This window comes from Caballeronia sp. dw_19, from assembly GCF_018449515.1.
In the GTDB taxonomy this organism is placed as follows: Bacteria; Pseudomonadota; Gammaproteobacteria; order Burkholderiales; family Burkholderiaceae; genus Caballeronia.
Genome location: NZ_JAAVUQ010000027.1, coordinates 57,672 through 108,044 on the forward strand (window position 1 = coordinate 57,672; position 50,373 = coordinate 108,044).

General features: G+C 58.2%; 35 protein-coding genes and 1 pseudogene (1 of these 36 cut by a window edge). 23 read left to right on the forward strand and 13 right to left on the reverse strand.

Translation table 11 applies throughout. The features are described 5' to 3' along the window. The 4 genes in view from HB376_RS28505 to HB376_RS28520 are tightly spaced (at most 19 nt apart) and all read left to right on the forward strand, a layout consistent with a single transcriptional unit that may run on beyond the window. Window positions 1-795, forward strand: partial view of a glycosyltransferase family 1 protein gene (locus tag HB376_RS28505; protein ID WP_213767063.1) — the 3' portion only. 390 nt of this gene lie to the left of the window's left edge; only the last 795 of its 1,185 coding nucleotides appear in the window; its start codon lies off the left edge, out of view; its stop codon occupies window positions 793-795. 19 nt (window positions 796-814) lie between these two features. Continuing rightward, complete coding sequence (locus HB376_RS28510; RefSeq protein ID WP_213767064.1) at window positions 815-1,759, forward strand: SDR family oxidoreductase; 945 nt, start codon at window positions 815-817, stop codon at window positions 1,757-1,759. Continuing rightward, window positions 1,756-2,778, forward strand: a complete 1,023-nt coding sequence (locus HB376_RS28515; RefSeq protein WP_255631621.1) for a glycosyltransferase family 4 protein — start codon at window positions 1,756-1,758, stop codon at window positions 2,776-2,778. The genes HB376_RS28510 and HB376_RS28515 overlap by 4 nt, the downstream gene beginning before the upstream one ends. After that, window positions 2,768-4,639, forward strand: a complete 1,872-nt coding sequence (locus HB376_RS28520; protein WP_213767065.1) for a nucleoside-diphosphate sugar epimerase/dehydratase — start codon at window positions 2,768-2,770, stop codon at window positions 4,637-4,639. Before HB376_RS28515 ends, HB376_RS28520 begins: the two co-directional genes overlap by 11 nt. Before the next feature lie 256 nt (window positions 4,640-4,895). Here the strand turns inward: HB376_RS28520 and HB376_RS28525 are convergent, their stop codons facing one another. The 4 genes from HB376_RS28525 to HB376_RS28540 all read right to left on the reverse strand — a co-directional run bounded on the left by HB376_RS28525 (window position 4,896) and on the right by HB376_RS28540 (window position 9,345). Then, window positions 4,896-6,701 (reverse strand): hypothetical protein, encoded by a 1,806-nt coding sequence (locus tag HB376_RS28525; protein ID WP_213767066.1) that lies wholly within the window; start codon window positions 6,699-6,701, stop codon window positions 4,896-4,898. 79 nt (window positions 6,702-6,780) lie between these two features. Next, complete coding sequence (locus HB376_RS28530) at window positions 6,781-7,650, reverse strand: hypothetical protein (protein WP_213767067.1); 870 nt, start codon at window positions 7,648-7,650, stop codon at window positions 6,781-6,783. After that, window positions 7,647-8,297 carry a class I SAM-dependent methyltransferase gene (locus HB376_RS28535; RefSeq protein WP_213767068.1) on the reverse strand — a complete coding sequence of 217 codons (651 nt, stop codon included), beginning with the start codon at window positions 8,295-8,297 and terminating at the stop codon, window positions 7,647-7,649. The genes HB376_RS28530 and HB376_RS28535 overlap by 4 nt, the downstream gene beginning before the upstream one ends. A 31-nt stretch (window positions 8,298-8,328) precedes the next feature. Continuing rightward, window positions 8,329-9,345: a glycosyltransferase family 2 protein gene (locus tag HB376_RS28540; RefSeq protein WP_213767069.1), complete on the reverse strand. Its 1,017-nt coding sequence runs from the start codon at window positions 9,343-9,345 to the stop codon at window positions 8,329-8,331. A gap of 847 nt (window positions 9,346-10,192) precedes the next feature. Between HB376_RS28540 and HB376_RS28545 the strand changes: the two are divergent. After that, window positions 10,193-10,828 (forward strand): annotated as a pseudogene (locus HB376_RS28545) (polysaccharide biosynthesis protein); the annotation flags it as partial. 164 nt (window positions 10,829-10,992) lie between these two features. Here HB376_RS28545 and HB376_RS28550 read toward each other — a convergent pair. The 5 genes from HB376_RS28550 to HB376_RS28570 form a co-directional block, all read right to left on the reverse strand. Beyond that, window positions 10,993-12,177, reverse strand: coding sequence for a DUF1972 domain-containing protein (locus HB376_RS28550; protein WP_213767070.1), 1,185 nt, complete (start codon window positions 12,175-12,177; stop codon window positions 10,993-10,995). A gap of 795 nt (window positions 12,178-12,972) precedes the next feature. Then, complete coding sequence (locus HB376_RS28555) at window positions 12,973-14,181, reverse strand: glycosyltransferase family 4 protein (protein WP_213767071.1); 1,209 nt, start codon at window positions 14,179-14,181, stop codon at window positions 12,973-12,975. A 57-nt stretch (window positions 14,182-14,238) separates the two neighbouring features. Continuing rightward, window positions 14,239-15,468 carry a hypothetical protein gene (locus HB376_RS28560; RefSeq protein WP_213767072.1) on the reverse strand — a complete coding sequence of 410 codons (1,230 nt, stop codon included), beginning with the start codon at window positions 15,466-15,468 and terminating at the stop codon, window positions 14,239-14,241. A 213-nt stretch (window positions 15,469-15,681) separates the two neighbouring features. Beyond that, window positions 15,682-17,928 carry a polysaccharide biosynthesis tyrosine autokinase gene (locus HB376_RS28565; RefSeq protein WP_213767073.1) on the reverse strand — a complete coding sequence of 749 codons (2,247 nt, stop codon included), beginning with the start codon at window positions 17,926-17,928 and terminating at the stop codon, window positions 15,682-15,684. A gap of 229 nt (window positions 17,929-18,157) precedes the next feature. After that, window positions 18,158-19,045: a polysaccharide deacetylase family protein gene (locus tag HB376_RS28570; protein WP_255631622.1), complete on the reverse strand. Its 888-nt coding sequence runs from the start codon at window positions 19,043-19,045 to the stop codon at window positions 18,158-18,160. Window positions 19,046-19,882: 837 nt separating this feature from the next. Between HB376_RS28570 and HB376_RS28575 the strand changes: the two genes are divergently transcribed. From HB376_RS28575 to HB376_RS28585, 3 genes are all read left to right on the forward strand, one after another. Next, the gene (locus tag HB376_RS28575; RefSeq protein ID WP_213767074.1) at window positions 19,883-20,806 is read left to right on the forward strand and encodes a glycosyltransferase family 2 protein; all 924 of its coding nucleotides are present in this window, start codon (window positions 19,883-19,885) and stop codon (window positions 20,804-20,806) included. A 45-nt stretch (window positions 20,807-20,851) separates the two neighbouring features. After that, window positions 20,852-22,387, forward strand: a complete 1,536-nt coding sequence (locus tag HB376_RS28580; protein WP_213767075.1) for a flippase — start codon at window positions 20,852-20,854, stop codon at window positions 22,385-22,387. 99 nt (window positions 22,388-22,486) lie between these two features. Further along, a complete protein-coding gene (locus tag HB376_RS28585) occupies window positions 22,487-23,221 on the forward strand; it encodes a hypothetical protein (RefSeq protein WP_213767076.1) in 735 nt (244 codons plus the stop codon). Window positions 23,222-23,384: 163 nt separating this feature from the next. Here HB376_RS28585 and HB376_RS28590 read toward each other — a convergent pair whose 3' ends face one another. Further along, window positions 23,385-24,425 carry an acyltransferase gene (locus tag HB376_RS28590; RefSeq protein ID WP_213767077.1) on the reverse strand — a complete coding sequence of 347 codons (1,041 nt, stop codon included), beginning with the start codon at window positions 24,423-24,425 and terminating at the stop codon, window positions 23,385-23,387. 145 nt (window positions 24,426-24,570) lie between these two features. Then, window positions 24,571-25,767 (reverse strand): acyltransferase, encoded by a 1,197-nt coding sequence (locus HB376_RS28595; RefSeq protein WP_213767078.1) that lies wholly within the window; start codon window positions 25,765-25,767, stop codon window positions 24,571-24,573. Between the two features lie 222 nt (window positions 25,768-25,989). Between HB376_RS28595 and HB376_RS28600 the strand changes: the two genes are divergently transcribed. The 3 genes from HB376_RS28600 to HB376_RS28610 all read left to right on the forward strand — a co-directional run bounded on the left by HB376_RS28600 (window position 25,990) and on the right by HB376_RS28610 (window position 28,810). Beyond that, a complete protein-coding gene (locus tag HB376_RS28600) occupies window positions 25,990-26,163 on the forward strand; it encodes a hypothetical protein (protein WP_213767079.1) in 174 nt (57 codons plus the stop codon). A gap of 265 nt (window positions 26,164-26,428) precedes the next feature. Beyond that, the gene (locus HB376_RS28605) at window positions 26,429-27,460 is read left to right on the forward strand and encodes an ADP-heptose--LPS heptosyltransferase (RefSeq protein ID WP_213767080.1); all 1,032 of its coding nucleotides are present in this window, start codon (window positions 26,429-26,431) and stop codon (window positions 27,458-27,460) included. 372 nt (window positions 27,461-27,832) lie between these two features. Next, window positions 27,833-28,810 (forward strand): transposase, encoded by a 978-nt coding sequence (locus HB376_RS28610; RefSeq protein ID WP_255631623.1) that lies wholly within the window; start codon window positions 27,833-27,835, stop codon window positions 28,808-28,810. A gap of 112 nt (window positions 28,811-28,922) precedes the next feature. On the opposite strand, the gene HB376_RS28615 is transcribed toward HB376_RS28610, so the two are convergent. Continuing rightward, window positions 28,923-30,428: a mannose-1-phosphate guanylyltransferase/mannose-6-phosphate isomerase gene (locus HB376_RS28615; RefSeq protein WP_213767081.1), complete on the reverse strand. Its 1,506-nt coding sequence runs from the start codon at window positions 30,426-30,428 to the stop codon at window positions 28,923-28,925. Between the two features lie 513 nt (window positions 30,429-30,941). Here HB376_RS28615 and HB376_RS28620 point away from each other — a divergent pair. From HB376_RS28620 to HB376_RS28670, 11 genes are all read left to right on the forward strand, one after another. Further along, window positions 30,942-32,312 carry an undecaprenyl-phosphate glucose phosphotransferase gene (locus HB376_RS28620; RefSeq protein ID WP_213767082.1) on the forward strand — a complete coding sequence of 457 codons (1,371 nt, stop codon included), beginning with the start codon at window positions 30,942-30,944 and terminating at the stop codon, window positions 32,310-32,312. A gap of 63 nt (window positions 32,313-32,375) precedes the next feature. Next, on the forward strand, window positions 32,376-33,767 hold the full coding sequence (locus HB376_RS28625; RefSeq protein ID WP_213767083.1) for a UDP-glucose/GDP-mannose dehydrogenase family protein: 1,392 nt from the start codon (window positions 32,376-32,378) through the stop codon (window positions 33,765-33,767). A gap of 126 nt (window positions 33,768-33,893) precedes the next feature. Next, window positions 33,894-34,349, forward strand: a complete 456-nt coding sequence (locus HB376_RS28630; RefSeq protein ID WP_213767084.1) for a low molecular weight protein-tyrosine-phosphatase — start codon at window positions 33,894-33,896, stop codon at window positions 34,347-34,349. Further along, a complete protein-coding gene (locus HB376_RS28635; protein WP_213767085.1) occupies window positions 34,343-35,518 on the forward strand; it encodes a polysaccharide biosynthesis/export family protein in 1,176 nt (391 codons plus the stop codon). Before HB376_RS28630 ends, HB376_RS28635 begins: the two co-directional genes overlap by 7 nt. Before the next feature lie 46 nt (window positions 35,519-35,564). Further along, the gene (locus HB376_RS28640; protein ID WP_213767086.1) at window positions 35,565-37,787 is read left to right on the forward strand and encodes a polysaccharide biosynthesis tyrosine autokinase; all 2,223 of its coding nucleotides are present in this window, start codon (window positions 35,565-35,567) and stop codon (window positions 37,785-37,787) included. 48 nt (window positions 37,788-37,835) lie between these two features. After that, complete coding sequence (locus HB376_RS28645; RefSeq protein ID WP_213767096.1) at window positions 37,836-38,822, forward strand: glycosyltransferase family 2 protein; 987 nt, start codon at window positions 37,836-37,838, stop codon at window positions 38,820-38,822. A 56-nt stretch (window positions 38,823-38,878) separates the two neighbouring features. Then, on the forward strand, window positions 38,879-40,039 hold the full coding sequence (locus tag HB376_RS28650; protein ID WP_213767087.1) for a glycosyltransferase family 4 protein: 1,161 nt from the start codon (window positions 38,879-38,881) through the stop codon (window positions 40,037-40,039). Between the two features lie 3 nt (window positions 40,040-40,042). After that, complete coding sequence (locus tag HB376_RS28655; RefSeq protein ID WP_255631624.1) at window positions 40,043-41,572, forward strand: glucose-6-phosphate isomerase; 1,530 nt, start codon at window positions 40,043-40,045, stop codon at window positions 41,570-41,572. After that, the gene (locus HB376_RS28660; RefSeq protein ID WP_213767088.1) at window positions 41,569-42,858 is read left to right on the forward strand and encodes a glycosyltransferase family 4 protein; all 1,290 of its coding nucleotides are present in this window, start codon (window positions 41,569-41,571) and stop codon (window positions 42,856-42,858) included. The genes HB376_RS28655 and HB376_RS28660 overlap by 4 nt, the downstream gene beginning before the upstream one ends. 52 nt (window positions 42,859-42,910) lie before the next feature. Continuing rightward, window positions 42,911-44,071, forward strand: coding sequence for a glycosyltransferase family 4 protein (locus HB376_RS28665; RefSeq protein WP_213767089.1), 1,161 nt, complete (start codon window positions 42,911-42,913; stop codon window positions 44,069-44,071). A 1,118-nt stretch (window positions 44,072-45,189) separates the two neighbouring features. Continuing rightward, window positions 45,190-46,179: a LysR family transcriptional regulator gene (locus tag HB376_RS28670; protein ID WP_213767090.1), complete on the forward strand. Its 990-nt coding sequence runs from the start codon at window positions 45,190-45,192 to the stop codon at window positions 46,177-46,179. On the opposite strand, the gene HB376_RS28675 is transcribed toward HB376_RS28670, so the two are convergent. Next, window positions 46,169-47,149: a GDP-mannose 4,6-dehydratase gene (locus HB376_RS28675; protein ID WP_213767091.1), complete on the reverse strand. Its 981-nt coding sequence runs from the start codon at window positions 47,147-47,149 to the stop codon at window positions 46,169-46,171. The genes HB376_RS28670 and HB376_RS28675 overlap by 11 nt on opposite strands. Window positions 47,150-48,082: 933 nt before the next feature. On the opposite strand from HB376_RS28675, the gene HB376_RS28680 reads away from it, so the two are divergent. Then, window positions 48,083-50,248 (forward strand): hypothetical protein, encoded by a 2,166-nt coding sequence (locus HB376_RS28680; protein ID WP_346730601.1) that lies wholly within the window; start codon window positions 48,083-48,085, stop codon window positions 50,246-50,248. Window positions 50,249-50,373: the final 125 nt, after the last annotated feature.

Genomic DNA, 50,373 nt, shown 5'->3' on the forward strand with positions numbered 1-50,373 from the left:
GATCTGTCGCATCGGCGGCATCCGGAGTTTCATCCGCGCGTGGCGGTGGAATATCTGGACCGCGAATTGCCAAAGACCCTGCGGCAAGCGCAGGTCGTGATTGCGGACAGTCACTACACGGCCAACGATATCGTCGATATCTACGGCGTACCCGAATCGAAGATCGTCACCATCCATCTAGGCGTTGAAGCGGCGTTTCAGCCGTATTCGGCGGAATCATGCGCCGAGACCCTCGCCGATCTCGGCCTGAAGCATCGCGGATTCGTGCTGTCCGTCTGCACGCTACAGCCGCGCAAGAATCTGCAGCGGCTGGTTGAAGCGTTCGCACGGCTGCCCGCCGAGATGCGCAGCGCTTTTCCCCTCGTGCTGATCGGTGCGGACGGGTGGAAGAATTCCGCGCTGATGCGTGTAATCGAACCGCTCGCGCGTGATGGCCAGATCGTAGTGCCCGGCTATATACCGCGGGAAAACTTACTGAAGCTGTATGCGTCGGCGGCATTATTTGCCTATCCGTCATTATTCGAAGGATTCGGCTTGCCCGTCGCCGAAGCCATGGCGAGCGGCGTGGCCGTGCTGACGTCGAACCTGACTTCGTTGCCGGAAGTGTCGGCCGGGGCGGCGTGGGAGGTGGACCCGTATTCCATCGATGACATCGCGGCCGGCATGGAGCGCCTGCTCGGCGATCCGGCTCTGCGCGACGCGCTCATTGCCAAGGGTTTGCTACGCGCCGCCGAGCTGACTTGGGACGCGACCGTCGCTCAGACGTGCGCGGTGTATCGCGGATTGTCGGCATGAAGCTGGGGAGATCGCTGGCATGCGAGTAATCGTCACAGGGGCTAACGGCTTTGTGGGTCGCGCGACCTGCGCGGCGCTCTGCGACGCGGGTCATCACGTGATCGCGCTTGTGCGCCGGCCGGGCGGCTGCGAGCCGCGCGTACACGAACAAGTAATCGCCGACGATAACTTCGCGAGTCTCGCTGCTTTGCCTGCTGCCGACGTACTCATTCATCTTGCCGCGCGCGTCCACGTGATGAAGGACAGCGCCGGCGACCCGCTCGGCGAATATCGCGCGGTCAATGTTGAGGGCTCGCTGAACGTGGCGCGCGCGGCGTTGCGGGTGGGCGTAAAGCGGCTGGTTTATATAAGCAGCATCAAGGCGTTGGGTGAGGGCGAGCCGGGCCGGCCATGGCGTGAGGATGATCAGCCGACGCCCGCAGATCCCTACGGCATCACGAAGCTCGAAGCGGAACAGGCGCTTGCAGGCTTCGGCCGCGAGCATGGAATGGAGGTCGTCGTGCTGCGCCCGCCGCTGGTTTATGGGCCGGGAGTACGGGCTAACTTCGAACAATTGATGCGAGCGGTGGAGCGAGGCATCCCGTTGCCGCTCGGTGCAATCGATGCCCGCCGCAGCATGGTCTACGTGGGCAATCTCGCCGATGCCATCCGTTTCGTGGCGACCCGTTCCGAGCCAACTGACGGCGTGTTCCACGTGACAGACGGCGACGATCTCAGCGTCGCGCAGATGATCCGGACACTGGCCCACGCCTTTGACAAACCCGCGCGCTTGCTGCCGGTACCCGCTTCATGGTTGCGCGCAGCGGGCGCGCTGACGGGGCGCACGGCCCAGGTCGACCGCCTGACAAGCCCGCTGCGCATGGACAGCACGCGCCTGCGGACTGACCTCGGGTGGACGCCGTCCACAACGGTGGCTGAAGGCGTCGCCCGGACGGTGCGTGCATTCCAGGAGGCGCGCCGATGACGTCGCTGATGTTAATGCCAATGCCCATGCTCTTGTTCTTCACGGCTGGAATCGCCTGCGTGGTGTGCGCGGCGATTTTGCTCCTGCTATTGCGTACGGGCTGGGCTTGGGATATTGCTGTCGATATCCCGAATCACCGGTCGCTGCATGTGCGTCCGGTGCCGCGTGTGGGCGGCTGGGGCGTCATGCCGGCCATGCTGCTCGCCGTTGCATTGTGCGCGCCATCCTTTGGCTGGATTGCGCTCGGGGCGTTGCTGCTGGCCATAGTGTCCCAGATCGACGATCGGCGGGGCTTGCCGGCTCGCGTGCGCTTCGCCGCGCATCTGATCGTGGTGGCCGGGGCCATTGCGTGGAGCTCCGTGAGCATTACCTGGTGGCTTGCGCTGCTTGCCGTGGTCGCGCTTGTCTGGGTGGTCAATCTTTACAATTTCATGGACGGTTCCGACGGTCTTGCGGGCGGCATGGCGGTGTTTGGTTTCGGCTTTTACGTTGTTGCAGCGCTGGTTTTGCAGCCAGCGCTCGCAGTGACTGCGGCGGCGGTAGCCGGCGCAGCATTTGGCTTCTTGATTTTTAACCACCATCCGGCCAAGATATTCCTCGGCGATGCCGGTTCTATCCCGCTTGGCTTCCTGGCTGGGGCGCTGGGCTTCTGGGGCTGGCAGCACGGGGTGTGGCCGATCTGCTTCCCTGCGCTGGTGTTTGCGCCTTTTGTCGCCGATGCCACCGTGACCCTGGCGCGCCGTCTCGCGCGGGGCGAAAAAGTATGGCTGGCGCATCGCGAGCATTATTATCAGCGTTTGGTGAGACTGACTGAAAGCCACGTCCGCGTGGCTGTGGCGTATTACTTGCTCATGTTGGGCAGCGGTTGCGTAGCGCTTTTAGCACTTCGCGTGCCGCTCACGGTCCAGTGGACCTTGTTCGGGGCGTGGTACGTTGTTCTGGCCTTGGTTGGCTGGCAGATCGACCGCCGTTGGCGGCAATTCATCCTCACTCAAGGTAACGATAACGATGCGAATTAAGCCTACGTGGCTCTCGATTGCAGCGTTCGGCTTCGACCTCGTGGCGGTCGCCGTGGCGTGGCTCGCCGCGTATGCGCTGCGTTTCAACGGCTCGGTTCCTGACGATTTCTGGCACGGCGGCATCAACGCGCTGGTGTGGGTCGTGGTGATCTACGGGCTGATGTTCCGTATCTTTGGGCTGTATCGCGGCATGTGGGTGTTTGCGAGCCTGCCTGACCTGATGCGCATTTCCAAGGCGGTCGCCAGCGGCGCGCTGATCGTGATGATCGGTGCGGCCATGCTCCAGCCTTCTCCCATCATTCCCCGTTCTGTGTTGATCGTGTCGCCGTTGCTGCTGTTCATGGCGACGGGCGGATCGCGCGCGCTGTATCGTGCGATTAAAGAGTTTTATCTGTACGGCGGCTTGATTGGCAAGGGCAAGCCGGTGATCGTGCTCGGCGCGGGTACGGCGGGCGCGAATCTCGTGCGCGAGTTGGCTCGTTCGAGCGAATGGCGTCTGGTCGGTCTGCTCGACGACGATCCCGCTAAACGTGGCCGTGAAATCCTGGGTCACAAGGTCTTGGGATCGATCAGCGAGCTGCCGCTTTGGGCGGAACAGCTCAAGGCTGATACGGCGATCATCGCGATTCCGTCGGCATCGGTAGATGCACAACGGCGCGTGGCTACCATGTGCGTTCGCGCCGGCGTCAAGGCAATGGTGCTGCCCGCGCTCACCGTGCTCACGCAAGGTCAGGCGTTCCTCTCACGGGTTCGCCAGATCGATCTGGAAGACTTGCTTGGCCGCGAGCCGGTGAAGATCGACATGCCGCACGTCGAAGCGTTGCTGCATGGTCGCGTGGTGATGGTTACGGGCGCAGGCGGTTCGATTGGTTCGGAGTTGTGCAGGCAGATCCTGCGCTTCTCGCCGGCGCAACTGGTGGCCTACGACCTGAGCGAATACGCGATGTATCTGCTCACCGAAGAATTGCATGAGCGGTTTCCGGATCTGTCGGTGATCCCGGTGATTGGTGATGCGAAGGATTCGCTATTGCTCGATCAGACCATGTCGCGCTTCGCCCCGCATATCGTGTTTCACGCGGCTGCGTACAAGCACGTACCGTTGATGGAAGAGCAGAACGCATGGGCAGCGGTGCGCAACAACGTGCTGGGCACGCTGCGCGTGGCGCGCGCGGCGATTCGTCATCAGGTGAGCCATTTCGTGCTGATCTCCACCGATAAAGCCGTCAATCCGACCAACGTCATGGGTGCGAGCAAGCGCCTGGCCGAGATGGCGTGCCAGGCGTTGCAGCAGACCGCGCCGCGCACGCAGTTCGAGACGGTGAGATTTGGCAATGTGCTGGGCAGCGCGGGCAGCGTGATCCCGAAGTTCCAGCAGCAGATTGCAAAGGGCGGGCCGGTGACGGTGACGCATCCGGAGATTACGCGGTTCTTCATGACGATTCCCGAGGCCGCGCAACTGGTGTTGCAGGCATCGAGCATGGGCCGTGGTGGCGAGATCTTTATCCTGGATATGGGTGAGCCGGTGAGGATCGTGGACCTGGCGCGCGATCTGATCCGTTTGTACGGATTCTCGGAGGAGCAAATCCGGATCGTGTTCACGGGCTTGCGGCCGGGCGAAAAGCTCTACGAAGAGTTACTTGCTGACGACGAAACGACCACGCGCACACCCCATCCGAAACTGCGGATCGCGCAGGCGCGCGAAGTGCCGAATCACTTCCTCGATGAATTGCTGCCGTGGCTGATGCAGCATCGCGTGCTAGCTGACGATGAAGTGCGGCGTGACCTGCGTCGCTGGGTGCCGGAATATCAGACGACCATGCCGCCTGCGTTGCAAAGCGTTCAGTCGGTTCGAAACGGTTGAAGGTACTTAACCGCTGACGCACTGCATCTGCTAAACAAGAGTGTGGCAACTGATTCGAATAACTCGGATCAGAGGCGAAGCGTGTGCGATTCATCGCGCGGTATGGTTCGGCCTAGCAGGATTTCGCTCACTCCTCTCGCCATTCATACACGTGCCAACGAAAAGCATGGAAGTGCTTAAGGTGCTCAGGGTTGATCGGCGGCTCGCTTAACGCACTCCGTCAAAGCGCACTCGGGCATCCTCCCGCATAAAAAAACTACCGCAGCCCTACCGTCGCGAAGTACTCGCCACGCGACACCACGAACCTTGGATCTGCCTGAAGCTGGTCGAGAGCGCCCGCAAAACGGGCCTTCGCTGCTTCCACGCTTGCTGTTGCCGGGGGCCACTCGTGCGCGTCCCAGAGCAGATCGATAAAGGACACCACCACGTAATTGGCGTCATGGGTATCGAGTGTCTGTTTGATCGCCGCGCCAAGGTGTTCGGGGTCGCTGGCGAACAGTGCCTGAATGTTCACGGGCCACGCGGATCTCGCGATCTCCACGTTCTTGTCGCCACCCGAGTTGTACGTCTTCACATTTGCCTCGGCGGCAAGATAGGCCGCGAGGAAATCGTTTCCCTGAGGCACGAAGGCGACGACGCTTCCCGGCCGTATCTGGCGTTTAAACGATGCCACCAACGTTGCATCGACGTTGCGCAACGAGTCCTGCCAATGATGCGGAGCCCGCAGTTTCACCCGCGCATTCGGCGGATTAACAACCGATTGAGACGCCATCACATGTGGTTTTGGAAGGTTGCAGACAACCGTCAGCGCGACCAGCACAAGCGCCCAGCCAGCGTGTTGCCGCCGCTCCAGTTCGCCGATCAGCATTGCAAACAGCGCCCACAGTCCGAAAAGGCCGAGAGCCAGCCACCGATAGCTCGCGCGCATATTCTTGAAGCCCGGTACATGCTCGGAGAGGTACGCACTGCCAGTGGGCATGACTGCATTGGCAGCTGGCATGAACGGAGAAAAATTGCCGGCGACAATATCGGCTTGAGGCCGCAACGAGTAAACCTTTAAGGACGGTCCCAGGGAAAGATAAGTCCCTATGATCGCGATGGCGAGAAAGGCAACGGCGATTTTTTGACGCCTGACGACAAAAAATCCAAGGCAGCCAAACAATCCAAGGAACAGTGAAAACGTCGTTGTCCACACCGACGCATCGCCGTAGTAGAACTGATCGTTTCGATCCAGGCCCATGCCAAGATGGTCCCAAAACCAAAACAACCCTTTGGTGGGCAAGACCAGCATGGTTACGTCGACTCCCCACCCGCGGAAAAGGTCGAGCGAGTCAGGCGTGAACAGTGGAAAACCGAGGAACGACACATAGAGTAAATACGCGACCGCGAAGCCAACAATACAAATGGGCAAGCTGACCGCGGTGACCCATCTAAGGCGAGCACGATCGGCTAGTCCTTCGACGGCGAGAAAAATGAAGGTCGCCAACGCAAACATGACAAACGTGTACCCGTCCATGAACACCGACAGCACTGCGGTTGCTGCGAAGCCCAAGGCATTGCCAGCGAGTGTCGAGACGCGGGTGTTGTCAATGCGGCATACGCGCAACGCCTGGTTCAGGTAGAAGGGAAGCAAGGCGATGCCGATTGACAGCATCGAATAGACCGCATGTGCCCAAACCATCGGCATGGTCAGCCATACGACGGCTGCGAGGACCGCCGCACGATAGCTAAGCCCGATCCGTTGAGCGCAACGAATTGCACCCCAACCCGCCAGCGCCAGATAACCGACGGTCATGAACGAGTAGGCATCGGCGGCGCTTAGCGTAGTGACACGCAGCAACGCGCCTTCTACAAGCGCTCCCGGCAAGCCGAACGCCATGGGCGCAGTGCGGGGGTAACCGAAGTTATGGGAAAACACCGTGAACCAGCCATCGTTCGCGAAGGACTGTGCGAACGACGATACCCAGACAAGTTGCCCCATTACCGGCGCGGAATAAAACGGAATCGATCCGTAGATTGCTGCGATCGCCGCGAGCAGCACTACCAGACAGAGTGCCTTCATTCCGAAGATTCGTTGCGCACGCATGCCGGATCCGGGTGTTGTCATAGTTAAAATGCCGGTGAGGGTTACGATCCGCGCGTTACGCTGTTTCAACAAGCAACCCCGTGGGCCGCCCTGAAAAGCACACCGATGCGGCAAGAAAGAAAGCCAGATCTCCCGCCGCGGTGACGAGTCGTCCGATGAGAATGATTTCGAGCAGATCAGCCTGCCCGAGAAGCGGGCGCAGCAAGAAAAACAAGACCGCCTCGCGAACCCCGACGCCCGCTGGTGCCCCAGGCGTAACCAGTCCGACCAGCCATGCGACCACATACGCTCCGCCAACAGGAACCCAATTCCACCCGCCACCCAAAAGCTTGAACAGCGTTGCAAAGATGATGCCGGAGAGGGCGAGAAACACGAGTTGCAGCGCAGCGGCCCGTGCCAGGTCGGGACTGAACACGCGACGGATGATCGCGACAGAACCGCCCGCTGCGCACGCAAATACAAGGAGTGCGACCCATACGGGCAGCGGCAGGAACGAAGGAATTGTCCACAGCGCGAACAGTCCGGCCATGACCGCGATCGTGCCGAGTTCCCAGACCAGCGACTTGCCGAGCGGCCACTGCGGCAGGCCGGCCGACGCGCCGAGTGCTTGTCGTCCGGCGAGGTGAAACACATTGCCCGGGACATATTTGGCGAGCTGTGAAACGCCATATGCCCAGGCGGCCCAGTCTCGGCGAACCGTCACGCCGAGATGGCGCAGGATGTCTCGCCAGGCGATCGCCAGAAGAAAACCGGATGCGCCATACACAAGCGCCAGGGCCGCAATGCCGAACCACTGTCCCATGCCGATACGGTTCATCGGCACCCGATTGCCATAGTCGAACAGCTTCAGCGCGACAAAAGCGACACCGAGAATACCCAGCGCGCTGCCGCCCCAGGACAAAGCGCGCTTCAACGTCGAACTCATTGCGAACGCGGTACGCTTGGCACGCGGCACAGCAGCATGGTCCAGGGCAGCGGGGTGCGGATTTCCAGAATATCGAAGTATCGGGACACCAGGGTTTTGAACGCTGACGCCGACCATCGCTGGATATGACCAGGGGTATTTCCGCCGCTCATCAGGTACTTGCCTCGTGCGAGGTTCAGCGCACTCCAGATCGGCTCGCGCGGCACGCTGACGATGACATATTCCTTCGCTGCGACTTGCAACGCACGTAGTGCGTCCTCGGGATGCTCCAGATGCTCCAGCACTTCGCAGCAAATGATCAGCTCGGGCTTCGTTGTCCTATGGGGTAATTCGTAGATGCTTTCCACGGAAAACAGATCGGATGTCATGCCCCGCTCCAACGCATTCGCGCAAGCCAGTTCGATCACTTTTCCTGAGAAATCACTGCCGGTGGACGCAATGCCCTGATCCGCCCACCGCATGACCCAATATCCCTCGCCGCATCCAACCTCGTGAATGGATTGAGGGGACACCTTACCGACAAGCTCGGTCAGCGAGTTATCGAACCCCTGCATGAGCCGCCGAACGATGACATTTTTCGATCCGTATTTATCGTAGGTATTCCCCACTACGGTTCCGTTTTCGACCATTCCCTGCGAAATCTTCATCAGCGAGTGCCTTCTTTTCTGCGGGTTCAGTTCAGGAGCGCGTAGCTGAACGCGGTTGTTCTGATCTACGCGGCACGACCACGGCAAATGAGTTCTTGCCGCTAGTGGATGCGACCGGCTCCGCGCGCTTCGCGGTGTAGCGAATATCTTCCAGAAGCTTCCGGTTGGTCGCGAGCAGTTCGGCGATCACTGCCGCCAAGAGGGTCTGAATACCCATGCCAGCAAGGATGGACGCAAGAATGAGCGACTGGACGTGACCTTGCCCTTCGCCGTTAAGGTATAACGCAATGAATCGCACACCAGGCACGAACGACGCTGCCAGCAAGGCCGTGCCAAGCGTGCCGAAGAAGCGGCCAGGGCGGTATATAACGAAGATCCGGCAGATTGTCAGCATTGACCTGAATACGTACGACGGGACGCTTTTAACAAGCCGCGACGGCCGCAGATCCGGATTCACACGAATCGGTACGGAGATGACCGCCATGTTCTTCTGGCCAGCCTGGATGATTGTCTCGAGGGTATAGGTATAGTCGCTGAACACGGTGAGGCGCTGCGCGGCATCTCGACTGAACGCCCGGAATCCGCTGGCCGCATCTTCCACCGTAGTGCGGCTTGCGGTTCGGACAACCCAGCTACCGAGCTTCTGGAGGAATTTTTTCGCGGCAGAGAAGTGCTCTATCTCAGCAATGGGCCGCGCGCCTATTACTATTTCTGCAACGCCCTGACAGATTGGTTCAACCAGCGCGGGAATATCGCGGGCGTCATATTGATTATCTGCGTCGGTATTGACAACAACGTCGGCGCCTAAGCGCACCGAAGCCTCGATACCCGTCATGAAGGCTCGGGCAAGTCCCTGGTTACCGGTATGGCGTACGACGTGATCTGCACCGTTTCTACGCGCGACGGCGGCGGTGTCGTCGGTACTTCCGTCGTCGATAACCAGCCACTCCACCTTGTCGAAACCCTTGACCTCGCGAGGTAGCGCGGCGAGCGTTATCGCAATGCTTTGTGCTTCATTGAAGCACGGGATTTGGATGATCAACTTCATTGTCAAACCTGCGAAGGACGCGAACCTTTGCGGCAAACGTAACTCTTTGTCGCTACAGCTCATGGAACGGCGGCGACCGCACTGTCTAGTGTCAGGGCGGTAGCCGGCGCTCACACTTAAAAAATAACCGGCGCACTTTAGTGCAAATTGGATCGTATGCCTAGTCGTCTGAGTGTAGAAGTTTGGAACGCCCTGTCGTCACTTGATTCCGACGTCCGACAAATTGAGCACGCTTCTGCACTGAAATTGACTCTGTCCATTAATCGGCGCTCGTATCGAAGTACCCGGAAAGGTACATTTTTTACCTCACTGTGCAACGGAGTTGTTATTAATTCCTTAATCAGAAACGTTCCCTGTGCTTAACGGGCGCATGGCTTGTGTCCTTGGTTGGAGCAGTTTGAATCTCAGTACTGCTCGAAATTTTATTTTATTCAATCACTGTAACCGGGATAGTTATATCGTAGATTCGTTCGAGCCGCGCACTATCGAAGTATCAATATTAGCCAATTTTGGCGATGCAATGGGTCAAATTTCGTCGCTAATCGGGAGTGGATTGACGCGTAATAATCGGTAACTAATTTGGAGTGATAGTATGGATTAAACAGGTCTCCTTATTGGCGATGGGTTTGGCACCGTATTGACCGGACGTCGGCTATTCCGCGTTGATCCGACACCTTTATTTAACTTTGGCATAACGTTTGCTTTATTTTCGTCAAGTGCGAATTCGATTCTCTAATTCAGCATAGGGAATCAGGCGCGGGTGCGCGGAGATCGGCGCGACGACTTCGCCATATTAGTCGAGAGTTTCGAGAAACCTAAAAGGTATGGACGGGCGACTCGATACAGGCATGCGATATATCTGCTCATCGAAGAATTGCATGAGCGGTTTCCGGATCTGTTGGTGATCTCAAGGATTCGCTATTGCTCGATCAGACCATGTCGCGCTTCGCACCGCATATCGTGTTTCACGCGGCCGCGTACAAGCACGTACCGTTGATGGAAGAGCAGAACGCATGGGCGGCGGTGCGCAACAACGTGCTGGGCACGTTGCGCGTGGCGCGCGCGGCGATTCGCCATCAGGTGAGCCATTTCGTGCTGATCTCCACCGATAAAGCCGTCAACCCGACCAACTATGGGTGAGCCGGTGAGGATCGTGGACCTGGCGCGCGATCTGATCCGTTTGTACGGATTCTCGGAGGAGCAAATCCGGATCGTGTTCACGGGCTTGCGGCCGGGCGAAAAGCTCTACGAAGAGTTACTTGCTGACGAGGAAACGACCACGCGCACACCGCACCCGAAACTGCGGATCGCACAGGCGCGCGAAGTGCCGAATCACTTCCTCGATGAATTGCTGCCGTGGCTGATGCAGCATCGTGTGCTAGCAGACGATGAAGTGCGGCGTGACCTGCGTCGCTGGGTGCCGGAATATCAGACGACCATGCCGCCTGCGTTGCAAAGCGTTCAATCGGTTCGAAATGGTTGAAGGTACTTAATAAACACTGATGTGCTGCATCTGCTAGTCAAGAGCATGGCAACCAATTCGAACAATCCAGGGGACTTCGGGCATTAAACAACATTGCCTCGGTTGCCGCGCCAGTTCGAAGCATGGCGCGAATCAACGCCACGCCTTGATCGAATACATCAACCTCAACCGTCCCGGTCTATCTCGCTTGACCTGCTTCCTGCGACAAGGTCATCCAATATAGGCGCTGCTTCCGGTCGGCAATATTGCTCGAGCAAGCCCTCATATTTTTCCAGAATTCCGCTCCACTGGAACATATTTGCGAACCGTTCGACGCTGCTCGCACGCATCGTCGCCACCGTGGCATCGTCGTCCAGGAGTTCGCCGATATGATCGGCACACTGAGATTGCGACGAGAAGTATCGGGCGCCTACGCCGGCCACCCAGCGGTTAAAGACGTTGTCGTGCGCAATCACCGCATTACCGGCGCCAAGCGCTTCCACAAGCGACGGGTTGGTGCCGCCGACCTTGTGGCCATGAAGATAAAACCGGGCGTGAAATCTCAATGAGCGTACTGTCTCCGTGTCGTAGATTGCACCCGGAAAGAGCACCTCACTCCCTGCTGAATCCATAATCTCGCGATGATAGTCGTGCGTGTTCGGCTCATATTTCCCCAGCACGACGAGCTTCGCATTGCGCGTTCTTTGCGAAAACGCCCGCACAACTTCCAGGATGGAATTCTCCGGCTCTGGCCTCCCAATCACGATTCCATAGTTGTAAGGAGACAATGAGAGATCGCCCAGCGGCTTTTCATTTGCCTTCTCAATATGATCCGCACCATAGGTGATCGTCGTAATTTTCGTGCGACGCACGCGTGTTGCCAGGTGATCGGCTATGGCCGGGTGGTCCGCTATCAGATGATTACCGACCAGGCAGCCTATCCGTTCGTTGAGCCATAGCCACGCCCGTTCGTGCGGGCGCCATTTGTCACGCCGCCATTCGAGACCATCCATATTGATCACATTATTTATACCGAGCAGTCTCATCCACACACAAAAGATTGCCGTGTTGTAGCCAAGTGTCAGGGCAACGCCGGGCTGCATTTTTGCTACATCTCGCACGCAGGCCCAGTCGAACTCCATTGTCCCTGCAGCTCCCTCGCGTTTCACTGGCAAGACGATCCGATGAATGCCTCGCCATGAATCATCGACCCGATTCTGCAAGGTGCTGTCACCCTGGCAATAGACCGTGACATCCCAGCCGCGCTGCGTAAGGTGAAGGGCGAGTCGCTCTGCGAATGTTTCAAATCCACCATGACAGGCGGGAACACCCCGAGTGCCGAGAATTGCGAGGGACCTGTTTGCTCTCATCGACTCTTCTCCACCTTGGACTTGTACGAAGATCCGATTAACGGATTCGTATTCGTATTATTTAGCATTCCGAAGATTCGCAAAACGCGAATAAAACGCATGCAATTCGCATTAAGCTAAATCGCAACTCGCTGATTATTGATCCGACGATACTGCTGGCTAGCTGGACGAGCCTACGCTCCACGCCTGCGAGGTTAGGCCCTCACGGCGGGATTGAACTGGTGTTCGGGTGTTCGGGTGCATAAGCCCCGGTTGATCGTGCGTTTGCTATGGATGCGTTCGACAGCATTCAGTAAGTTGACGTCTACGAACGCATGAACGCGACAAGTTCTAGCAGCGGGCTTTTTGCAAGAATATGCCTGCAAGGACTTTCTTCTGTGTGCGCTACCAGACATTCGAATTAAAGTCGTCTCAGTGCATTGCGAAGCGCAGTGAGTCCAGTTACGACAAGACACTTATCAGGAGAAAACAACGCGTATTACGTTCGCATGACGCGGTCGCTCAAGATGCCGCGATGAAGAAGACGAGATCGCTATAGCACGGTCGCGGCTTCTCGCCGTAGTCATCGGTTTAGCAATGCTTACGAGTTTTTTGACTGAGAATGTTCGACGTCAAAGCGTCGTTGTAGCCGCTTTGACGCGGATAATCGTGTGGGGAATAGCCACCCGGCTACCCGCAAATGCGAGTGTCGCCAAGCGGGGTTTTGCGATTGAAAATGCGCGCAGGAATTGCGCGCGTGTCCCGGTCCGATACCGCAGCATTTCCCCTCAACCGACATCTCCAGCTCGCTTCACTCTACGTCCCGCGAAGCGAGTCATAAACGTCTCGAATTCTCCGATAATGTATGTCGGAGGAGAATTCCTGCTCCGCTTTGCGTCGCGCTGCCCGACCCATTTCAGGGTTGCCACGCTGCTCCCAGACCGTCCGTACTGTCGTGCAGAGCGAATCCACATCTCCCGGCTCGAAAAGGTAGCCATCCTCCCCCTGCGAGATCAATTCCGGTACGCCGCCGATGCGCGTGCCAATGACTGGCCGCCCCAGCGCAAAGCTTTCGAGAACGGCCATCGGACAGTTTTCATACCATTCCGACGGCAGGATCGATGCTACGGACTGCCTCACCAATGAATACAGTTCTGAGCCGTTCTTGAATCCGGCAAACTGAATGTTAGGGCTTGCCGCAGCTTGTGCCTGAACCTCGGGAAGAAGACTTCCTTCCCCTATCACCACGAGCGGGATATCCGGCATTTGCATGAACGCCTTGATTAGCGTCGGGATCCCTTTCGAATGCTCAATCCGCCCAAAGTAGACGAAGTAACGCCCGGTCTCTGTTTGTGGCGTGAACTGGGTAATGTCGATGAAGTTCGGCACGACCGAGATCCTGCTCGGATCAATTCCGTTCTCAGCCATCCGCGTAGCGCCGAATTGACTCACAGCGATAAACCTGTCGATCGCGTCGACGCTGCCCAACCATCGGGAAACGTACGATTCCGACATCGATATCGCACTTCGCAGATACGAACCGCGATTGCATTTATGCACCACCGCTCGCCAATATTCTTTCCCGTGGCATGCCTCACAGGCCTTCCCGCCGCGGCTGCAGGTGTATACCGGGCATATCAGCTTGTAGTCATGCGCGGTCTGGACGACCGGGATGCCCGCGTCCTTCAGAACCGGCAAAATCGACGAAGTCAGCTTGCCATAGTAAATGTGAAGGTGAGCAATATCGAACCGGTTACCGGAAACGAGCTTCCGGAGGTTGTTTCTCGCGGCTGGTGAATAGTGGTATTTCAGGACGTCCAGCACCGATGGCGACTCGAAATTCGCCCCGGGCGGAAAGTACGTTGCCCACTCCGATGGCTGGTCCTTTTCGCTCTTTGCACAAAACGGAACCACGAGGTTCCCCTGTTGCGAAAGAAGATCGCCAAGCGAAAGGAAATAGCGATCCGAACCACCTCTCACGAAATGATTCTGCGATACGTTCAAGACATTCAATTGCGTGTTCATGATTTCCTTAACGCTTCATCTGCGCTGGCAACTTCAGGCGCCGCGCATGTCTTTGGGCTAGCTAACCCCGCAACGCTTAATGCTGCTGGAGAGGGCGCCTGCTGTGAAATAGAAAAACGACATCACCAGAAAATTGTTGACCAGATTGTCCGAGAAGAAATAAATAAAGATAAAGACCGCGGGCATTGATATGAAATGCATGCCGATCCTTTTCAATATCAAAAAATTAAGTACGACGAAGCAAATAAACAAGCCCGGACCGAGTTCAAAAAAGAACCTGAGATAGTCGTTGTGCGGCACAAGCTTCAGGTCTGTGAGTTCCACGCTGCTCCCAACACCGAAACCAAATAGCTGATTGATCAGCGGGCCGTCCATGTATAGGCTTATCAGATTGACCCAGTGCTTCAGGCGGAAGATCAGCGAGATGTCGCTTGTTCCAGCAGCAGTGTAGATCTGCCCATAGTCCATTTTGCCGAGGCCCCAGACTCCGCCCGACTCCGCTAACACGCTATTGAGCGAGCGCCAGGCAGTGCTCGCCCGCGACAGTATTTCGAGGTCGTCATCGAACTCGAAATACAATGCTGCGGCTCCGGCTGCGATCATCAGGTTACGCAGTATGTTGAAGCCGGGATAGACGAGATACAACGCAAACGCTATGGCCAGCAATGCGCCCAACGTCTTGAACGCGAGTACGCACGCGGCGAGGTAGATGACGATAAGCCAGCGCTTGATGCCGGCAAGCATCAACGTCCATGAGCTGATGACCGTAAACGCGACCGCGTTGTTCCGGTTTGCGAAGAAAGAGAGCGTCTGTTCGTTGAGTTCACTGTTCGGCCCCCCGCCCCCGCGATAAAGATCGAAGAGCGCGCTGAGTACAGGCACCGCAACAAACAGCGCAGCTAGCGACAAGCTGGGAGCACTTCCGAAGTATTCGTCTTCGGTTGTCTGCCCCGCAAAATAGAACATGAAAATGGACAGTATCTTGATGGTCTCGCCGGCCTGCGCGTCATCGATATTGACAATCAGATTGGTCACGCCGAAAAAAAGCACGAAGCACATCAGGACACGAGAGACACGGTCGAGCCGGTTGACTTGCGCGAGCAGCAGCATGCCGACGCGTAATACCAATGCAAATGCGAACCCGTTGGCGACCAGCTTCAGGGCATCGCTCTGACCCGTGAAGGCCCAAAGCAGGAGAATCGCTGCATAGCCGAATTCCCATAGCAAAAGGGATCGGTAGGAGAAGCCGCTCCCCGTGTACTCGCCACTGGCGAACCTCACATTCATTCCATCTCCGAAAAATATGATGCGGGTCAGATGGCGCGGGGCGTTCAGCGACCCTATGGCGTAAGCGTTACCCGGACGCCGTGTGCTTTCCAATCGGCATGGCGAGACCACGAATCCGGGCAGGGGTGTACGAAGTGTGGGCGTCGCCCGATTCGCCCAGGCCGTTGGATTACCCGCAAGCGGTAAATCGCCGCTGCCCCATCGCAGAGCCGTTCACTGAGAACTGGAGTCGTAGTGATGCGCGACGGAGGCGTATGTGCCGTACCGCCTCGCCAGTGCGTAGTTGCTGCTGCGCACTTTCACCCTGTTGAGCACAATCCCGCTGATGCGAGCGCCCGCCTGGCCAAGACGCTTGATCGTTGCATCGATTTCGCCGACGAGCGTATCCGCAAAGCGCACGACCAGGAAAACCGAACCGGCGACTGGAGCCATTATTCCTGCGTCGGACACCGCGAGGACCGCTGGTGCATCGATCATGACGATGTCATAAGCCCGCGACGCATCGCGGACGCACTCGCTGAAGCGTCCAGTCATCAGGAGATCCGCGGCGGCCGCCGGGTAGCTGCCAGTCTGAAGAAGATCGAGGTTGGGCGTTCCTCCCGATGTGACGACCTCATCGAACTGCCTGAGACCCGACAGCACCTCGCTGAGCCCTTCGCCCTTTGGAACGCCGAGATACCGGTAGAGTTGCCCCTTTCTCAGATCGCCATCGATCAACAGCACCCGTTTGCCGCCCGCGGCGAGCAACGTCGCGAGGTTAGCCGCCAGAAACGATTTGCCTATCTCGGGCAGTGGGCCCGCAAGCATGATCACGTTGTTCGGCGCGCCGATCAGCAGTAACTGGATGGCGGATCGCAGCGTGCGCAGACTTTCAATGGCCGGGTCGCGCGGATAGCTGGCCGCGAGAGGCAGCTGCTGCGGCAAATTCCGGTCAGCCCTGCGCGTGATCTCTTCCTGCCTGTCGCTCACCGGTATCGTCGCGTAGACACTCAATCCGCTTGCGGACTCAATGTCGTCGGTATCGGTTACGCCCCGGCGCAATCGATCCCACATGATGGCGCTTCCTCCCCCGAGCATAGCGCCCAGCAAGAGCGAGCCGAGCATGATCAGCCGCTTCAAAGGCTTGACGGGACGGGCAGGAACTTCTGCGGGATCGATGATTTCCGCCGAGCCTGCTTTTCCCTCGCTCACCAGTTGCATTTCTTCCGCATACTTGCGCATTGCCACATACACGTCGGTGTTGACACGAACATTGCGCATCAATTGCAGCGCACCCTGCTCGGCCCCAGGCATGGCGCGCACGCGGAGATTCAGCGCATCGATTTCGCGCTGGGTTGCCTCAATCTGCTGGTCGGCCGCCACGATATTCGGATTCGCGGGACTGAGCGTTGCGGAAAGCGCCTGACGCTTGCGCTTAAGGTCGAGCAGCGCCGCATTGTTATCAGCAATTTGCTTGAGTAACAGCCGCCCCTCTTCGCCGAGATCGAGCATCCCGTTCGCGTCGCGATAATTGTTGTATGCGGTCTCCGAATTCGTGACCTGTTTCTCCATGTCCGGCAACGCTTCGTTGATGTGGGCGAGGGCATCCTGCGCGATTCTGGCCTTGCGCTCTTTGTTCCAGTTCACATACAGGTCGGAGATTTCTTTGACCGTGCTAGCCAGTACTACGGGGTCGGTGCCCTGCATGGACAGCTTGATGACATTCGTCTTCGTGCCCGCCTCGGCGAGTTTGAGCTTCTTTTGCAGTTCTTCTACCAGCAGTGGTTCCGAGTTCCGGGTGACGATAAACTCACCGCCCGGCTGGCTGTGCATGGAGTCAATGCGTAGGGTCAGCGGCCCCGCTTTCGTGTCGAATCGCTCCGTCACGCCAATGCGTCCAGTGACGCTGGACGCAAGTCCGGGACCAACGAGCTCGTAGCGGCCATCGGCAAGGGCGCGAACGGCGAATTTCTTATCTTCGAATTTTTCGGGAACGTCAAAAGCGCCCACCTTGATATTCTCGTCGCCCCAGACGTAGCCTCCAAGCCCCAATAGGCCTGGAGCAGAAAGGCCTTCGCTGTCGTGGGCGATCATCGACCCGATCAGCGGAAAACGGTGCGGTTCCGCTTCGATATAGAGCTTATTGTTGGCGACCGCCTGTGCAACGATGTGCCTCGATCCTATAACCTGAATCGCGCCCTCGGCCGATGCTTTGTCGTTGAAAGTGGGTGCGGCGTAGTAACTCAGCGAATCTGCTGCTGCTGCCGGCTGCTGCTGGTCGGCATCGGCGACCTTGATCAGCGCATCAGCCTCATAGACCGGCGGAGCAAGAAACGCATAGGCGCAGCCGATCAGAAAAGCACTGATAGTGGTGACTGCAATCAACCTTTTGTGATCCAGCAGGGAATCGATAGCAGTGAGAAAGTCGATCCCGTCGGTCGACGAAGATTGCTGGGCATGCTTCTGGTCTTTCGTTTTCATCCGAACCTCATCAGAACACGATACACGGCGCACGCAACCCACGCGGTGCACCCCAGCCGCCCTGGTCCAATCCCTCGATTACCGGGCCGCTAGCCCGCCGCGACGATATCGCAGCGCTGCCCGAACTTGTCCGCTCGCCCGACTATTGCATTGCGACTTACTCTAGCTGCATACCCACGGGGGAACTGCGCGAAGCTGCACATTTCCCGATCAAACGTTTCAACCGCGATCAGAATTGCGGAAAACGCCCGTCCCATCGTCCGCTGCGAAACCAGTACTTAAGCAAGCGCGGAATACCCGTCAATTGAACCGCGAACATGGCGGTTGACGCCTCGTCGCCGATAATCATCGCCCGCAGACGGAACGGGTCGGTCCGTTGATCGTTCCAGCCGATGTCGCAAGTGCGCGCAGTTTTGTACCCAGCCGCTTTTACCAATTCAATTTCTCTCGGGCCATAGTTGCCATTGGGAAAAGCAAAGTGCTCGCAGTGGCGGTTCACAAGGGCCTCCACCTCGTGCTTCGAACTGGCGATTTCCTCTGCGCATTCGGTGTCGTCACAGTGCGTGAGAATCGGGTGAAATCGCGTGTGCGACTGAAAGTCCACGAAGGGCCGCATTTCCTCAATCTGCCTGATTGCGAGCCCGGTCGCCCGATCGTCGCCGTCCTGGTGAAAGCCCGCTTCTTCGAGTTCCGCGACGCGCGCATCGTTCGACTGTTGCTTCAGGCGCTCGAGGCCCGCGCGTTGGGCGCCCGGATGCATCCACCAGTGCATGCGCGGCCGGCCAACAATACGGCTGCATAGAAAGATAGTGGGGCGTACTTTGTGTTTGATGAAGACTGGTAACAGTTCCGCATTGCCCGCATGGCCGTCATCGAGCGTGATCGCTGCGCGCGGACGGCCCGTTCCAGGTTGGTTAAAGTCTTCAAGCGGTACGAGATCGCAGAACTTGCTGAGGTATGTGAGGTGCCGGTCCAGCGTCGCCGGATCGGGATCGTGATAGAGCAGAATGGCGAGACGGTCGCGCCATAGCAGCATGCGCGTCGCACGCGCAAGACCTATCCAGATCAGGAGCTGGACAAGTGCTTCCTTTAGCATCGTCTTCTTTCCCATGGTCATTGCCCTTTCTGCTGACGGATAACCTGGCACCCATGCGTGCATGACCAACCGGCGCGGTGCGTCTTTGCCGCCGGCAGAATTGATGGCTGTATTTCTCGAAGAACCCGCTATAACCACGCCTGTCGCATCCCGACGTCATCGCTGAACAGCTTCGCGATATACCGCGCGCTTCGGACGGCAATGCAGATTGGCGTTGAGACGTTTTACCGAGGTCGTTTTACCGATCACTTACGTGCCTTTCAGCAGGTATGCCGAGCGCCGCATGGATTGATATGACAAGTCCGGATTGCGCGTCTTCCTGCCTGGTCGGTTACTCCTGCACCCGTTACACACAGAAGTTCAAGGTTGAGTCTAATAGTGGGGATGACCTTCCTCAGTGCGCTGGCGCACAGTGCCAAGAGAAGCGATGCAAAGAGCCCACCGGTAGTCGAGACTGGCCTGCGGCGCTGCTTCACAAAGGACGTTGCGAATTTTTTAGCCAGTCGCGCCCGACGGGGACGTCCCCTCGCTTCCTCTGGCACTGTGCGCGAGCGCACTGAGGGAGGCCGCGTCCACTATTACACTCAATTCAAACGCCACTGCATAGCCACCACTGTCGTACAGGCAATTACGCGCAAAGACTCGCATCCGGACCCGTCAAATCGATCTACACGGCGCTCTGCATGCCTGCCAAAATCATAGGGTCTGGTCTGAACAATCTGAAACCTGAAGCATCCGCTGGTCGGTCTGGCGGAGCTGATCAACTAGCGATCGCGCACCCGACCGACTCCCGCTGCTGGAGCGCTGCCGGGAACACCTGTGGAAGGGCCCAATGAAATCGGTGGAGCGCCAAGCACAATGCTCAAAGATCGGGTAACGGTAATACTGTCTACTTACAACGGCGAAAAGTATCTTGCCGAACAACTGGACAGCATCCTGTCGCAGGAAGACGTGGACGTCACGCTACTGATCAGGGACGACGGGTCGCGCGACTCCACCCTGTCTATCCTGCGCGACTTTGCTTCGCGCCATGACAACGTCCAGTGGATCGCCGGCGATAACCGGGGCGTGGCCGGAAGCTTCCTCACCGCTCTAAAGCAGGCCGACAGTTCAAGCGATTACTACGGGTTTTGCGATCAGGACGACGTCTGGGAGCCACGCAAGCTTGCCAACGCAGTGCAGGCATTACGTGCCGAAGGCGACAACGATCTACCGATGCTCTATTGCTCGAAGCTGGAGATAGTCGATGAAAGTCTGCGGCATATCGGATTTACGAAAAGACTGTTCAGGGACATCGGCTTCAAGAATGCGTTGTTTCAGAACATCGTGTATGGATGCACCGGCGTCATGAACCGGTCGGCCCGAGACCTGGTGATCTCGACCGAGTCGGTGCGCGAGATCCTGATGCACGACTGGTGGTGTTATCTCGCGGTATCGGCGTTCGGTCGCGTGATCTTCGACGACCGCTCTGCAATCAAATACCGGCAGCACGGAAACAATCAGGTAGGTGCCCGCACAACCATCCTTGGGCGAATCAGGATGCGCTATGAGCGCACGTTCAGAGGGTTGAACGGTCGGTTTCCGTCTGAACAGAACAGTCTTTTCCTGGCGCACTACGGTCAACGCCTGTCAGGCGACAAGCGCCGCTTCATGGAACTCACGCTTGGTGCAAAGCGCAGTCTGCGCCGGCGAATCGAACTCGCCTCGTCGAGCGAGATTGTGATGCAGAACCGCCTGGACAATGTTCTCACCCGCGTCGGGATCCTGTTTAACCGGTTCTGAATGCATGGTCGTCACCGCCGGATCTGAACTCCTGGAGTATCCGAAATGCCCGCTGCTCCATCGCTTGTGAGGAATCTGGTTTACAACATCAGCGGACCTCTTCTTCCCTTCGTGGTCGGAGCCGTCTGCATTCCGCTCGTGATCAGCCACATAGGCACCGACCGGTTCGGCTTGTTGACGATCGCATGGACCGTAATCGGCTATCTCACGATTTTCGACTTCGGCCTGGGGCGAGCCCTCACGCTGCATGTTTCGCGTAGTGTGGGCGCCGGCCGGCTTCACGAACTCAGGCCCATCGTCCGAAGTGCATTGACCATGATGGTTCTGATAAGTCTGATCGGACCTGTCATGGTGGTGTTCTTCAACGATGCATTCATTGCCTGGTTGAAGGTCAAGCCTGTCTATCTGAATGAGACACGCGCCTCGTTCCTCATGTTGGGCTTCGCCATTCCACTCGTTGTGTTGACGAGTGGCCTGCGTGGCGTGCTCGAGGCATTTCACCGCTTTGACGTGACCAACGGCGTTCGCGTCTTGCAAGGCATCTGGACCTTCGCCGGGCCTGTATGCGTGTTGCCATTCACGGTGCGACTGGACGCAATGGTGGCTGTGCTGCTCGTCGGACGCGTGGCGTCGACGCTCGCGTATGCCGTGGCCGTGTACAGGGAGTTGCCGGCGCCGGACCTGACACCGCAGACAACCTCGGTCAGCCTGAAGGACCTGCTCTCCTACGGCGGCTGGACGGCCGTGTCGAACATGTTGTCCCCTGTCATGGAGTACATGGACAGGTTCTTTATCAGCTCGGTCCTCGGCGCGGCGGTTGTTGCGTTCTACACCACGCCCTACGAACTGGTGTTTCGGCTGAACTTCATTTCCGAAGGCATTCTCGGCGTTCTGTTCCCGTTGATGTCAAAGCGGCTCGCGCTCAGCGCAGACGGAATGGCGGGAGAGGAGATGATGAGCCTCGGCACGAAACTGATGAGCGCTTGTGTGTTTCCGTTTGTGCTGGTTATCGTTATCGTCGCACATCCGCTTTTGCGTCTCTGGCTGGGACCGGTTTTCGAGCAGAAAAGCGCGTTCGTACTGCAAGTGCTTGCTCTCGGATTGCTGGTCAATAGTCTCGCGAAAGTACCGTCGAACCTGATTCAGGCGAATGGACGCTCGGATATTACCGCCAAGCTCCATATAGTCGAACTGCCCGTCTACATACTCTGTCTTCAATGGGTGCTGGCGCGGTATGGCATCGAAGGCGCCGCGGTGATCTGGAGTCTGCGGATGTTGCTAGACCTCGTTTTGCTGCTGTGGGTGAGCGGTGTTGTGGCCAGCGTGCCCGCCGTCGCAATATGGCGACTGGCACTGATCTGCACCTTGCAGACGCTGGCCGTGGGCGGAGCTATCGTAGTCGATGGCATAGGCTGGCAAGTGGTCTACGGCGCGATATGTCTCGCGGTGCTGTCGCTCGCGTTCTATCGCTATGTACTTCTTGAGACGGAACGTGTTCTATTGCGACACATGGCGAGCCGAACGCTAGTCATGGTTGCGCGACGGAGCCGTAATAAATGCATCAACAAAACTGAAGCCTGACGACGAGCCCTTCGTGTTGTGTTGATGGCGGGGGTTCAAATGAAACATTCAGGGAATCTTTGCCGGGGCCTCGTAATCGCAGGCGCAACATGTCTCGCGATGATGACGGCCCCTGCCGTGCTGGCCGATGACGCGGCGCCGCTGACGATCACCATTGGAGAAGCGGTGCGGCATATGAAGATGCCGCACGAAGCCATACCGTATGGCGTTCCTGCATCGTATAACTGGAGCAAGAAACCGGTCGTTCAAGATATTAATGCTGCCGCGCGTAACTTTCGCTCGATGACGGGGTGGGGCCAGATATTTCGCGCCGATGGTACCGAACCGATCAGCCTGCGTGTATCGCTCAGAAACCTGAGAACTTACGTGCTCACGACTTCTGGAAATCTGGAGCTTGTCCAATCGGAGAACTCGTTCGATGGCGCCCAGTTCGAGACCGACTATAAGGGCAATCGGCACACACAAGCCGACATTGGACGCGACGCGCAGGGCAATATAGCCGTCACCACGAACCCGTTCGCCGCATTTCATTTTTGGCCGACCTCAGTTAGAGCGGCAATCGACCCGCAAGCGGTTCGGGGCGTGATCGTGACACTAGAGGCAAAACTTGATCCTGAGCCGGGGAGCACGGAGGCAGACCTGAGCAAGCGGCTGGTCCTCTCGGTAGGGGCTGACTACTGGCTTGCCATGGACTCGGAGTGGGACAACTACCGCACGAATCTGGGCCTGGGGGTGGGGCGTTTCGAATATGTCGGTACGCAGTGGAAATGCTTCACGATGACGACGATCGATCGTGAGGATGCGCGGATTCTGGCTACCGCGATTCAGTGTTAGTACTCGCCTTGGGTCGTATCGCAATGGCAGGATTCGGTTGACGGTTATCAAGCCTTGAATGCAGCCGGGGCGGGTGCCCCGATGACCATGCGCACCGCTTAAAAAAGCGCGAGCATGCATGAATCCCGTTGTTCTTTCGGTTTGCCGATTTTCGCTAGTGTGTTTAGGGCTTCACTGGCGTCGCCTCCGGAGCCTCATTGATCGGTGCTCTTGTGTGAGATTTCAACTTGAGGAAAGGTCTTTCTATGAATCGGAAAGACGCCGCAGCGACCAAGTACGATAAAGGTATCGCTATAATTTGCAATCGTTTCGGTAAATTCGAGAGGGCAATCAGAATAATTGGATAATGCCATAGGTACAGCCCATAGGAAATGCGCCCGGTATAAACAAGCGGTCGAAGCGACAACACCTTCTTTAGCCAACCATCCTCAAGCGCTGCCAATATGAGCCATGCAGCGCAGATGGCAGATATGCTTAGGCCAATAGTTTGAGCCTGAATCGTTCGAGGTTCCATCATTGTCAATAGGAGTATCATTATAAATGCGGGAATTATTGCTGTTCTTTGAGCGAACCTTGACAACTTTAAATGTGGCCTCAAGAGCGCGAATGCACAGCCGATCATGAGCGCGTCAACATGCGTATCCAGTCCGTTGTAGGTTCGCTCCAGGTCGGCACCAGAAAGAGCCAGATTAGATCTCCATAGCGTGACGGCCAGAATCACAAAGATAACAAAGTAAATTCTATTTGCCTTGCTACCTAGCAACATCATTGAAATGGGCCAAAGAATATAGAATTGCTCCTCCATGGATAGCGACCACGTATGCCCAATAATGTCCTCAGGTAACCAATGAAATGCTCTACTCCAATTCATCAGATAAACGGAAGCTATGGCCGCCGCCTCGAGGATTGCGTGACGATGTTCGACATTATGTGTCAGGGCGGCACGCACTACGACGAATGCCAGAACGCACGCGAACGCCGGCGCAAGCCGGAGGAATCGGTTGATATAGAATCTCTTTAAATCTATGTTGCCATATCTGTCCATCTCGTTCGTGAGGATAGTGGTTATCAGATAACCGCTGAGTACAAAGAATATATCTACGCCCACCCATCCTCCGGGCAACCATGCAGACGAAAAATGAAACACGAGCACGGAGCAGACGGCGACGGCGCGCAGGCCATCAAGGGACGGTTCATATCTCATGGCTCAATCCAATTTGATTGATTCTTTATTGGTCTGACGCGGATCGCTACATTTCCGCGCCGGTTCCGCCTGCACCCCCAGTGGCGGAGGGACGTTGAAGAGCAGGTCTCTAAAAAGTCTGTTGAAGCCTTTAAGTTCCGTTAAATCAGGGCGCGTCTTTTACGACGATTCGCCGTGTCTGCATTACATACCGAACCCACCTGGCTACGCCTTCCGTCTGTTGCATGGCGGGCTTCTCAATTAAATTGAATGTGGTAAAGCAAATCAAAATAAGAGCCGGGGTTGTTAGTGAAATCACGCTCCAGTAACCAATAGGAGATAGCATTCCCGCGTGATTTTTTCCGATAATAAAATTGAAAAGCGTGAACAGGACAATTCCGTGCAAGAGATATATGCTGTAGGCCATCTCGCCGAACATTCGCGAGAGAGGATTGCTTAGTACGCCAAATACCGTGGCGCCGCCAGCAATCAATGCAAAACTGAGCGTGAGAAGGATAAGCGGGAGGAAAGAGTAAGCGGTTGGAAACAAAACGACTACCATGATAATGGCTGCAACCACAATGACGGATGAAACTTTGCTAGCAGCAATTCGAAGAAACCAGTCACGGCGAACAAGCAATGCCGCAAGTATTCCACCGCCAAACGCCGCAAGATGCACAGGCGCTGCGCGCGTCAGAACGCAAGCCAGGACACCAATAATCCCGATTATCAGCACTGAATTCGCTGACATGGCACCAATAGCGATTGCCAACAACGGCAAGCATAGGTAGAAGCACCACTCATAAGAAAGCGTCCAGGTCACCCCCGCCACAATATTAGCGGTGCCCTTTATTCCATTTAATTCCGGCTCGCCTGAAACTGTAAAGCTCAGCCACCTTAATGCGGAGATCACGAGTTTTACTGGAGAATCAGTCAATACTCCTTTGGAAAGAACTGCTACTGTCAAAAAAAGCAAGATCATTGAAAAAAGGTATAACGGAAAAAGTCGCAACACCCTGGAAGTATACAATTTTATCCAGTCAATCTCTTTCTTCTTTCCGTCCATAATTTTCGTGAAAAACAAGAAACCCGTAATCATGAAAAATAGAGTGACACTACTTTGTCCGAAATGATTGAATAAATTCGACGGCGGTTCTTGCCATATGCCAGTTTTTAGATAGAAATACCAGACAGACGAATGATGTAAAAACACAAAAAATGCGAGATATCCTCGCAGTCCGTCGATGGTTACAAAGCGCCCCATTGCTTTTGGCGGCTCGAATCGCCAGCTCAAGGCTTTGACTGTCGCTAGTGCGAGGAGCAATGCCACAACGACGGGGAGCGGGCTAACGGGACTCATCATTTGGTATGTTCTATTGGGGTAAGGCAATAGGAGTTGTTGGTAGCATATTCCGCCGAAACCTGCAGAAGGTCAGACGGCTATTCCAAAGTGTTACCTAGCGCTCACTCGCTTGCACAAAGTTCAAGTCTGATGATTTGACCGGATCCCGCTGCTCGTCCATTCAGTGGAGGCGACTTCGCCAAGGAATTGAGGCTTCATCTAGCGCTCGGTTTCCTTGAGTGCGTGAAACGGCTCGCACGTGATGGCAACGATCATCTGATCGCTGCTGGACCGGCTTCGCAGATCGCGCAAGACCCCGTCGGCGCGTTCCGCATGCTTGATGGCCTCGGGGTGGAACGATTCACGTGTGTTTTCCCGATAGAAAAGAAGCAAGCGTCCAATGTTGCGCATGGCTGAAGGGACATTCTCTTCGTTCCCCTACAGAACTCAGCAGAGGTCATTACGCGGGGCAAGCCTCGCAACGGGCTTTCCGCGTTAGTGCAGGAATGAGATTTGCGTCGTAATTTCGTTGCCCGCCATGAAATCCAGCGGGGAGTTTGCTGTCCAGTCAGAGCGATCGTGGTATACGTCCTGTGCCACTGAGCGCCGTTATATCCGACCATGCCGCCCATTTTGACAAATGTCCCGCCGCCGCGCTTGGGCTCAACCATCTGACTCATAAATGCTGCTTGATGATGCCTCCGCGTTGACGAACGCTGGGTCGCTGCTTTCTCCTGATGACGAGATCGTGGCGCCTTACGATATCGAAGTAACGGATAGCCATGCCGTGGGTTATCGCGCACTCGGGCTTTCAAACGGCATTCGCAATGCCGCCTTGGCCGAATTCAATCCGGATTACGCAGCTCAGTCGCACGTACACGTGATTAATGGCATGGGTGTGACACTGGGTGATTCCGTCATCGGCCTTACTGCTCTTACCGCCATCAAGGCCCAGTTTCCGCGCATTTCCTTCACGATTTATCGACCGGCTCATGCGCCTGACTACGTAAAGCGTCTTTACGAGCTAGCCGCACCGTTGTTGGGTTCCATCGTGGATTTGCCGGTGAAACTTGACGCAATTACTTACAAAGAATTGGGCGTGGACCTAGGCAATCATTTATTCTGGCCAAAGTTCGCTTCGCTGCCGATGATCGATTTTTTTCTCGATGCAATGGGGATTAAGGCCGACGAAGTCCAGGCTATAGACAAGCGCAATCACTGGCTGCAGAAGCTGGCGTTGCCAAGGCCTCAGACGCTAAAGGGCGACTATGTGTTGCTGTGCCCGACCGCAAGTACGCCGGTGCGCAGCATTCCTGCATCTATGCACAAGGATTTCGTCGAAGCCTTATGGCAGCGCTACAGGCTTCCCATAGCAGGCTTTGGCGCTATCGATCATATGCTTTACACTGACGTCACTTCGCGAGCGCCCGACACGGCAGATTTCCTTGCGTGGATCAAGCACGCGGCTTATCTGGTGACGCCGGATACAGCCGCCGTTCATATAGCCGCCGGCTTTGATATCCCGACGACGGCGTTTTTCACGACCATCGCGCCTGATTTACGGGTGCGCGACTATCCACACTGCAAGGCTGTTTCCTTACCAGTTCCTGAATTGGAAGGCATACAAGCCAGCAACCGGGCATCAGATGTCGAACGGGTCGAACGCGCTTATCGGGCGCTAAGGATAGATACGGATTTTTCTGGGTTTGCTTAATAGGTGCATCGAAAAGCGTACTGAATACGGCAATCGGTGAATCGGAATAAATTACTCGGAAGTGTAAGAATTATTTGTGATAACGGTCGCTGAAAATCTACTGCTTTGTCATATTCGGGCAAACCATTAGGGTGGTATGCTTCCTGCAATAATCTTCATACGCAAGATGCCAGAGTTGGGTTGTGCGCCGCTTTGGAACCTGTTCTGCACCAGGTAGCGGATTTGATGCAGATTACATGCACCATCTTGTTGTTTTTAGCAAACGTTTGCGAATACCTCGAATTTCTTGATTCATCCGTTTACAGGCGGAAAAAATGCCTGCTACGCTTGGTTCAACATTCGCAGCGCAGTCCGGCTGCATGGAGCAACGCAATGTTTTTCGACGAACTCAGTAATGAAGAATGGGCACTGGTTGCCGCCCTCGTGACCGAAGGCGAAGTCCGTGAACACCGGCGTGGCCGTCCGCGTGCGCATCCGCGCACGATCGTGAATGCCGTGCTGTGGATTCTCACTACCGGCGAAACCTGGTCGAAGCTGCCCAGTCACTACCCGACCGTGCCCACCTGCCGCCGTCGTTTCAACGACTGGCAAATGAACGGCACGCTGATCGAAATGGTGACGCGGCTGGCATCGCGTGGCCGGTCCTTCGCCATCCTGCCGTCCACGCCGACCGAAGCGCCGCCGCGCCAGACGCAGGCCACCTACGAATGCGATCGCCTGCGCGGCGTGTTCTGGCAGAACCCGGAGTCGTGGGGCGGCTCTGACGGAAACGGCGCAAACGCGGTGGACGCATTGTTCAATACCGTCCCGCGCCGGATAGCTGAAGCGCACGACGTTGCGCGCGCCAATGCGCCAACGCCGCTGTCGGCAGGCAGGGCGGCCATGGTCAGCACGGCTTCGCGTTCGCTACAGCGCGAGCCGTCGGGCGCGGGGGCATGGCACCATTCCGTCGATCCCTTGCCAATGGCCTTCGAGCCCGACTGCGCCCCTGTGCATGACGGCCGCGGCTACGCCATCTACGCCATCGCGCGGCCGGTAGCGGGCAGCATGTTCCGCGGCTGGGCCGAAATAGTGAAGGACGGCCGCCGGGTGGAACGTTCTGGCCTGATCGGTCCGCGCTATGAAAACCCGCAGGAAGCGGCGGACTACGCGCTCGAATGGTCTCGCAGATGGATCGCGGCGCAATCCACGCGCGTGAGTCATCCTCCGCAAACCGCTGCGGACGCGCCTCATCGTGCGGCGCCTGTTGTCAATGCGGCCAGCCACGCGCCGCAGGGCGAGCCGAAGCATGACCCCGCCGCAGCGCCGGAGCGCGTTGAGATCCGCCGCTATGCGGACGTGCAAGGCTAACGCCGGATAGTGCACAGGACCACGTCTGTTCCAGTCAGTCTGGTTTGACTCAAAATGGTTTTGAGCTCGAAACGCCGAGCGGCGCGCGTCAATCACGTGCTGCTCGGTATTTTTATTGCCGGCCGTACTTGTCGTCGAAACGGACAATATCGTCTTCGCCCAGATACGTTCCCGACTGCACCTCGATCATTTCAAGCGGCATCTTGCCCGGGTTCTCGAGCCGGTGTTGCACGCCGATCGGGATGTAGGTCGATTCGTTTTCCGCAAGAATAAACGTCTCGGTGCCGCGCGTGACAAGCGCCGTACCGCGCACCACGACCCAGTGTTCGGCGCGGTGATGATGCATTTGCAGTGACAGCCGCGCACCCGGTTTCACCACGATCCGCTTGACCTGGAAGCGCTCGCCGTTATCGATGGAATCGTAATGACCCCACGGCCGATGCACCTTGCGATGATCCGCAGCCTCCTTGCCTTGCTCCGCCTTGATGCGCCCGACGATCGCCTTCACGTCCTGCACGCACTCCTTGTCCGCGACGAGAATGGCATCCGCCGTTTCCACGATCACCAGGTTATGCGTTCCCACGCACGCGATCAGCCGGCCTTCGGAATGCGCATACGTGGATGAAGCTCCCTGGAACATCACGCGGCCACGCGCGACGTTTTCTTCGCCGTCTTTCGGCAGGATCTTCCAGATTGCATCCCATGAGCCCACGTCGGACCAACCTGCGTTCAACGGCACGACGGCACCCGAGCAGACGCTCTGGTCGTTTGCCAACTGCTCCATGACGGCATAGTCGATAGAGTCCGACGGCGAGGCCGCAAACGCCTGTTTGTCGAGCCGGAAGAACTCTCCGTCGTGCGTGCCGGCATCGCAGGCGGCGCGGCAGGCGCTGTAGATGGCAGGCTGGAAATGTTCGATGGCCTTGAGCCAGATCGAAGCGCGCACGATGAAAATGCCCGCGTTCCACCAGTATTCGCCGGAGCTGACGTACTGTCGCGCGAGTTCGAGATGCGGTTTCTCCACGAACTTCTCGAGTTGCCACGCACCCGAGCTAAGCATCTGCTGGCCGACCTTGATATAACCGTAGCCCGTTTCGGCATGCGTCGGCACGATGCACATGGTGACGATCGCACCGTCCTGCGCGCACTTGGCACCCGTACCGATTGCCTTGTGAAATGCTTCGGTATCCGTAACAACATGATCTGCGGGCATCACCACGAGGATAGCGTCTTCACCAGCCGCCATTGCATGCATGGCGGCGACAGTCAGCGCGGGCGCTGTATTGCGTGCAAGCGGCTCAAGGACGAGATGTGCGCGCCTGCCAGCGGCCCGCAATTGGTCGGCGGTCGTAAAGCGGTGATCCTCGCCGCACACGATGATTGCGTCGTCTATACGCGCAGTGCCGTAGGTCAGGCCATCCAGGCGCTGTGCGGTGGATTGCAGTAGCGACTGGTCACCGATCAAGCCAATCAGTTGCTTGGGGAAGTGCTCGCGTGACATGGGCCACAGGCGCGTGCCCGCGCCACCGGCCAGGATGACCGGCTGGATTCTGAGTTTCATTTCAATGGCCCCGGGCGTGAGCGGAGTGCTGGTAATTGTCGTGTCGAGAGCGGTCATGACGAGGGAACTCCTTGGGCTTGATCGGGTATTACAATTTTTAGCACGTACTAAATAGCTGATAAATCAAAAAACAGAAAAATAATCACTTGTCATACTCAAATCGGTAACTTGGTAACTAAATCGTAACGAGAGTCATGGATTGAATTTTTTTCTTACCTTTCAGGAATTTTTTCTCGAAAATTAATCACCTTGGATTCGGCTAAACGCCTTTGTCAGCATGGTGTTGAGCGATCAGTAACAATCTGAAAAAAATTCATCAATACATCGCCTGTAGACTGCTGTTGTGGCCTTCAAACCGCTTCGTGACAAAAATAAATATGCGGAAAGACGTGAATTAAATCGCGCATTATTTTGCGGTTGCAGCATGAATTTAATTCCAGCCTCATACGGGTATGTACCAAGGCGACGAGCGCTCTCGTTTCTCCGCCTTTGCTTTCTCTCTTGCTAACCAATGAGTGAAGCTGAAGCGAGATCCAGGCAGACCGTATCTACCCACCCGAGGTGTCTTACATGTTGAGCGTGCTTTCGAGAATGATCGACATTGCGATGGTGGCGCTGGGCGCGCTGCTGGCCGCATCGCTGCACGCGGGAAATGCCGTCTGGCTCGACGATATGCAAAGCACGCTGCTCGCGTTCAATTGCGTGCTGGTGATCATGACGTTCCCGTCGTTCGGGATATACCAGTCGTGGCGCGGCAAGCCCGTGTATGACCTGCTGTGGCGCGTGACGCTGGCGTGGCTGATGGTGGAGGGCGCCGGCGTGCTGCTGACCTTCAGCGTGCATCGCGCGGATTTGCTGTCACGTATGTGGCTGATGTACTGGGGCGCGGCGACAGCGGCCTTGCTGATGATCTCGAAGGCCGGTGTACATGCCACGCTAAAGTTGATCCGTCGCGAAGGCTTTAACCAAAAAGCGGTAGCCATCGTGGGTGCGGCGCCTTATGGGGAGTTCTTGATCGAACAGATGCGCAGCCGTCCCGAGGCGGGGTTCAGCCCGGTCTATGTGTTCGATGAAACCTTCCCGGACGTCATGCTGGCCGGCGTACCGGTAAGCCGCGACCTGAACGACCTCACGCAGCTGGTGCGTGGCCGCGCGATTCGCGAATTGTGGCTGGCGCTGCCGATATCGCAGGAGCGGATCATCCACAAGCTCGTCACGGAGTTTCGCGACGACTTCGTAAATATCCGCTTCATACCGGACGTGCGCGCCCTGTCGTTCTTCAACCATGCGGTGGTTGATCTGCTCGGTGTGCCGGCCATCAACCTGGCTGCGTCGCCGATCACCGACCTCAAGGTTCTGCCGAAGCGCGTGTTCGACCGCCTGTTCGCCGCAGGCGTGCTGCTGTGCCTCGCGCCGTTGCTGATCGTGCTGGCGGTGGCCGTGAAGATGTCCTCGCCGGGACCGGTGTTCTTCAAGCAGAAACGCAAGGGCATAGACGGTTACGAGTTCGAGATCTACAAGTTCCGTTCGATGAAGGTGCATAAGGAAACGGCCGGTCACGTCACGCAGGCGAAGAAGGGCGACAAGCGCGTGACACGCGTGGGTGCGTTCCTGCGCAGAACCAGCCTGGACGAGTTGCCGCAGTTCATCAATGTGCTGAGAGGCGAGATGTCGGTGGTCGGTCCGCGTCCGCATGCGCTCGAACACGACGACATCTACAAGGATCTCGTCAAGGGGTACATGTACCGGTATCGCATCAAACCCGGCATCACCGGCTGGGCGCAAGTGAATGGTTTTCGTGGCGAGACCGACCGTATCGAAAAGATGATGGGGCGCGTGAAACTCGACCTGTACTACATGCAGCACTGGACCTTCGGCCTCGACATGAAGATTGTTGCAATGACCTTGTGGAAGGGTTTCGCCGGTTCGAATGCTTACTAAGAAGTTTACCAAGACCCCCGCCAAGAACGCTTTGAATAATTTGCCAACCCTGGAGCGCGTGCTATGAAACTCACCATCATCGGTAGCGGCTATGTAGGCCTCGTGACGGGCGCGTGTCTGGCCGATATCGGTAACGACGTGCTGTGCCTCGATCTCGACGAACGCAAGATCGCAATCCTGAACGGCGGCGGCGTGCCGATCCACGAACCGGGCCTGCAGGACGTGATCGCACGCAATCGTGCGGCAGGACGCCTGAGCTTTTCCACCGATGTCCAGGCTGCGGTTGAACACGGCGAAGTGCTGTTCATCGCGGTGGGCACGCCCTCCGACGAGGACGGTTCCGCCGACCTGAAGTACGTGCTGGCTGCGGCGCGCGACATCGGCCGTTATATGAACAACTTCAAGGTGATCGTCGACAAGTCGACGGTGCCGGTCGGCACGGCGCGTCGCGTGAAGGCAGCAATCGATCTGGAACTCGCCACGCGCGGTGTGCAGCACATGTTCTCGGTTGTATCGAACCCGGAGTTCCTGAAGGAAGGCGCGGCTATCGACGACTTCACGCGGCCCGACCGGATCGTGCTGGGTTGCGACGACGACGTACCCGGCGAACGCGCCCGCGAACGCATGAAGCGCCTGTATTCGCCGTTCAACCGCAATCACGAACGTACGCTTTACATGGACGTGCGCTCGGCCGAATTCACCAAGTACGCGGCCAACGCCATGCTCGCCACGCGTATCTCGTTCATGAACGAACTCGCGAATTTCGCGGATCGCGTGGGTGCGGATATTGAGGCGGTGCGTCGCGGTATTGGTTCCGATCCGCGCATTGGCTACGATTTCCTGTACGCGGGTTGCGGTTATGGCGGTTCGTGCTTTCCGAAGGACGTGCGTTCGCTGATCCAGACGGCGGGCGAGTACGACGAGCAGATGGAAATCCTGAAGGCGGTCACCTCGGTGAACGAGGCGCAGAAACAAACCCTTGCCAACAAGATCGTGGCCCGTCTGGGCGATGATCTGCGCGGCAAGAAGTTCGCGCTGTGGGGCCTGGCGTTCAAGCCGAATACCGACGACATGCGCGATGCCCCCAGCCGCGTACTGATCGCGTCGCTGCTGGAACGCGGCGCGTCGATCAGCGCCTACGATCCGGTCGCAACCGACGAAGCACGCCGCGTGATCGCGCTCGATCTGCACGACACACCTGCGCTGCTCGCTCGCCTCACCTACGCGAACGATCACACCGAAGCCCTCGATAACGCCGACGCGCTGATCATCGTGACGGAGTGGAAGGTATTCAAGAGCCCGGACTTCGACGGCATGAAGCGGCGTCTCAAGACCCCGCTGATCTTCGACGGCCGCAATCTCTACGAGCCGGAAACCATGAACGAGATCGGCGTGGAGTATCACGCGATCGGACGTGGCGTACGGCAAGCGGTGAAGGCGCCCGTAGCGGTCTGAGCGGGTTCTCCAAGCCAGCAACATTAGCTGGTCAATAAAAACGATATCGACACACCAGGCGTGGCGAGCGCGGCTTCGGTTGAAGGACCCGATGCCGCGACTGCGCCGCTTTAACGGATACAACCCATGTTTCGAAGCGTCTTGATTGTCTGCCATGCGAATGTCTGCCGAAGCCCTGCCGCGGAAATGCTGTTCCGCGCTTACGCCGGCAAGTTAGCGGGGAAAGACGCAAGACGCCCGATCGAATTCCGCTCCGCCGGCCTCTTTGCCGAGGAAGGCCGCCACATCGATCCAACGATGTACCGCTTGCTGGCGGAGCGCGACGTAGATCCATCGGGACACTCCGCGCGCCGGCTCGACGAGTCCATGGCGCGCGCAGCCGAGTTGATTCTCGTGCCCGAAAGACAGCAGATTGCCGCGATTGAACAGATGGCGCCGTACACACGCGGCAAGGTGCATCTGCTTGGCAAGTGGGAAGACTCTGAAGTGGCCGATCCTTACGGCGGCCACGAAGTTGCCTATCGCGAGAGCTTCGGGCTAATCGAACGTCTGGTCCAGGGATGGCTGAATAAAATATGGTGAACCGGTCTCTAGTCTTATCTGTCTCCGTGGTCTTTTCGCTGACGACTTTTTTGTCGGCTTGTGGCGCCTTGCCGGGTTACAACCTGAACACGTCGCGCCTGGACGATTCCGACCCCACGCCGAGCGCGACCTATTCAGTGCACCTGATCACGGCGGACGTGATCATGCAGCAGAACCGGCCGGGTCCGGCAGCGGCGTTGCCGCCCGCGCGTTTTGCCGATCCGGCGCAATACGTGTATCGCCTGGCGCCGCAGGACGTGATCGGCATCACGATATGGGATCACCCGGAGCTGACCACGCAGCAGGGGCAGACCTTGTCGGCGGGCGGCAACACCACGCAAACGATCGCTGGCGCCCTCGCGCAGCCATACACCACTGCGTTGCCCGGACAGGCCGATCCGTTCGGGCAGACGGTCTCGCCTGACGGTACGATCTACTTCCCGTTCGTCGGCAAGATGCACGTTTCGGGCAAGACGGCCGGCGAGATTCGCGATCAGCTCGCGGCGGGCTTGTCGCCGTACCTGAAGAAACCGCAAGTCGATGTTCGCGTGCTTGCTTATCGCAGCCAGAAGGTTTCGGTGACCGGCGAGGTGAAGACGCCCGGACCGCTCGCGATGAGCGATGTGCCGCTCACGCTGGTCGATGCAATCACCCGCTCGGGCGGCACGAACGCCGACGCCGACCTGCAGCGCGTGCGCCTCACGCGCAACGGCAAACTCTATGTGCTCGATGCCGACGGCGTGCTCGATCGTGGCGAGATTTCGCAGAACGTGATGCTGCAGTCGGGCGATATCGTGAACGTGCCGGATCGTACCGACAGCCGCGTGTTCGTGATGGGCGAAGTCAAGACGCCGCTGCCTGTTTCGATGATGAAAGGCCGCCTGACGATCGCCGATGCGCTGACGCAAGCCGGCGGCATCCTCGACACGGACGCGAACGCACGGCAAATCTATGTGGTGCGCGGTGCACGTGAGAAGCCGACCTCGCCGGAGATTTACCGGCTGGATCTGACACAACCGGATTCGCTGCTGCTGTCCGCGCAATTCCAGCTTCACCCGCTCGACGTGGTGTACGTGGGCACGGCTGGCGCCGTCCAGTTCAACCGCATGGTCAACCAGGTTCTGCCGACCTTGCAGACACTCTTCTACCTGAAGGAACTGACGCGATGAACGCTTTTCAGATCGTCGAATACCTCAAACCAACCGGGGTTGAATCGTGAGCACGCCAGCACATTCCTATCAGGGCAAGACCGAAGAAGAGGACGTTGTCCTCGGGCAGTTGCTGCAGGTGGTCCTCGACGACATCTGGTGGCTGATCGGTACCGCGGCGTTCATCATTCTCGCCGCGGCCGGGTACTGCTACGTCGCGAAGCCGGTCTATTCCGCCGACGCGCACGTTCGCGTGGAGCAGTCCGACAATACGTCGCAAGCGCTCACCCAGACGCAGACGGGCGCCGCGATCGGTAATTCGTCCGGCGCGCTGCCGACCGACGCCGAGATCGAGATCATCAAGAGCCGTGGCGTGGTGGCGCCGGTCGTCACGCAGTGCAAGCTCAATTTTTCAGTGAGTCCGATGACCGTGCCGGTGCTCGGCAGCATCGCTGCACGGCTCGCCACGCCAGGCAAACCCGGGAAGCCGTGGCTCGGCATGACGTCGTATGCGTGGGGCGGTGAACAAGCCACGGTCGATTCCATTGAAGTGGTCCCGTCGCTGGAAGGCGTGAAGCTGACCATGACTGCGCTCGGCAACGACCGCTATTCGCTGGGGACGCCGGAAGGTGTGCCACTGCTCGAAGGCCGTGTGGGTGAGATGGCGCAGGGCAATGGCGTATCCATCGATGTCACGAAACTGGTGGCGCGTCCCGGTACGCGCTTCGTGGTGTTACGGGCCAATGACCTCGATGCCATCGCCTCATTTCAGTCGGGCATCACGGTCGTCGAGCAGGGCAAGTCGACCGGTGTGATCCAGATCTCGCTCGAGAACGGTGACCCCGCGCGCGCGGCTGAAATTGCGAATGCGCTGGCCGATTCGTATCTGCATCAGCACATTGAAAGTAAGCAGGCGGATGCCGAAAAAATGCTCGCGTTCCTGAAGAGCGAACAACCGCGACTGAAGGGTGATCTCGAGCGTGCTGAAGCCGCGCTGACGGAATATCAAAGCAAGTCCGGTTCGATCAACGCAAGCGACGAAGCGAAGGTTTACCTTGAAGGCAGCATCACGTACGAGGCGCAGATTTCCGCATTGAAGCTTCAGATCGCCACATTGGACCAGCGCTTCGAAAGCAGCCATCCGGCGCTCATCGTCGCGCAGCAGCAGCTTGGCCAACTGGAAGCTGAACGTGCGCGCTTCAGCGAACGCTTCAAGAATCTTCCGGCCTCCGAAGTAAAAGCCGTATCGCTGCAGCGCGATGCAAAAGTGGCCGAAGACATCTACGTGCTGTTGCTGAATCGCGTGCAGGAGTTGTCGGTGCAGAAGGCCGGGACCGGCGGCAACGTGCATATTGTCGATGCAGCGCTGCGGCCGGGTGCGCCGATCAAGCCGAAGAAATTCCTCATCATGTCGGCGGCCGTGATTCTCGGTCTGATCCTTGGGACTGGCCTCGTGTTCCTGCGCCGCGCCATGTTCAAGGGCATCGTGGACCCGGACAAGGTCGAGCGTCTGGCAGGCTTGCCGCTGATCGGCCTCGTTCCCATGAGCATGGAACAGGTGAAGCTCGATGCGGAAGCGAAGCGCACGGAGCGTGATCGTGACCGGATTGCGCCCATACTCGCGACCATGCGTCCAAACGATGTCTGCGTGGAAATCATGCGTAGCCTGCGTACGTCGCTGCAGTTCACGCTGATGGAAGCGCGCAATCATACGGTGATGCTGACGGGTCCGGCGTCGGGTGTCGGCAAGAGCTTTCTCGCGGTGAACCTCGCCGTGCTGCTCGCGGCATCGGGCAAGAAAGTGTTGCTGATCGACGGCGACATGCGGCGCGGCAAGCTGGAACGTTCGTTCGGCGTCGAGCGCACGAATGGCCTGGCGGAATTGCTGGCCGGCACGGTCGGACTTGAGCAGGCGATCCGCACCACGCGCACGCCGTTCCTGAGTTTCATGCCTGCGGGCAAGCGTCCGGAGAATCCGTCGGAGCTGCTGATGTCGCCGCGCTTGCAGCAATATCTCGACGGCCTGGGGCGCGTGTACGACGTAGTTTTCATCGATACCCCGCCGGTGCTCGCCGTCACGGATGCATCGATCATTGGCAAGCTTTCGGGGACCAACTTCCTCGTGATGCGCTCAGGCGCGCACAACGAAATGGAAATTTCCGATGCGATCCGGCGTCTGCGCTCGGCGGGTATTCCGCTGCACGGCGCGATCATGAACGGCATGCCGCAACGTTCGCGTGGTTATAACCGCGGACACTATGCGGCGGTTGAAGACTACTTGAATGTTTGAACGCGAGCGGAGCGCTGCATGACATCGACCCCAGCATCGACCTCAACCCTGACCCTCTCCGTGATGGTGCCGACATATCGTCGTCCCGCCGACCTGAAGCGTTGCCTCGACGCGTTGCGTGCGCAGGCTCGCCCGGCGGATGAAGTGCTGGTCATCGCGCGTCCCGAAGACGATGCGACGCATCGCGCGCTCGAAACGGAGCTGGCCGCGAACAATCCGTTCGAGTTGCGTGTGATCGAGACAGGTCTGGGCGGGCAGGTCGCGGCGCTGAACCGCGGACTTGATGCGGCGCGCGGCGACATCATCGCGATCACCGACGACGACGCCGCGCCGCGCGTCGACTGGCTCGCACGGATTGATCAAGCCTTCAGCGACGATCAAACGCTGGGCGCGCTCGGCGGGCGCGACTGGGTGTTCGAACGCGGGGCGCTGCTCGATGGCGAACGTTCGGAAGTCGGTGTGATACGCCGCACCGGCAAGATCTGCGGCAACCATCATCTGGGCGTGGGCGCGCCACGAACGGTCTCGTTGCTGAAGGGCGCGAACATGATTTATCGACGCTCGGCGGTGGGCGGATTGCGTTTCGATACGCGTCTGCGCGGCAAGGGCGCGCAATCCGCCAACGACCTCTCGTTTAGTCTGAGCGTGCGCCGTACGGGCTGGAAGATGGTCTACGATCCGCGTGTGGCGGTCGATCATTTCCCCGCCGAACGTTTCGATGACAACGGCCGCGACGCACAAACACTGGACGCGCTCGCCGACACCGCATACAACCTGCATCTGGTATTGCGCGAGCATCTGGGTCCGGTGGCGCGGCACATCGCGTGGTACTGGTACGCCGCCATTGGCACCCGTGCAATGCCCGGCTTCGCGCATGCCTTGCTGGCCCTTACCCGCAGTCGCGATACCGCCAGCTGGACGCGTTATCGCGCGATGCGTCGAGGCGCCAACGACGCCCGCCGCGACGCGCAGCACGTGCCCGCAGCCTATGCGCTCGCCATGCGCGGCCGCACCGACGGCGCGAGCGCCGTATGAGCCGCGTAGCGCGGGTCCGGAACTCACAATATCAGGGCGACGCGGAGGTTTCCCGTATGCAAGCGACCAAGGTTCACGTGCATTTGTTCTATGGCGCAGACCCGCGGTTTTACCGGGCGGGGGAGAACATCGGTTGCCTGTACGGTTATCACCATGCAGAGTCTCCTGAACTTACGCTGACCTATTCGCGAGATGAACCCGAGAACAAATTCGTGCGGCTTGCGCGGCGTGGACTGAAGGCGGCGCTTGGCTTCGACTTCATTCATACGTGGCGCAATCGCGAGGAAATTCTCAGTGCCGATGTCGTGTGGACGCATACCGAGCACGAGCATTTATCGGCGGCATTGCTGCTGCTTTTGAAAGGCCGTGCTCGTGGCAATCCGATGTTGCTCGCGCAAAGCGTGTGGCTGGTCGACAAGTGGGCGGGCTTCGGTGCGCTCAGGAAGTGGGTGTACAAAAAGCTGCTCGCCCGTGCCGATGTCCTGACCACGCATGCGAGCGAAAACGCGCAAATGGCGCGTGAATATTTCAAGCGCGATGACGTGGAACAGGTCTACTACGGCATCAATCCGATCGACTTTCCGTTGCAGGAGCCGAGCGCCTGGCAACCGCATACGCCGGTGCGAATTGCCGCCATTGGCAACGATCGTGATCGCGACTGGGAGTCGCTTGCTCAGGCGTTCCGGCAGAATCCGGCGCATGAAGTCCGGATCGCGACGCGTCGGCGGGTATCGAAAGCGCTGCATGCAAGCAACGTCAAGATCGCGCCGGCAGTAGGCCTGAAAGCGGCACGTGAACTGTATGACTGGGCCGACGTGATCGTGGTGCCGCTGCGTCCGAACTCACATGTGTCGGGAATTACGGTCGTGCTAGAGGCGGTGGCGCTAGGCAAGCCCGTGATCGTCTCCGATGTCGGGTCCTTGCGCGATTACTTCGGCCCCGAGCACGTGTTTTATGTGCCGGCCCACGATGTTCCCGCGTTGCAGCGCACGCTCGACACAATAGTCGCCAATCCCGAACTCGCGCTGCAACGCGCACAGGCGGCGAGCCGGCACTTCGCCGCACGCGATTACACGACACGTCAGTTCGCGCTTCAGCATGTCCGTCTTACGCAAGAGTTCATGAGGACGCGGTACATGGATATGCTCGCGCGTCCCTCGGAAACCGCGTTGCATGCGGAGCTTGGCAATGTTGCTCCTCAACGCCGCGTGAACTGATCCATGAGCACACAGGCCGCTCCCCGCACGCCGAAGTATCTGGCCGATCTGATCGAGAACGGTGGCAAGCCCCTGCGCGCCGGTTTTCTCGGCCTGTTCCGCGATGACCCCAAACATTGGGTGCCGCAAAGCGGGTTCTGGACGTTCACGCTGCTGCTTATCGTGGCGCATCAGGGAACGGCCCTGACGTATGGATTCCCGGCCATGGCGACGGCCGTCGGCGTATGGCTGTACTTCAAGAGTCCCGCGCGTTACATCGGCTTTGTATGGTGGCAGTGGTTTCTCAGCCCCGAAGTGCGTCGGCTCGCGGACTTCGCGAAGGGCGGTTTTACGCCCACCAGCCTGATCCAGATCGCGCCCGTGGTCGTGACCATGATCTGCGCGCTGACCGTGGTCCGGCATTATCGTGTGCTGGCTGAGCGGCGCGGCTTGCCGTTCCTCCTGATCTTCATGGGCCTGGCCTACGCGTACCTGATTGGCGTGATGTCCAACGGTCCGATGGCGGCCACCTATGACCTTGCGGCGTGGCTATATCCGGTGTTGATCGGCTTTCATATCATGGTCCATGCCCGGGAGTATCCGAAGTACCGCCAGGCGATCCTGGACACGTTCATCTGGGGCATGCTGTTCATGGGCGGCTACGGTCTCGTGCAGTTCTTCCTCATGCCGGGCTGGGACTCCATGTGGATGATCGGTTCGCAAATGGCGTCGCAAGGCGATCCGGTCCGGCTCGGCGTGCGAGTGTTCAGCACCATGAATTCGTCCGGCCCCTTCGCACTCGCCATGATGGCCGCGCTCACCTTTACCATGGCCGGCACGCAAAGCGTGCGCTGGGTCGCGGGCGGTCTCGGCTTCATCTCGTTTGGCCTGTGCATGGTCCGCTCGACATGGGGCGGCTGGGTCATCGCGATGGTGCTGCAACTGCTCAAGGCGAGCAACAAGGTGCGGGTGCGGATCCTTGTGGGCGCGGTGGTGCTGGCGGGACTTTCCGTGCCGCTGCTCACCTTCGGTCCAATTGCCGACAAGATGGCGACGCGCTTGCAGTCCATCACCAATCTCAGCGATGACAACAGCTACGCCGCCCGCAACGAGTTCTACGCGTCGTTCGCGAAAACCGCGTTCACCGACGTCTCCGGCGAAGGTTTCGGCGCCACCGGTTCATCGACGAAACTCTCCACCTCCAATGGCGATCTCGGCAAATACGGCAGCTTTGACAGCGGCGTGATGAACGTGCCGTTCGTGCTCGGCTGGCCGGGTTCGCTGATGTATCTTGCGGGGCTTGGCTTGCTGCTCGCACGCGCGTTCCGTGCTTCGTTTTCGTTGCGCGACGACAAATACGCGCAGGCTTCCTTAAGCGTTGCATTTGCGATTGTCGGCATGCTGGTGTTCACGAACACGTTCACGTCTATTGGCGGGATGATCCTTTACATGGGCCTTTGCTCGGTCCTCGCGGCGCGTCACCATCAGCGGCTCGAGCGTCGCCGGGCGCAAGCGCTCTTTGAACACTCCCTCCCTGAAAAGGCACTCCGATGAGAATCGCCATCGTCACTCATGTCGTGCGTCACAACGATGGGCAAGGCCGCGTGAACTACGAGATCGCGCGCGCTGCATTGGCGGAAGGCCATCAGGTCACGCTGCTGGCATCGCACGTCGCACCGGAGCTTGCTAGTGAAGCGCGCTTGCGATGGGTCGCGATCAAGGTCGGGCGTTTCTGGCCGACCAAACTTTTCAAGCAGCAGGTCTTCGCGTTGAAGACGGCGTTGTGGCTCAGGGCGCACAAGAAGGAATACGACGTCCTGCACGTAAACGGTTTTATATCGTGGGCGAAAGCCGACGTGAATACCGCGCACTTCGTGCATGGCGGCTGGCTGCGCAGTCCGTATTATCCGTTCAAGCTCACGGGTGGCTTGTGGTCCGCGTATCAGGTGTTGTACAGCCGCGTGAATGCGCGGCTTGAACACTGGGCGTATCAGCGCTCGAAGATCATTGCCGCGGTGTCCGAGAAAGTGGCTATCGAGATTCGCGCGAACGGTGTGGCTGGTGAGCGTATCGAGGTGGTTTATAACGGCGTGGATACGAGCGCGTTCAGTGCGGCCCGGGTGAATGGTGCCGACAGAAAATCGTTCGGACTGCAGGACGATGCATGCCTGTTGCTGTTCGTTGGCGACCTGCGCACTCCGCGCAAGAACCTGGACACGGTGTTAAAGGCGCTGGTGCAACTTCCCGCCCATGTTCAGTTGGCGGTGGCGGGTTATATCCCGGGCAGTCCTTACCCCGATGAAGCGAAGGCGCTGGGCATTGCGGATCGCGTGCATTTCCTGGGGCTGGTGAAGAACATGCCCACGCTGATGCATTCCGTCGACGCGTTCGTTTTCCCATCGCGTTACGAAGCGATGAGCCTCTCGCTGCTGGAAGCACTCGCGGCGGGTCTGCCGATCATTACGGCAAAGACGGCGGGCGGGGCCGAGATTATCGGCACGGATTGCGGCATTGTGCTCGACGATCCCGACGACGCCACCGCGCTTGCGGGCGCGATCACCAGGCTTGCTGATGCACCCGAATTGCGTCGTGAAATGGGAGAAGCTGCGCGGCGCCTGGCGGACCAATTTGGGTGGGCGCGTATGGCGCGGCGGTATCTGGATCTGTATCGCGGTTTTGCGAATCAGGCCGGCGCGGCGGCGTCCGGTGAAGTGCAGGCGGAGGGTGGGGCGCCTAAAGCGGCGGCACTGATGAAGAGCGCAACGGCTGGGGCAACGGCTGGCGCGGTCCAGTCCGTGCTGCCGGGTATGTCGAACGAATCACACGTATCGCCGGTATGAGCAATTTGACGGCTGTCGTTATCCATCAACAATTTCGATCAGGGTCGTGGACATGAGCACGCAAGCCATCAAGTCGCTGCAAATTGGAATGCACTGGTTCCCCGAGCGTGCGGGCGGTTTGGACCGGATGTATCACACGTTGGTCGGAGCATTGCCGGGCGCCGGCGTGACGGTACGCGGCGTGGTCGCGGGATCGGCGCGGGTGGCGGCGGACACGGAGGGCGCCATTCGCGGCTTCGGTCCGGCGGCGCAGTCCTTGCCGCGCCGCTTGATGGCTGCGCGCCGTGCGTTGCGGGCGTCGTTGAGCCGTGAGCGGCCGGATGTGGTGTCGTCGCATTTCGCGCTTTATACCTTTCCGGGTCTTGATGTGACGCGCGGCATTCCGCAGGTTTCGCATTTCCAGGGACCGTGGGCGGATGAGAGCCATGTCGAGGGTGCCGATTCCATTGGTCAGCGGACCAAGCGGATGCTTGAGCAGCGGGTGTATGCGCGGTCGTCGCGGTTGATCGTATTGTCGGAGGCGTTTGGGGAGATATTGCAGTCGCGTTATGGCATTCCTGCGGAGCGGATTCGCGTGGTGCCGGGGTGTGTCGATGTCTCGCAGTTCAACCTGCCGCTGAGCCGTTCCGATGCGCGTCGCCGGCTTCAGTTGCCGCAGGACCGGCCGATTGTGCTTGCGGTGCGGCGGCTGGTCAGGCGGATGGGGCTGGAGGATTTGATTGAAGCGATGAAGCGCGTGAAGGCCAGGCAACCGGATGTGTTGCTGTTGATCGCGGGGAAGGGGCGTCTTGCTGAGGAGTTGCAGGCGCGCATTACGGATGCGGGTCTTGACGACAATGTCAGGCTGCTTGGTTTTGTGCCTGACCGGCATTTGGCGGCGCTTTATCGTTCGGCGGATGTGAGTATTGTGCCGACGGTTGCGCTGGAGGGTTTTGGGCTGATTACGGTGGAGTCGCTGGCTTCCGGGACACCGGTGCTGGTGACGCCGGTCGGGGGGCTGCCGGAGGCGGTTGCACCTTTATCGGCGGGTCTTGTTTTGTCGTCGACGGGGGTGGATGCTATTGCCGATGGCTTGATTGGTGCGTTGGATGGGTCGCTGGAATTGCCGACGGAGCAGGAGTGCCGGAGTTATGCTCGCGAGAATTTCGATACGCCGGTGATTGCCAGGCGCGTGGCGGCGGTTTATAGCGAAGCGATCGGTGTAGGGTGTTGATTTTCGTTCGCACTTGGGATGGGGGGGGTTGGTCCGGGTGCTAGGTTCTGGGGTTAGTGGTCGGGGTTGATGCCGGGTTGGTGCTTTCAGCGTTAGCGGTCTGCGAGAGTCGGATTTTCTCTTTATCACTATTAGCCACTGTGCGTGGCGGCACGTCATTTCTTTGTCCAAAGCGACAAAGAAACGAAGCAAAGAAAACGCTTTTAAACCACGCTACCCTAAGTGTCCACAGCGTGCAGTTTTCATTCATAGGTGCCCCAAAAGCACGGTGCTCGCCAGAGCGAAGGATGTTTGAACCCCTCCTTCTCGCGAATCCTGACATGAACACGCTTCGCCCCGTACGCTCTCGGGCAAGCACCCTTGCTAAGGAACCCGCACGGCCTTACAGGTATTTACGGCTGCGGTTTTTTGACAGGTTTGCTACCTGGTCTGTGCGACCGTATTCATAGGCCACAGCTTCACGCGTGTTTGTGTTTACTGCCTCATTTTTTGTGGATTGGCTGCGCGTTCTGTACAGCTATTTTCGTCGGTCACGGCCTTACGCATTCTGCAGCATTGTTTCTTGGCGGGTTGGCTACATGGTTCGAGGTGCGTACAAAATTTGTTGGGGCGGTTGTCCGCGGATAGCGCGGGGTGCTCCTTGGGCAGGTTCAATCACTGGTGGCGAAGCGTGTGGGTATCGGTGTTCGGAGAAGGAGGGGTTCAAACATCCGTGGCTCTGGCGAGCACCGTGCTTTTGGGGCACCCATGAATGAAAACTGCACGCTGTGGACACTTAGGGTAGCGTGGTTGAAAGCGTTTTCTTTGCTTCGTTTCTTTGTCGCTTTGGACAAAGAAATGACGTGCCGCCACGCACAGTGGCTAATAGTGATAAAGAGAAAATCCGACTCTCGCAGACCACTAACGCCGAAAGCACCAACCCGGCATAGACCCCGACCGCTAACCCCAAAACCCAGCATCAACTCCGACCACTAACCCCAAACAGCCCCCCGAACACGCCCCCCAGAACCCACGGCAAGCGGAACGCACCAAAACCGTCGTAGTATGTCTATTTAGGCCCGCGCAGCAGCAAAACCCCAGATACCTGACATCTGCGGGCCAGAATGGAACCGACTGTTATGGACCGTTTTCTAGCAATGAAAGTCTTCGTCCGCGTGGTCGAGAGCGGCAGCTTCTCCAAGGCCGCTGACGCATTGCGCCTGCCTGCCGCAAGCGTTTCCCGCACCGTCCAGGCACTCGAAGCACATCTCGGCGCACGCCTCCTGAACCGCACCACGCGAAGCATCAGCATCACCGAAGACGGCGAGATCTACTACGAACGATGCGTACGCGTACTCGGCGAAGTGGACGACATGGAGTCCGTCCTGTCACGCTCCAAGTTAAGCCCAAAAGGCACCGTGCGCGTCAGCCTGCCCGCACTCATGGCAAAAAGCACCATCATCTCCGCACTCCCCGAATTCTTCGCGGCCTACCCGGATATTCGCGTGGAATTGAGCCTGACCGACAAGCAGGTCGACATCATCGAAGCAGGCGTGGATTGCGTGATTCGCGTAGGCGCTGTCGGCGATATCGGCCTGGTGGCAAAGCAGATCGGCCGCTATTCCCAGGTTACTGCGGCAGCACCGTCGTATATCGAGAAATATGGCGAGCCCAAGACACTCGAGGATCTCGAACACCACATGTGCGTGGATTATCTGGTGAGCAAGACCGGCCGCGTCAGAAGCTGGGAGTTCGTGGTGGACGGCGAAACCAAGACCATTCCGCTCAAGGCAATGCTGGCGGTCAATGACGCGGATTCGTATGTGGAATGCGGCCTCGCCGGCCTCGGACTGATCCAGGCGTCGAGCTATACGCTGTCCTCGTATCTGGAAAGCGGCGCGCTGAGGGAAGTGCTGCGGACGTATCCGTCGTATCCGCGCGTGGTGTCGATCCTGTATGCGGCGAACCGGCATCAGCCACGGCGAGTGAAGGTGTTTATAGAATGGATTGCCGAGATCTATAGACGGCAATCGTCACTGCAGATAGCCGCGGATGATCTGGTCTCCGGTCATACCGCACACGCCGATCACCCTGCTCACCCCGATCACACAAGCCACGTCACGTCTTGACGACTGCGGCACTCTGCACGGCTTCACCCTCGGCTTGCGCGCGCGCATGTTTGAACATCCACTCGAGCGTGTCGTAGATAGGGGTGACTGGCACGCGGCCAATCGCACGCCGCAGCTTGCCGTTCGAACCCACCAGCTTCGCAATCTCATTGCGCCGCATGAAGCGCGGGTCGACGAAAATCTCGATCTTGTATCCGGCGATACGCTCCATCATGCCCAGGATTTCGCCAAGCGAATGACCGGTGCCTGAACACGTATTGAATGCTTCGCCCGCAGGCGCGATTTCCAGCAGCCGTGTATAGACTTCGACGACATCGCGGACATCGGAGAAATCGCGGCTCACAGCCAGATTGCCAAGCGACATACGGGCTTCATGACGCGCGTGATGATTGACGATCTTCGGCAACAGGAAATCTTCGCCCTGGCCAACGCCGGTGTAGTTGAACGGCCGCGTGAAGAAGACGGGCAGGCGGTCGAGCCACAAGCGAGCCATGTTTTCCATCGCGAGCTTGCTGACCGCATAGTCGTTGCCGGGACTCAGCGGCACGTTTTCGTCGATGACTTCCACGTTCGCATTGCCATACACATTCGATGTACTCGCCATCAACACTGCACGCGGCTTCTTGTCGAGCTGCGACAACGCGTCGAGCAGATTGCGCGAGCCCATGATGTTGACAAGATAACTTTGTGTGGGCGCGTTGCCCGTGACGTGTGCGAGACCGGCGAGATGAACGACTACATCGGGCTGGGCATCGCTAACGCACGCACGCACCGCGTCGAGATCAAGCAGGTTGAGCGGAACGCCGGTCGTGCCGGGCACGTCGGGCTCGGACGCAGGCGAAGTCGTGCCCCATACGTCGTAACCTTCGTCCAGCAGACGCGTGGCCATGTGACGTCCGGTAAAGCCCGAAAGACCCGTGATGAGAGCGCGACGGCGTTTGCCGCCGTCAGGATGTTTTATGTCGTTCATTGCGCTTGATATAGGCGGCGGCCGTTTGGCAAAGGGTTGCGGCATGCCGGGAATGATTCTGCATGCCTCGTCCGGTGACGCCAGTTACTTGCCGTTTTACGACGATGCGACCGTCGAACGATGGATTCCATCATGAAACGGCGATTCGCATGAGAACGTACAGTTCCGCTCTGCGCGAAGCGCCACGGCGTTTTCCAGCCATTTTCCGCATCAATTTAATCGTCGATTTTATCACGTAGCCCTTCTTTCAAGGGGACGGAACACCGGGTGTGACCGGCGCCGGACGTGAAGTACCGCCAATTAATTGCCGAATGCCCACACGAGATCTTCGGATATCGGCAATTCCCGTCTCGATCCTGACCGTGGTGTAGCGAAGCGTAATGCGCCTGCTGCGCGCGGCTTTAGTCCGACAGTCGAACATTACGCTTTCCTTATTCTATGAAGAATCGACTGGAAAATATTAAATAGCCTGAGATCACGTGTTAAAAAGTATTTCCGGAAAGTCCGCTCTGAGAGGTCTGAAAGACGTCGTATTTATTACTTTTCGAAACAATTTTTTGAAAGAAATAAGTCAGTGTGAAAGTCAGTCGAGGCTCTGGTGCCACGCTGACAATGGCTCCAGCGTCTTATTGGCGCCTTGTGCGCTGCGAGGGGGCCGTTTAAAAGTCGCTTCTAACGGTAATTGGTCGCATTGTGTGGTTCATTCACCACTGGTGATCCAGCATCGCACTCCATTTATTTCAGATTTTTTTGCAATATTTGAACGGTAGTCTTGGCTAACCCGAGTAACGGCCGTGACGTCTCTACTGCACCATCGGCCGATGGGAGCAGAGCCGGCCGCTCTCAGACGGAGAAAACCTCTTGCATCGTTTTTCGTGTTTATCGTTTTGGGCATCACGTTTTCTGGTTGTGGGCGCGCTCGGTCTGGCTGCAGTGGACTCTGCGTATCCGGCATCGCCCACTGTGTTGCAGGCGCGTACATCCTGGATTGGCAACACCTTTGGTTTCGGCGATGGCACGTGGACGCAGATCAACATCACCGCGATCGCCGTCACGCCTGACGGCCGGGTGTACACCAACGCGCCGTGGGACGAAAGCGGCGCGGAAGTGAGCATCTACAAGGACGGCAAGGTGCTTGGCACGGCCGGTGGCACGCACGGCTGGGGCAACTACGGCGGCAACGCGATCGCGCTTAACCGGCGCTATGCATTTGTCGCGGTCGGGGTGGGCAACGAGCGGGGCAATTTGTCGAAGGCGGGTGTGTGGCCGCCCAAGGGCAAGCAGTGGTTTGGCGTGTCGCGGCGGGACATCCGCGACGTGAAACGCAGTGTGGCGTTCCAGGCGAACCTGGCCGCCGATAAAGACGGGCACGCGCAGCTCGCCGCCGCTTTCCTGATGATCAACGAGGCGCCGGAAGACAAGCGCGGCGCAGCGAAGACGGACGACGTGAAGCAGGACGTAGGCGGGCTGGCTGCATCGGATGCGTTGTTGTACGTGGCGAATACCGCGATGAACCGCATCGAGGTGTACGACGCCGAGTCGATGCAGCAAAAGAGCAAATGGAACGCGACGCAGCCGGGGCGTTTGGCGCTCGCGAAGGACGGCACGCTATGGGCGCTGGTCAATACGCAGGGCGGCCGCGCGCGGCTTGCGCATTACACGCCGGCGGGTGTGGTGATCGACGATGCGCCGGCGCTGGCCGCGGGCACCGACGCCGTCGATTTGACGATAGATGTGCAGGGACGTTTGCTGGTTGCTGACAACGGACCGCGTCAGCAAGTGGTGATCTTCACGCGCGATGGCGGTGCCGGCAAGTATCGCGAGTCCGGTGCGCTGGGTGAGCGTGGCGGCATTTTTTCGGGTGTCGCGGGGCGTCCTGGTCCGCAGCGGTTCAACGGGCTGACCGGCGTGGGCGCGGATGCGGCCGGGAATGTTTATGTATCGACGAACGGCATTGGTGTGCGGCAGGGTTCGACGGGTGCGGGACTCGGTGCGACGCTTGAGAGTTATGCGTCTGATGGCAGGCAGTTGTGGCAAGTGCAGGGATTGTTGTTTGTGGATGGCGCATGGATGGACCCGGCGCGTCCGAACAGTGTCTACACCGGCAATAAGCGTTTTGAGCTGGATTTGTCGAAGCCGGCGGGACAGGAATGGAAGTACGTGGGTTTCTTGTCGGGGCGGTTCAAGTATCCCGAGGACCCGAGCTTTAGCGTCGATGACTGGCCGGGACAGCCGATCGCTCGCAAGGTGGGCGGCCGGACTTTCTTGTACTTGACGGACATGTATTCGGATCATTTGAAGATTTATCGCTTCGATGCAAAGCGTGATGGAGAGCTGGCGATTCCTTCTGGCTATTTTGCAGGACGGGAGCGTGGTGCGGAGAACATTCCGAATCATCCGCCGCATGGTGACTGGATCTGGCGCGACACGAATGGCAATGGCCGGTTTGAGGCGAACGAGTTCGACGTGAACAACGGACTACTACCTAATCCTGGTGGATGGGGGTGGTGGGTTGATACGAAGGGTGATATTTGGCACACGAGTGACACGCGCGGGATCAATCGCTTTCGATACGGTGGAGTGGATCGTGTGGGCAATCCGGTTTATGCGTATGACAACGCGCAGAACTATGCGATGCCGGCGCCGTTCAACGTGGTGAAGCGAGCGGTGTATGAGGCGGATACGGACACGATGTATTTGACTGGGTACACGGCTGACGAGCCGTTTGACCGTGGGTACTGGAAGGAAGTGGGTCGGCGGTTGATTAGATACGACCATTGGTCGAAGGATCCGGTGCAGCGGTATTCGGTTGAGTTGCCTTGGGACACGAAGAGCAAGCCGCTGGCTACGACGATTGGTTTGACGGTTGAGGGCAAGTATCTGTTCACGGTGGAACCGGTTGGGACCGTGCATGTGTATGAGAAGGATACGGGGCGAGAGGTTGGGGTGATCAAGCCGGGGCCGGAAGTGGGTGGTGCGTCAGGGTGGGTGGATGTGCCGAATGGCATTAGCGCGAGCCGGCAGGCGGATGGCGAGTATTTGGTTTTTGTTGAAGAGGATGCGCGGGGGAAGGTGATGATGTACAGGTGGCACGAGTAGCACGAGTAGCGTGTTCGTTCGCACTTTTGGGTTTTGGGTGACTAGGGTTTGGGAGGGTAGTGGGTGGGGTGCTGGGTTCCAGGGTTAGCGGTCGGGGTCAGTGCTGGGTTGGTCGGTTCTGGGGC

Coding starts and splice junctions, on each gene's coding strand:
- HB376_RS28620 (WP_213767082.1), top strand. CDS start 30,942: ATGTTGAGCGTGCTTTCGAGAATGATCGACATTGCGATGGTGGCGCTG.
- HB376_RS28565 (WP_213767073.1), bottom strand. CDS start 17,928: ATGAAAACGAAAGACCAGAAGCATGCCCAGCAATCTTCGTCGACCGAC.
- HB376_RS28515 (WP_255631621.1), top strand. CDS start 1,756: ATGACGTCGCTGATGTTAATGCCAATGCCCATGCTCTTGTTCTTCACG.
- HB376_RS28670 (WP_213767090.1), top strand. CDS start 45,190: ATGGACCGTTTTCTAGCAATGAAAGTCTTCGTCCGCGTGGTCGAGAGC.
- HB376_RS28675 (WP_213767091.1), bottom strand. CDS start 47,149: ATGAACGACATAAAACATCCTGACGGCGGCAAACGCCGTCGCGCTCTC.
- HB376_RS28595 (WP_213767078.1), bottom strand. CDS start 25,767: ATGATGAGTCCCGTTAGCCCGCTCCCCGTCGTTGTGGCATTGCTCCTC.
- HB376_RS28590 (WP_213767077.1), bottom strand. CDS start 24,425: ATGAGATATGAACCGTCCCTTGATGGCCTGCGCGCCGTCGCCGTCTGC.
- HB376_RS28615 (WP_213767081.1), bottom strand. CDS start 30,428: ATGACCGCTCTCGACACGACAATTACCAGCACTCCGCTCACGCCCGGG.
- HB376_RS28570 (WP_255631622.1), bottom strand. CDS start 19,045: ATGACCATGGGAAAGAAGACGATGCTAAAGGAAGCACTTGTCCAGCTC.
- HB376_RS28610 (WP_255631623.1), top strand. CDS start 27,833: ATGTTTTTCGACGAACTCAGTAATGAAGAATGGGCACTGGTTGCCGCC.
- HB376_RS28630 (WP_213767084.1), top strand. CDS start 33,894: ATGTTTCGAAGCGTCTTGATTGTCTGCCATGCGAATGTCTGCCGAAGC.
- HB376_RS28555 (WP_213767071.1), bottom strand. CDS start 14,181: ATGAACACGCAATTGAATGTCTTGAACGTATCGCAGAATCATTTCGTG.
- HB376_RS28530 (WP_213767067.1), bottom strand. CDS start 7,650: ATGAGTTCGACGTTGAAGCGCGCTTTGTCCTGGGGCGGCAGCGCGCTG.
- HB376_RS28655 (WP_255631624.1), top strand. CDS start 40,043: ATGAGCACACAGGCCGCTCCCCGCACGCCGAAGTATCTGGCCGATCTG.
- HB376_RS28550 (WP_213767070.1), bottom strand. CDS start 12,177: ATGAGAGCAAACAGGTCCCTCGCAATTCTCGGCACTCGGGGTGTTCCC.
- HB376_RS28510 (WP_213767064.1), top strand. CDS start 815: ATGCGAGTAATCGTCACAGGGGCTAACGGCTTTGTGGGTCGCGCGACC.
- HB376_RS28585 (WP_213767076.1), top strand. CDS start 22,487: ATGATGACGGCCCCTGCCGTGCTGGCCGATGACGCGGCGCCGCTGACG.
- HB376_RS28560 (WP_213767072.1), bottom strand. CDS start 15,468: ATGAATGTGAGGTTCGCCAGTGGCGAGTACACGGGGAGCGGCTTCTCC.
- HB376_RS28540 (WP_213767069.1), bottom strand. CDS start 9,345: ATGAAGTTGATCATCCAAATCCCGTGCTTCAATGAAGCACAAAGCATT.
- HB376_RS28520 (WP_213767065.1), top strand. CDS start 2,768: ATGCGAATTAAGCCTACGTGGCTCTCGATTGCAGCGTTCGGCTTCGAC.
- HB376_RS28575 (WP_213767074.1), top strand. CDS start 19,883: ATGCTCAAAGATCGGGTAACGGTAATACTGTCTACTTACAACGGCGAA.
- HB376_RS28650 (WP_213767087.1), top strand. CDS start 38,879: ATGCAAGCGACCAAGGTTCACGTGCATTTGTTCTATGGCGCAGACCCG.
- HB376_RS28625 (WP_213767083.1), top strand. CDS start 32,376: ATGAAACTCACCATCATCGGTAGCGGCTATGTAGGCCTCGTGACGGGC.
- HB376_RS28665 (WP_213767089.1), top strand. CDS start 42,911: ATGAGCACGCAAGCCATCAAGTCGCTGCAAATTGGAATGCACTGGTTC.
- HB376_RS28660 (WP_213767088.1), top strand. CDS start 41,569: ATGAGAATCGCCATCGTCACTCATGTCGTGCGTCACAACGATGGGCAA.
- HB376_RS28580 (WP_213767075.1), top strand. CDS start 20,852: ATGCCCGCTGCTCCATCGCTTGTGAGGAATCTGGTTTACAACATCAGC.
- HB376_RS28535 (WP_213767068.1), bottom strand. CDS start 8,297: ATGAAGATTTCGCAGGGAATGGTCGAAAACGGAACCGTAGTGGGGAAT.
- HB376_RS28605 (WP_213767080.1), top strand. CDS start 26,429: ATGCTGCTTGATGATGCCTCCGCGTTGACGAACGCTGGGTCGCTGCTT.
- HB376_RS28525 (WP_213767066.1), bottom strand. CDS start 6,701: ATGAAGGCACTCTGTCTGGTAGTGCTGCTCGCGGCGATCGCAGCAATC.
- HB376_RS28635 (WP_213767085.1), top strand. CDS start 34,343: ATGGTGAACCGGTCTCTAGTCTTATCTGTCTCCGTGGTCTTTTCGCTG.